Annotated in this window: 51 protein-coding genes and 1 tRNA gene; 25 read left to right on the top strand and 27 right to left on the bottom strand. The window is 61.8% G+C overall.

Annotation, left to right across the window (positions count from 1 at the left end; translation table 11 throughout):
* Window positions 1-66 precede the first annotated feature (66 nt).
* From GY791_19850 to GY791_19860, 3 genes are all read left to right on the top strand, one after another.
* Window positions 67-141, top strand: a tRNA-Val gene (locus tag GY791_19850).
* 222 nt (window positions 142-363) lie between these two features.
* On the top strand, window positions 364-531 hold the full coding sequence (locus GY791_19855) for a DUF1330 domain-containing protein (GenBank protein MCP4330654.1): 168 nt from the start codon (window positions 364-366) through the stop codon (window positions 529-531).
* Window positions 528-656: a DUF1330 domain-containing protein gene (locus GY791_19860; protein MCP4330655.1), complete on the top strand. Its 129-nt coding sequence runs from the start codon at window positions 528-530 to the stop codon at window positions 654-656. Before GY791_19855 ends, GY791_19860 begins: the two co-directional genes overlap by 4 nt.
* A gap of 41 nt (window positions 657-697) precedes the next feature.
* Here GY791_19860 and GY791_19865 read toward each other — a convergent pair whose 3' ends face one another.
* Both GY791_19865 and GY791_19870 read right to left on the bottom strand, forming a co-directional pair.
* Window positions 698-2,227, bottom strand: coding sequence for a GH3 auxin-responsive promoter family protein (locus tag GY791_19865; protein MCP4330656.1), 1,530 nt, complete (start codon window positions 2,225-2,227; stop codon window positions 698-700).
* 25 nt (window positions 2,228-2,252) lie between these two features.
* Entirely contained in the window at window positions 2,253-4,535 is a 2,283-nt protein-coding gene (locus tag GY791_19870) for a penicillin acylase family protein (protein MCP4330657.1), read from the bottom strand.
* A 319-nt stretch (window positions 4,536-4,854) separates the two neighbouring features.
* Between GY791_19870 and GY791_19875 the strand changes: the two genes are divergently transcribed.
* Both GY791_19875 and GY791_19880 read left to right on the top strand, forming a co-directional pair.
* Window positions 4,855-6,609 carry a portal protein gene (locus GY791_19875; GenBank protein ID MCP4330658.1) on the top strand — a complete coding sequence of 585 codons (1,755 nt, stop codon included), beginning with the start codon at window positions 4,855-4,857 and terminating at the stop codon, window positions 6,607-6,609.
* Window positions 6,610-6,750: 141 nt separating this feature from the next.
* Window positions 6,751-7,983 carry an MFS transporter gene (locus GY791_19880; protein ID MCP4330659.1) on the top strand — a complete coding sequence of 411 codons (1,233 nt, stop codon included), beginning with the start codon at window positions 6,751-6,753 and terminating at the stop codon, window positions 7,981-7,983.
* Between the two features lie 14 nt (window positions 7,984-7,997).
* Here the strand turns inward: GY791_19880 and GY791_19885 are convergent, their stop codons facing one another.
* The 5 genes from GY791_19885 to GY791_19905 form a co-directional block, all read right to left on the bottom strand.
* The gene (locus tag GY791_19885; protein MCP4330660.1) at window positions 7,998-8,801 is read right to left on the bottom strand and encodes a glycosyltransferase family 2 protein; all 804 of its coding nucleotides are present in this window, start codon (window positions 8,799-8,801) and stop codon (window positions 7,998-8,000) included.
* Between the two features lie 22 nt (window positions 8,802-8,823).
* Window positions 8,824-9,153, bottom strand: a complete 330-nt coding sequence (hspQ, locus tag GY791_19890; GenBank protein MCP4330661.1) for a heat shock protein HspQ — start codon at window positions 9,151-9,153, stop codon at window positions 8,824-8,826.
* Window positions 9,154-9,338: 185 nt separating this feature from the next.
* Window positions 9,339-10,166 carry a hypothetical protein gene (locus tag GY791_19895; protein ID MCP4330662.1) on the bottom strand — a complete coding sequence of 276 codons (828 nt, stop codon included), beginning with the start codon at window positions 10,164-10,166 and terminating at the stop codon, window positions 9,339-9,341.
* 10 nt (window positions 10,167-10,176) lie between these two features.
* Window positions 10,177-10,584, bottom strand: coding sequence for a RidA family protein (locus GY791_19900; protein MCP4330663.1), 408 nt, complete (start codon window positions 10,582-10,584; stop codon window positions 10,177-10,179).
* Between the two features lie 34 nt (window positions 10,585-10,618).
* Complete coding sequence (locus tag GY791_19905) at window positions 10,619-12,154, bottom strand: benzoate-CoA ligase family protein (GenBank protein MCP4330664.1); 1,536 nt, start codon at window positions 12,152-12,154, stop codon at window positions 10,619-10,621.
* Between the two features lie 144 nt (window positions 12,155-12,298).
* Between GY791_19905 and GY791_19910 the strand changes: the two genes are divergently transcribed.
* Entirely contained in the window at window positions 12,299-13,768 is a 1,470-nt protein-coding gene (locus tag GY791_19910) for a 2-hydroxymuconic semialdehyde dehydrogenase (protein MCP4330665.1), read from the top strand.
* A 17-nt stretch (window positions 13,769-13,785) separates the two neighbouring features.
* Window positions 13,786-13,974, top strand: coding sequence for a 4-oxalocrotonate tautomerase (locus tag GY791_19915; protein MCP4330666.1), 189 nt, complete (start codon window positions 13,786-13,788; stop codon window positions 13,972-13,974).
* On the opposite strand, the gene GY791_19920 is transcribed toward GY791_19915, so the two are convergent.
* The 7 genes from GY791_19920 to GY791_19950 all read right to left on the bottom strand — a co-directional run bounded on the left by GY791_19920 (window position 13,971) and on the right by GY791_19950 (window position 20,256).
* Entirely contained in the window at window positions 13,971-15,371 is a 1,401-nt protein-coding gene (locus GY791_19920; GenBank protein MCP4330667.1) for a hypothetical protein, read from the bottom strand. The genes GY791_19915 and GY791_19920 overlap by 4 nt on opposite strands.
* A gap of 3 nt (window positions 15,372-15,374) precedes the next feature.
* Window positions 15,375-15,515 (bottom strand): hypothetical protein, encoded by a 141-nt coding sequence (locus GY791_19925; protein ID MCP4330668.1) that lies wholly within the window; start codon window positions 15,513-15,515, stop codon window positions 15,375-15,377.
* Between the two features lie 178 nt (window positions 15,516-15,693).
* Entirely contained in the window at window positions 15,694-16,398 is a 705-nt protein-coding gene (locus GY791_19930) for a class I SAM-dependent methyltransferase (protein MCP4330669.1), read from the bottom strand.
* A complete protein-coding gene (locus tag GY791_19935) occupies window positions 16,395-17,468 on the bottom strand; it encodes a glycosyltransferase family 2 protein (protein MCP4330670.1) in 1,074 nt (357 codons plus the stop codon). Before GY791_19935 ends, GY791_19930 begins: the two co-directional genes overlap by 4 nt.
* A 146-nt stretch (window positions 17,469-17,614) precedes the next feature.
* Window positions 17,615-18,631, bottom strand: coding sequence for an adenosine deaminase (locus GY791_19940; protein ID MCP4330671.1), 1,017 nt, complete (start codon window positions 18,629-18,631; stop codon window positions 17,615-17,617).
* 19 nt (window positions 18,632-18,650) lie between these two features.
* Entirely contained in the window at window positions 18,651-18,815 is a 165-nt protein-coding gene (locus GY791_19945) for a hypothetical protein (protein MCP4330672.1), read from the bottom strand.
* 100 nt (window positions 18,816-18,915) lie between these two features.
* Complete coding sequence (locus GY791_19950; GenBank protein MCP4330673.1) at window positions 18,916-20,256, bottom strand: tetratricopeptide repeat protein; 1,341 nt, start codon at window positions 20,254-20,256, stop codon at window positions 18,916-18,918.
* 202 nt (window positions 20,257-20,458) lie between these two features.
* On the opposite strand from GY791_19950, the gene GY791_19955 reads away from it, so the two are divergent.
* Together GY791_19955 and GY791_19960 are read left to right on the top strand one after the other, a co-directional pair.
* The gene (locus tag GY791_19955) at window positions 20,459-21,118 is read left to right on the top strand and encodes a TetR/AcrR family transcriptional regulator (protein MCP4330674.1); all 660 of its coding nucleotides are present in this window, start codon (window positions 20,459-20,461) and stop codon (window positions 21,116-21,118) included.
* 134 nt (window positions 21,119-21,252) lie between these two features.
* Entirely contained in the window at window positions 21,253-21,603 is a 351-nt protein-coding gene (locus GY791_19960; protein ID MCP4330675.1) for a DUF2852 domain-containing protein, read from the top strand.
* Between the two features lie 45 nt (window positions 21,604-21,648).
* Here GY791_19960 and GY791_19965 read toward each other — a convergent pair whose 3' ends face one another.
* The gene (locus tag GY791_19965; GenBank protein ID MCP4330676.1) at window positions 21,649-22,377 is read right to left on the bottom strand and encodes a type 1 glutamine amidotransferase; all 729 of its coding nucleotides are present in this window, start codon (window positions 22,375-22,377) and stop codon (window positions 21,649-21,651) included.
* A gap of 53 nt (window positions 22,378-22,430) precedes the next feature.
* A complete protein-coding gene (locus GY791_19970) occupies window positions 22,431-22,811 on the bottom strand; it encodes a carboxymuconolactone decarboxylase family protein (protein ID MCP4330677.1) in 381 nt (126 codons plus the stop codon).
* Window positions 22,812-22,954: 143 nt separating this feature from the next.
* On the opposite strand from GY791_19970, the gene GY791_19975 reads away from it, so the two are divergent.
* From GY791_19975 to GY791_20010, 8 genes are all read left to right on the top strand, one after another.
* Window positions 22,955-24,160 carry an ABC transporter substrate-binding protein gene (locus GY791_19975; GenBank protein MCP4330678.1) on the top strand — a complete coding sequence of 402 codons (1,206 nt, stop codon included), beginning with the start codon at window positions 22,955-22,957 and terminating at the stop codon, window positions 24,158-24,160.
* A 106-nt stretch (window positions 24,161-24,266) separates the two neighbouring features.
* Window positions 24,267-25,139, top strand: coding sequence for a branched-chain amino acid ABC transporter permease (locus GY791_19980; GenBank protein ID MCP4330679.1), 873 nt, complete (start codon window positions 24,267-24,269; stop codon window positions 25,137-25,139).
* 4 nt (window positions 25,140-25,143) lie between these two features.
* Window positions 25,144-26,133, top strand: a complete 990-nt coding sequence (locus GY791_19985) for a branched-chain amino acid ABC transporter permease (protein ID MCP4330680.1) — start codon at window positions 25,144-25,146, stop codon at window positions 26,131-26,133.
* Window positions 26,130-26,885 carry an ABC transporter ATP-binding protein gene (locus GY791_19990; GenBank protein MCP4330681.1) on the top strand — a complete coding sequence of 252 codons (756 nt, stop codon included), beginning with the start codon at window positions 26,130-26,132 and terminating at the stop codon, window positions 26,883-26,885. Before GY791_19985 ends, GY791_19990 begins: the two co-directional genes overlap by 4 nt.
* Window positions 26,878-27,600 carry an ABC transporter ATP-binding protein gene (locus GY791_19995; GenBank protein ID MCP4330682.1) on the top strand — a complete coding sequence of 241 codons (723 nt, stop codon included), beginning with the start codon at window positions 26,878-26,880 and terminating at the stop codon, window positions 27,598-27,600. The genes GY791_19990 and GY791_19995 overlap by 8 nt, the downstream gene beginning before the upstream one ends.
* 15 nt (window positions 27,601-27,615) lie before the next feature.
* Window positions 27,616-28,461 carry a hypothetical protein gene (locus GY791_20000; protein ID MCP4330683.1) on the top strand — a complete coding sequence of 282 codons (846 nt, stop codon included), beginning with the start codon at window positions 27,616-27,618 and terminating at the stop codon, window positions 28,459-28,461.
* A gap of 37 nt (window positions 28,462-28,498) precedes the next feature.
* Window positions 28,499-29,344: a fumarylacetoacetate hydrolase family protein gene (locus GY791_20005; GenBank protein ID MCP4330684.1), complete on the top strand. Its 846-nt coding sequence runs from the start codon at window positions 28,499-28,501 to the stop codon at window positions 29,342-29,344.
* A 12-nt stretch (window positions 29,345-29,356) separates the two neighbouring features.
* Window positions 29,357-30,571 carry an MFS transporter gene (locus GY791_20010; GenBank protein ID MCP4330685.1) on the top strand — a complete coding sequence of 405 codons (1,215 nt, stop codon included), beginning with the start codon at window positions 29,357-29,359 and terminating at the stop codon, window positions 30,569-30,571.
* A gap of 9 nt (window positions 30,572-30,580) precedes the next feature.
* On the opposite strand, the gene GY791_20015 is transcribed toward GY791_20010, so the two are convergent.
* Genes GY791_20015 through GY791_20035 form a run of 5 tightly spaced genes read right to left on the bottom strand, consistent with a single transcriptional unit; the run spans window position 30,581 to window position 34,920 of the window.
* Window positions 30,581-31,153 carry a hypothetical protein gene (locus GY791_20015; protein ID MCP4330686.1) on the bottom strand — a complete coding sequence of 191 codons (573 nt, stop codon included), beginning with the start codon at window positions 31,151-31,153 and terminating at the stop codon, window positions 30,581-30,583.
* A gap of 2 nt (window positions 31,154-31,155) precedes the next feature.
* Window positions 31,156-32,190, bottom strand: coding sequence for a gentisate 1,2-dioxygenase (gtdA, locus tag GY791_20020; protein MCP4330687.1), 1,035 nt, complete (start codon window positions 32,188-32,190; stop codon window positions 31,156-31,158).
* A 39-nt stretch (window positions 32,191-32,229) separates the two neighbouring features.
* Entirely contained in the window at window positions 32,230-32,952 is a 723-nt protein-coding gene (locus tag GY791_20025; GenBank protein MCP4330688.1) for a phenylacetic acid catabolic family protein, read from the bottom strand.
* 10 nt (window positions 32,953-32,962) lie between these two features.
* The gene (locus tag GY791_20030; GenBank protein MCP4330689.1) at window positions 32,963-33,889 is read right to left on the bottom strand and encodes an SDR family NAD(P)-dependent oxidoreductase; all 927 of its coding nucleotides are present in this window, start codon (window positions 33,887-33,889) and stop codon (window positions 32,963-32,965) included.
* Window positions 33,889-34,920 carry a 2Fe-2S iron-sulfur cluster binding domain-containing protein gene (locus tag GY791_20035; GenBank protein MCP4330690.1) on the bottom strand — a complete coding sequence of 344 codons (1,032 nt, stop codon included), beginning with the start codon at window positions 34,918-34,920 and terminating at the stop codon, window positions 33,889-33,891. The genes GY791_20030 and GY791_20035 overlap by 1 nt, the downstream gene beginning before the upstream one ends.
* A gap of 101 nt (window positions 34,921-35,021) precedes the next feature.
* On the opposite strand from GY791_20035, the gene GY791_20040 reads away from it, so the two are divergent.
* Both GY791_20040 and GY791_20045 read left to right on the top strand, forming a co-directional pair.
* The gene (locus tag GY791_20040) at window positions 35,022-35,486 is read left to right on the top strand and encodes a MarR family transcriptional regulator (GenBank protein ID MCP4330691.1); all 465 of its coding nucleotides are present in this window, start codon (window positions 35,022-35,024) and stop codon (window positions 35,484-35,486) included.
* A gap of 67 nt (window positions 35,487-35,553) precedes the next feature.
* Window positions 35,554-37,101, top strand: a complete 1,548-nt coding sequence (locus tag GY791_20045) for an AMP-binding protein (protein ID MCP4330692.1) — start codon at window positions 35,554-35,556, stop codon at window positions 37,099-37,101.
* Window positions 37,102-37,188: 87 nt separating this feature from the next.
* Here GY791_20045 and GY791_20050 read toward each other — a convergent pair whose 3' ends face one another.
* The 3 genes from GY791_20050 to GY791_20060 are packed head-to-tail and all read right to left on the bottom strand — an operon-like array spanning window position 37,189 to window position 39,352.
* Window positions 37,189-37,935, bottom strand: a complete 747-nt coding sequence (locus GY791_20050) for a hypothetical protein (protein MCP4330693.1) — start codon at window positions 37,933-37,935, stop codon at window positions 37,189-37,191.
* Between the two features lie 45 nt (window positions 37,936-37,980).
* Window positions 37,981-38,838 (bottom strand): fumarylacetoacetate hydrolase family protein, encoded by an 858-nt coding sequence (locus GY791_20055; GenBank protein ID MCP4330694.1) that lies wholly within the window; start codon window positions 38,836-38,838, stop codon window positions 37,981-37,983.
* Between the two features lie 28 nt (window positions 38,839-38,866).
* Window positions 38,867-39,352, bottom strand: a complete 486-nt coding sequence (locus GY791_20060; GenBank protein ID MCP4330695.1) for a winged helix-turn-helix transcriptional regulator — start codon at window positions 39,350-39,352, stop codon at window positions 38,867-38,869.
* Between the two features lie 250 nt (window positions 39,353-39,602).
* Here GY791_20060 and GY791_20065 point away from each other — a divergent pair, with 250 nt between their 5' ends.
* The gene (locus GY791_20065; GenBank protein MCP4330696.1) at window positions 39,603-40,661 is read left to right on the top strand and encodes an LLM class flavin-dependent oxidoreductase; all 1,059 of its coding nucleotides are present in this window, start codon (window positions 39,603-39,605) and stop codon (window positions 40,659-40,661) included.
* 22 nt (window positions 40,662-40,683) lie between these two features.
* Here GY791_20065 and GY791_20070 read toward each other — a convergent pair whose 3' ends face one another.
* Entirely contained in the window at window positions 40,684-41,376 is a 693-nt protein-coding gene (locus GY791_20070; protein ID MCP4330697.1) for an SOS response-associated peptidase, read from the bottom strand.
* A gap of 139 nt (window positions 41,377-41,515) precedes the next feature.
* Between GY791_20070 and amrB the strand changes: the two genes are divergently transcribed.
* A complete protein-coding gene (gene amrB, locus GY791_20075; GenBank protein MCP4330698.1) occupies window positions 41,516-42,895 on the top strand; it encodes an AmmeMemoRadiSam system protein B in 1,380 nt (459 codons plus the stop codon).
* On the opposite strand, the gene amrS is transcribed toward amrB, so the two are convergent.
* Window positions 42,896-44,011: an AmmeMemoRadiSam system radical SAM enzyme gene (amrS, locus tag GY791_20080; protein MCP4330699.1), complete on the bottom strand. Its 1,116-nt coding sequence runs from the start codon at window positions 44,009-44,011 to the stop codon at window positions 42,896-42,898.
* A gap of 1,104 nt (window positions 44,012-45,115) precedes the next feature.
* Here amrS and GY791_20085 point away from each other — a divergent pair.
* Both GY791_20085 and GY791_20090 read left to right on the top strand, forming a co-directional pair.
* Window positions 45,116-45,835 carry a DUF229 domain-containing protein gene (locus GY791_20085; protein MCP4330700.1) on the top strand — a complete coding sequence of 240 codons (720 nt, stop codon included), beginning with the start codon at window positions 45,116-45,118 and terminating at the stop codon, window positions 45,833-45,835.
* Between the two features lie 185 nt (window positions 45,836-46,020).
* Window positions 46,021-47,640 (top strand): hypothetical protein, encoded by a 1,620-nt coding sequence (locus tag GY791_20090; protein ID MCP4330701.1) that lies wholly within the window; start codon window positions 46,021-46,023, stop codon window positions 47,638-47,640.
* A gap of 141 nt (window positions 47,641-47,781) precedes the next feature.
* Here the strand turns inward: GY791_20090 and GY791_20095 are convergent, their stop codons facing one another.
* Window positions 47,782-49,173, bottom strand: a complete 1,392-nt coding sequence (locus tag GY791_20095; GenBank protein ID MCP4330702.1) for a class I SAM-dependent methyltransferase — start codon at window positions 49,171-49,173, stop codon at window positions 47,782-47,784.
* A 710-nt stretch (window positions 49,174-49,883) separates the two neighbouring features.
* On the opposite strand from GY791_20095, the gene cysQ reads away from it, so the two are divergent.
* Window positions 49,884-50,669, top strand: coding sequence for a 3'(2'),5'-bisphosphate nucleotidase CysQ (gene cysQ / locus GY791_20100; GenBank protein MCP4330703.1), 786 nt, complete (start codon window positions 49,884-49,886; stop codon window positions 50,667-50,669).
* Window positions 50,670-51,289: 620 nt separating this feature from the next.
* Window positions 51,290-51,933 (top strand): hypothetical protein (locus GY791_20105; protein ID MCP4330704.1); only part of this gene is annotated, 644 nt, incomplete at its 3' end.

A 51,933-nucleotide genomic window follows, 5' to 3' on the forward strand; every position in this document is an offset into this window, starting at 1 on the left:
GGCGCGGCGAATTCACCCGGGCTTGCTTGACAGGGTCGCGGACCGGCTCTTATATGCGGGCCATCCGGGCGCTTAGCTCAGCGGGAGAGCGCTGCCTTCACACGGCAGAGGTCGCAAGTTCAATCCTTGCAGCGCCCACCAGGTTTTTCGTGATAAATCAGAGTATTAAAAGGCACCACCCAGCGCGATCCGGCGCCGTAAGGACGGCACCTACGCGAGAACCGGGTATCCCGCTGCCGCATTCGCCCGATCCGCACCAGCTTGCCACAGGGTCAGTGGGTTTGGATCGCGACTGCGTCCGATGGTGGTACTTGGCCGGGTGGCCGGAGCTCAGTGAACTACGTTAGGCAAGAGGAGCCGCAAATGAGCGCGTATATGATCGCCCAAGTCAGGGTAAACGATCCCGACCAATACAAGAAATACCTGGCCGGCTTTGCGCCGAATTTCGAAAGGCACGGCGGCCAACTGCTTGTGACGTCGAGTTTCGAAACTGAAATGATCGAGGGCAATGGGCCTTTCCGCGCACGGTGATCACGAAATTTCCAAGCCTTGATCATGCCCGCAATTGGTACAATGACCCCGACTATCGAGAACTGGCGAAACACCGCCATCGCTCGGCCGACGCCAATCTCGTTCTCGTCGACGGCATCGCTTAATACCCATTGTACACTGCGCTCCAATCCGGAGCGGTCGTGCCCTATTCGCCCGCACGAGCATTTGCGAACCGGCGCAGGTCTTCGAGCAGGTCGGGGTCGTTGATGATTCGCGGGACCTTGTTCTGGCCGCCGAGTTTGCCGCGGTGTTTCATCCAGGCATAGAACGTGCCCGGCTCCGCGATTTCGATCCGCGGTGCCACCATGCCGGCGCGGTGGGCGCGATAATCTTCGTTATCCGCGATTAGCGCTTCGTCGACAAGGGCGCCGAAGCGGGCGACCGCATCCGGTCCCGGCGTCGCGTTCCTGAATTCGACGACATAGACATGGCCGCCGCGGGTTTGATCGGCGGTTGGAAAGACGGGCCCGACGGAAAAGTCGGCGATGTGAGCATCGATAGCCATGGCGGCGGCGCTAACCGCCGCTTCGATTTCGACATCGATCAGATGCTCGCCGAAGGCCGACAACATATAAGTCGTCCGTCCCGTCACCAGGACACGCGGTGGGTCCCGGTCGATCAGTTTCACCGTGTCGCCGATCACGTAGGACCACAGGCCCGAACAAGTGGTGAGCACCAGTGCGTAGTCGAGGCCGGTTTCGGCGGTTGCCAGCCAATGGCGCGTCGGATGGGCCGATGCGAGTTCGTCGCGGGGCACGAATTCGAAAAACAGTCCGTTGTCGAGGATCAATCTGAGCCCCTCGCCGTCACCGCGATCGGCAATCGCGATAAAGCCCTCACTGGCTGGATAGACCTCACGGGTCACCGCCATACTGCCGTCCAGCCATTCGTCGAAGGATGACCGATAGGGCGCGAAGTTGACCGCGCCGTGAACGATCATCTCAAGATTGGGGAAGTATTCGGCCAAACGCCGCGTCGGTCGTGGGCTCTTTTCGACCAGCCGGTCAAACAGGACCAGCAACCAACTCGGTGTACCGCTGATCGAACGGATATCCTCGCCGAGGGCCGCCGCGGCGAGCGCCTCGATGCGGCTTTCCCAATCCGGAATGGCCTCCAAGGCGCGCGGCGGAAAGTAGCGCAGACGCGCCCACCACGGCATGACCGTGGCCGCGATGCCGCTGAGGTCGGCGGTGGATATTCCCGGCGCCAGCCGGTGCAGGGCGGAGCTGCCGCCAAGCATGAAGTTGAGGCCACCGAGCAGGCGCGTCCGCGGCCGGTTGGCGACGTGGTGGACGAGAATATCGAGGCCGGCCCGCGTGTTGGCGCGGATCATCTCCCGGGTGCAGGGGATATGCTTGGTGCGGCCGGTCGTCGTGCCGGACGTTTCGGCAAAGAACGGGATCGTTCCCGGCCACGTACAATCGACCAGACGCGGAAAATCGGATGACCAGTAATGCTGCCAGAATTCGTCGAATGTCCGCAAGGGGACCCGGTCTTGGAATTCCTCGATTGTTGCGACGCCATCCAGCCCGTGGTCGCGGCCGAACCTGGTACCCCGTCCGCGCTCGATCAACTTCATAAGCTGCTGCCGTTGTGCCGAGACCGGATCTTGCTTCACCAGGCGGTGCAAACGCCGCTTGGCGTAAGACCTCAACAGGGGCGTGGCGTCGAGCATCGAGCCTCCGCAGAATCGGCTGAGGTCATGGGCGCAATACTGTCTCTCCGACCGCGCCTTTGCGCACGGCCTCGAGGGTCAGCGGAACCTTGATGTACTGCCCCTGACGCCACAGCGGAATCTGATCGAGAAAGGCGGCGCTATTGAACCACCCGTCCTGGCCGCCGAGTAGGACAAAATAATTGGCATCGGGATCGGCGAGATCGGAGATGTGCCGCGCATTGGAGCCGTAGCGGACCGCATGGCGTTCGCCGGCCGGCCCGTGCGCCGTTTTCATCAGCGCTTCAGAGCTCCCGCCGGCGGGGAAGTCGCCGAACTGAAACCGGTCGCCCACCAAGGGCAAATTGCCAAGCGGGTGCTGGACGACGAGCCGGTGCCGATCCCCCCAACTGTCGCCGCTTTCCGCCGCAGCCGCGGCCGCCGCCAATCCGGCCCCAAGCGCGGCACGCAGGCGGGTCTCGTCGACGGTGGCGATGTCCTCGCGTGTCAGACGTTGGGCCCGGTCGATGCCGGCATAGGCGGCCCAATCCTGGTCGCCAAGGGAGACCTCGTAAAATTCGGCCAGGAACGCGGCGCGGAAGGCTTCGAACACCGCGGCCGCCCGCGATTCGGCCCGGTAGTGGCCGTCCCACATCTCAATCATTTCGACGGCTTCCGCCTCGCCCGGCGCAATATCTCCGCTCAGGTCGAGAGCATTGATTCTGGCCACCAGCAAATCGCGCAACAGAACCGACGTTTTCATGTAAACGTCCTGTTGAAGCCGGGCCAGTGTCTCAAAGCCGACCGTGTCCGTGCCTTCGATAATTTCCGTCATCCGCTCCACGCGGTCATCGGGCGAAAAGAAATAGCCGACCGGCACCGGCGCCGGACCGGGATCGTTGTTGGCGGATACCAGATATCCAAGTTCCGGATTCATTTTCGACGGCAGGTCGGCGGTGCCGACGGTCGAACGCCAGTCCGCCGTATGGGCGTCTTCGGAAACGATCAGATCGGCTGGCGGTTCGCCATTGCGGCGTGGCAAACGGACCGCCATGATCATGCCGATGTTCCCGGCGCGGTCGGCGTAAAGCATGTTCTGGCCGGGCACGGCAAAGCTATCGAAGGCGGCCTTGAATGCTTCGAAATCCTGCGCCCGGCTTACCTTGAGAAACGTCGTAAACTCGTCGCTCGGCATGTTGCCGATCCAACGCAACGCGAATTCGGGTCCGTCGAGATCGGCAAGCTGAGGCGCGTCGGACAGGATCGGGCCCCATTTGGTTTCGCGGATCGTAACGTCCTCGTCCAGCCACCAACGGACGCCGATGGTTTCCTGCCGGCTTGTAATTTCCGGTGGCGAAAGCTCGCTAAGATCGACCAATTCGCTGGCAGCGGCGCGCAGATTGGTTCCACCCCAGGCAACTGCCGGATTTCGCCCGATGGCAAACAACGGCAGCCCGGACGCCATGAGCCCGACCGCATGGTACGATGGCGACTTGACGCCAACGATCAGCCACAAGTTGGGAATCAACAGCCCGAGGTGAGGGTCGTTTGCCATGATCGCGCTGCCGGTAGCGGTGCGCGACGGGCCGACGGCAACGCTGTTGCTCCCGGAGCGGCTGGTGCCGGCGAGAATATCGGCGAGGCGCAGCCGATCCTCGCGGCCGGACGATTCGAGCAACGGAACCGAGCCGTTGCCGACCAATCGCGTCCACAATTGCGGCCAATCCGCCCGCTGGCGCATCGGCAGGAGGTTGAACCACACCAGCCAATTCACGTCGGTCGCCGCAAGGCGCCCCATGACGATGATGTCGCGGACGGTCCAGACCTCCCGTTCCAGTCCCAGGATTTCAAACTCCGCCGGCAAGGACGCCGCGTTCTCGGCATAATAATTGATCCCTGCAACAAATGAGCCGAGCCAGGCGCGGGTTTCATCCGGTAAACCAGCCTCGATCTCGGACGCGACGCGACTGAAATCGAGAATCCGCAATCCGTGATCGATATCGGTAGCCAACGGTCCACCCATCTCGGCGATCCGACCCTGCGATATGCGACGGAACATCTCCATCTGGCCGAGCCGCAAATGGGCGTGGACGAGACCGAGCGCGAAGGCAGCATCCGTATCACTGGATGCTTCGATGAATGGGATCTGGTGGCTGTCCCAATAGATCGTGACCGGCGAATCGATCGGAGTGCCCTCCGTCGGGATGCTGTGCGCGCGATCCTGTAACGACGACGGGTCCGGCAGCGGCGCCAGGACGCCGCATGCGGGCAACAGACCCAATGCCACGATGCCGATCACGCGCCCCATTACAATTCGACGGATCGCCATCTCTCTCCTCGCTTTCAACATTCTACAGCCGAACCAAGTTGATGGAAAATCGGTCGCCGAATTCTAGAACACCAGGCGTTCATGTCATACCGAGGGCATTGAGCAGCATACCGAAGATGACCCCCCGGCACCGCGGTCCGCGGCGCGAAGGCCGGTAGGCCGCGATTATAGCTTTGACAGTCCGTGTTCGAAACTCCCCGACCGATGCGGAATCCGAGGGAGCCCTGGAGCCCGGCCTAGGAGTGGCCCATGATAGGAAGGTTGATTTTTCACACACCCCATAGAAGCGGCCGGCGGTCGGTGGCATAGTCGCGGAACCATGGAATACAGCCTCGAGTTGGGCCACGAGCTGGCCTTCGACTTCACGCCGATCCTTATCTTCCTGCTGGCGGCGGTCGTAGTCGTGCCGCTGTTTCAGCGCATCAAGGCAAGTCCCGTACTGGCCTATCTCGTTGCCGGCGCGGTCATCGGTCCCTATGCGTTCGGTCTCATCAAGGACCTGGAAACGACCCGGCATATCGCCGAATTCGGCATCATTTTCCTGCTGTTCGCGATCGGGCTCGAACTTTCCTTCGACCGCCTCAAGGCAATGCGCCGGGAGGTGTTCGGTCTGGGCACCTGCCAGATGGTGATCACGGCTCTGATTCTGGGCACCGGGGCGTACGCCCTCGGGATGCCCATCGAGTTGGCGATTATTGTCGGAGGCGGGCTGGCCTTTTCTTCGACGGCACTCGTCGTTCAACTTCTGTCCGAGACGGGTATGACGAACACCCGATTCGGACGGACTGCGTTTTCGATTCTGTTGCTTCAGGACCTTGCCGTCGTACCGCTGTTGGCGCTGGTCCCGTTGCTGGCCGAAGAAGAGCAAAACATTGCGACCTCGCTGGGCATCGCAGGACTGAAGGCCGTGGTGGCGCTGGTCGGTCTGACCTTGCTCGGCCGTCTCATCCTCCGCCCCGTTTATCGTGTCGTAGCGGGAACGCGAAATCCCGAGCTTTTCGTGGGCGCCACCTTGTTGATCGTCCTCGGTACGAGTTGGGCTACCGCGCAGACCGGTTTGTCGCTCGCGCTGGGCGCGTTCCTGGCCGGCCTGCTGCTTTCAGAAACCGAATATGTCCATCAGATCGAGGTCGATATCCAACCCTTCCGGGGGCTGTTCGTCGGCCTGTTCTTCATGTCGGTCGGCATGGCGATCGATCCTGCGCTGGTCCTTGCGGAGGCATACACCGTCGTCGGTCTCGTCGTGCTGTTGCTCGCGGTCAAAGGCCTGCTGATTCTAATCCTGTGCCGCCTATTCGGCTTTCCGTTGGACATTTCGGTTCGCGTCGGCGCGCTTCTCGCCCAATGCGGCGAGTTCGCCTTCGTCCTGTTCGGTCTCGCCGTCGTCGTCGGGATCATGCCGTTGACCACCGGTCAACTCTTGCTGGTCGTGGTCGGCCTGACCATGGTTGCCACGCCAGCCCTCGCGGCGTTGGGAATGCGTCTCGGGGCGGCGCTCGAACATCGCGAGCTGACCGATCGCAGCCGTCTCGGTCAGGACACCGCTGGGCTTGGGGAGCATATGCTCATTGCCGGGTTCGGCCGCGTCGGCCAGACCGTGGCTCGGCTGCTGCAGGATCATGGCGTTGCCTACATCGCGTTGGATCTAAATCAGAAAACGATCACGAAGGCGCGCGACCAGGGCTTCCAGGTCTATTACGGGAACGCAGGCCGCTTCGACATCCTTCGTGTCGCCGGGGTCGAGCGTGCGCGGGGGGCGGTCGTCACGCTCGACAATCCGATTGCGGCGATGAGCGCGGTGCGGGCATTGCACCAATTGTGCCCGCACGGCGATATCATCGTTCGGGCCCATGACCGGAGCAACAGCGATGAACTCAAGGCGGCCGGCGCAACGATGGTCGTGCCGGAGATCCTCGAGGCCAGTCTTCAGCTCGCCGGACAGACCCTGCGCGCCGCAGGGGTGCCAGCCGAAGTCGTCGACGCGTCTTTGGAAGCACTGCGCACCGGGGATTATGCGCCGGTCGAAGAAGTCATCGAAGAGACCAAGGCCGATACGCCGTCTGATTCCGCGTGAACGATTCCTGCGGGACGTGCACCGTTCGCTCATTTTCTCGGAGCGCACTTCCCGGCAGTTTCAGCGCAGGCGCTATGTGTTCAAAATGCCGCCGGCAGAATGGTTCTACATGAACCCATAGTACTCTAGATTGCCGATGCCATGGCAGTCGCTCTCCGATTTCGGCGTGTCGCACGCGTCTTCGAAAATAGAAACTACCGGATTTACACGACCGGCTTTGGAATCTCTCTGGTCGGAACGTGGATGCAGCGGATCTCTGTCGGTTGGCTCACATGGGAGCTGACGGAATCGGGAACTTGGCTGGGCCTCATGGCCTTTGCCAGCCTGTTTCCGGCGACCCTAATCGGGCCGCTCGCCGGCGTTGTCGCCGATCGCTGGGACCGCCTCCGCGTGATCAGGCTCAGCCAGAGCTTGGCCATGGTTCAATCCTTCGCGCTTTTCGGACTGACCCTGGCCGGCGTCATGACGCCCTGGCTGCTGCTCGCCCTGACATTGTTCTACGGCCTGGTGGCGGGGTTCAACCAGCCATCGAGACTGGCCCTGGTTCCGAGTTTGGTCCGCCCGGAGGATGTCGGCACCGCGGTCGCGATCAACTCAGTCATCTTCAATTGCGCCAGGTTCGTTGGACCGGCCATCGCCGGTGTCGTGATCCTGGCCAGCGGCGTACCCGCGGCCTTCGCCGCCAACGCCTTGAGCTTTGTCGCCTTTCTTATCGCGTTGTCGCGTTTGAACCTCGATCCGGTCGCGCCGCCAAGCGCGGAACGCCGCAGTTTCGTCGGCGATCTTCACGACGGCATCAAATATATCGCGACCCACGATGGTATTGCCGTCTTGCTGTGCCTGCTGGCGGCGACCTCGCTTTGCGCCCGCCCGGTTGCCGAATTGCTGCCCGGCTTCGCCGCCGGCGTTTTTGGCGGCGACGCCGGTACACTGGCGTTGCTGACCTCCGCGATGGGGATTGGCGCTGTCCTCGGCGGCTTGTGGATGGCGCAGCGGGAGGGTGGCGACACCACGCCCATCGTGCTCTTCTCCGCCATCGCGATATCGCTTTCGCTGTTCACCTTCGTCGCCTACGACAGCCTTTGGCTCGCGGTACCGGCGATGACGATGGTCGGCACCGCACTGGTCCTCAATGGCATCGGCACCCAGACCCGGCTCCAATTGTCCACCTCCGCGCGGATGCGCGGCCGCGTACTCAGCGTCTACAACCTGATATTCCGCGGCAGTCCTGCATTGGGCGCCCTCATCCTCGGCGCGCTTTCCGAGGTCATAGGCCTGCGGACGGCGATGCTGCTCGGTGCGGCGTTGACCGGTGCCGTCGGATTGTGGGCGATGTGGCGGACCCGGCAGCACGTCGCGGCCAAGCAATCTTGAATGGCGGACCGGGTTTAATCCCTGCTCAGGTTGGCCTCGCGTAGTTTCAGGTAGCGGTAGAACCTGGCGATCCCGGCGTGGGCGGAAATTATGAAACCATCGGCGCCGCACAGGATTCCGCGTTGAAGGAAATAGCTTCTCAGGAACGCGAACCCACCCTTGGCAACGGCCATTGGCACCCCGACCCGCTTTTCGCCGGCGTGTTGAGCGACGTAGAGTTCGGAATAGAGGCGTTCCTTGGCCTGAAAATCCGCCACCGAATCCGCCGTGTAATGGCGCACCGGATGGAGCAGGCGGACAACGCGATGGTCCGGGTGGCGCAGACCTTCATGGACCTGATCGTCGCTGAATTTCGCGTGCCGGCGGTGAAAAAGGCGCGTCTTCCATTGCGGATGCCAGCCACAACCTCGAATCCAGCGGCCGCGAAAGTAGTTGTGGAAGGGCAACGCGTAGACTTTCGACGGATCGAGGTCGAGCGACAGGATTTCATCCGCCAGTTCCCGACTCAGCACCTCGTCGCTATCGAGAGACAAAATCCAATCGTGGGAAGCAAGACCGATCGCTTTGTTCTTCAGCGGGCCGAAGCCGATGAATGCGGATTCCTCGATACGGACGTTGGGATAACCGGCAGCGATATCGAGGGTGGCATCGGTCGAGCCATTGTCGAGCACCACGACTTCAGGAAAGCCACGCACCGAATCCAAGACCTCGCCGAGATGGGCGCTCGCATCGCGGGTGATCATGACAACCGAGACATCGACCCGGGGTAGATCGCCGGCCGTCCTGTTTTCGTCTTTGGAGTGCTCGCCGGAGTCCATGGCGACCCCGCATCCCGATCCTTTAATTCGCTTGGCCGTGCTTCAGCACATACCGGCCATTCGTTATGCCGTCGAAGAGGTCGCAGACATTGGGATGAGCGACCGGATTCCCGCTGTCGTCCGGAACCAGGTTTTGCTCTGAAACGTAGGCTATATACGTCGTCTCCTCGTTTTCCGCGAGCAAGTGATAGAAGGGCTGGTCTTTGATCGGCCGAATCTCTTCGGGAATCGACAGCCACCATTCCTCGGTATTGTCGAATTCGGGGTCGACATCGAAGATGACGCCGCGAAACGGATAGTGGCGGTGCTTGACGATATCGCCAATATGAAATTTGGCTGTCCGGATTGTCATGCAGCGACCATATCAGATTGCACGCCGGCGGCAAGTTTGGCTGATATCTGGCGCCTCACGCGGTCGATGCCTCGCCGGCAAAGCCAAGCAATCCGACCCGGGAAATTGCGTTTCGCGGCTCGCAACCGGTGAAAAAGCGCGTCACCGCCGAGCCGGGCGAATCATGAGGAACCCGGTGACGGGCCTTAAGCGGCGCGCTTCAGGGAAATGTTGGCGTTGCCGCTGCCGGACGATTGCCCGTAGGGGCCGAATTGCGTCGTTTCGAAGGACCCGGCGCCGGTCGCCGCGAGGCCGCCGAGCAGAAGCGCCAGCGCCTTGCCGCCCATCTCGCCGACCACGAATTGGGCGTATTGGGGAAATCCTTGCCAAGCGGCATCGAGTTCTCCCCGCAACAGCAGTTCGATGAATTCGTGATCGGCGTCGCGGCGCTCCTTGGTCGGCCACTCGGCCGGGCCGCGAACGAGTTTGTGCGAAAAACTGGAGCTCGCCGCCAAAACGGCCCGGCGCCCGGCTTTCTCGCAGGCGCGATGGATTGCCCCGCCGACGCGATAAGTTTCCTCCAAATCGGCGGCCAAAACGACGGGTACGATAATGACCGCCATCGTGGCATCCGGATCGAGGTAGTGGACGGGCACCCAGGTTCCGTAATCCCACGTGTAATGCTCGCTGGCGTTTTCCATGCACGGATAGTCGAGGGCCCGGATCTCATCCCTGATCGCCGCACCCAATTCCGGGTCGCCACGGTAGTCGTAAGGTTGGCCGGCGATCATATCGGGCGCCTCCATAGCGACGCAGTAGCCGCAATGGCGGGCAACCATAGACGCCAGCCAATTGAAGGTGCTGAGATAGTGGGCCGAATTGACGACCAGCACGTCCGGCTTGTCGGCGCGGATATCCTCGCCCATTTCGCAGATCCCCTTGACCAGATCCTTCGCGAAATCGGGCACGATTTCGGGCAAACCCAAACGTGGCGCATGGGGAACGACGATTCCTCGATATATTCCTCCGCCCATTTTCGCCTTCCTATTCGTCGAACATGGCAACGCAATCGATCTCGACGTTGACGCCTTTGCGGTGCGGCGTCCCGCCGATACAGGTCCGAGTCACTTTTTCTCCGGCCATAATCTCACGGAATGTCTCGTTGAAGGACGGAAAATCGGTAACGTCCCGCAATATCACGCGCATGTTTACGACATTGGCGACGGTGGCGCCGGCGGCGTCCAGCACGCTCATTAGATTGGACATCGTCTGCCGGGTCTGCGCCTGGATGTCGCCGGAAACGACTTCTTTGGTCTCCGGGTCCAACGGTCCCTGTCCCGATACGAAAAGCATGTTGCCCATCCGGATCGCCTGACAGATCGGCGGTTCCTTGCTCTTGTCGGTAAAGCCCGTGGTCGGCGCCTTCTTCGATGTAATGATTTCCTTTGCCATTGCCTCCTCCCAGATTGCCTCGCCGAGATGCCTTCTACGCTGTCACGCCACGCAACCGGTAGCGTTGCACCTTACCGGTAGCCGTACGCGGAATTTCGTCGATAAACTTGATCCACTTCGGACATTTGTAGGGTGACAAATGCTCGACCAGATAGCTTCTAAGCTTCTCTTCAAGCGCCGCGGCATCGTATCCGCCATCGGGGGCCACGGCAAAGAGCGTCGTCCGCAGGAGCTCGTCGTCGGTCTCGGTGGCGACCAGAGCGGCGTCCCGAACCAACGCGCTCTCGGTGATCAAATCCTCGATTTCGGCCGGGCTCACCCATTGGCCCGAAATTTTCAACATGTCGTCGTAGCGACCCTGATGGAACCAATAGCCCTCTCGATCAACGACATACATATCACCGGTTCGGAACCAATCGCCCCGAAACACCTCGGCTGAAATATCGGGCTGGCCCCAGTAGGCGCTGCAGCGGGACTGGATTCGGGCCCACAGGATGCCCGGTTCGCCGGCCGTGATATCGCGTCCGTCCGCGTCGGCGAGGCGGACTTCGGCCTCCGGCGCCGCGATCCCCGAGCTGCCCGGCTTGACCTGTGCGGGCCGGTTGCTGAGCAGCATGTAGATGGTTTCCGTCGTGCCCATCCCGTCGAGGATTTCAATTCCGGTGGCGCCGTGCCAGCGATGCCATAGCGATTCCGGCAACCGCTCCCCGGCGGAGACACAATGGCGAACGGAATTGAACGCCGCTTGTTCGGCCACGCCGTCAGCCAGCATGTTGCGATACATCGTCGGGACCGAAAACACGACCGTCGGACGATGCGATTCGACCAGTCTTGCCACCGCCGCCGAATCGGGCCAACCGTCATAGAGCAAGGTCGTCGCGCCCAATTGCAACGAGGCGAAGAGGCAGGTACCCAAGGTATAAGCAAAGAACAGTTTCGACGTGCCGAACAGGGTATCGTCCTGGGTGATTCCCAAGACCTCCGTGGCGTAGGCGGTGGCCAGCAACACGTCCCGGTGGCCGTGCACTGCCGCCTTGGACGCACCCGTGGTACCGGAGGTATAGATCCAGAACGCCATGTCCGAGAGCCGGCGCTCGACGGTTTCGAAAAACCGCTCATGCGTGGCGAGACGGTCTCGAAGCGGCGTCGGCCCCGCCGCCGCGGTGTCGGTAACGATCACTTCGGGCGGGCGGCGCAACGACCCACGGATGCTCTCATAGAGCGGCAGGAAGTCGTCATCGATGATCAGGAATCGGGCATCGCTGTCGTCCAGAACATGATGAAGATCCCGCGCCGCGCCGCGCAGGTTGATCGCAACCGCAACGCCGCCGGCCTTGATCGCACCGAGATAGCAAGTGACGAAGTCCGGACCGTCCTTGACCATAAGGACGACACGCCCGTCGATTTCCAGACCGCCGTCGGCGAACATATGCGCTGCCTGGCACACCCGGCCGCACAGATCGCTGTAGGTCACCTCGTCGAGGGGCGAGATCAGGGCCGGCTTGTCGCCCAGGCCCATACCGATCGCCGGCATCAGAACCGCGTCGGCGGCATTGATCAGATCAGGCATGGGCATTTCCATCTAACCCGGGGCCGGATCATGCCCGCCCTCCGTCGGGCAGGCAACGCCTTCGGTATCGAAATAGAGGAATCGCCGTCTTGACGCCGTGCCGCCGGACATTTCATCTTGGCCCCACACATTTATCGGGGCGTCATGAGCAGCAATCGGCGAACACTCAATTTCATCGACGGTGCCTATACCGAAGGCGCGCTCGGGCGCACGTTCGAGAATGTCAGCCCGGTCGACGGCGGCATCGTCAGTATTGTCTGCGAGGCCGGCGCCGACGAGGTCGATGCCACGGTGTCGGCGGCACGGCGGGCCCTCGCCGGCCCCTGGGCGGGATTCTCGATCCAGGATCGGGCCGGCCTCCTCTATGCCGTGGCGGACGGCATCAACGCGCGCTTCAAGGAATTCCTCGACGCCGAAGTCGCGGACACCGGCAAGCCGACCGCTCTTGCCTCGCATATCGACATCCCGCGCGGAGCGGCTAATTTCAAGGTCTTCGCCGACCAGATCAAGTCGATGGCCGGCGAATATTTCGAGACCGCGACTCCCGACGGCAAGGGTGCGATCAACTATTCGACCCGTGTCCCCAAAGGCGTGATCGGCGTCATCTGTCCGTGGAACCTGCCCTTGCTATTGATGACATGGAAGGTCGGCCCCGCGCTCGCCTGCGGTAATGCCGTCGTGGTCAAGCCGTCCGAGGAAACGCCATCGACGGCGGCGCTGCTCGGCGAGGTCATGAACGCCGCCGGGGTACCGCCCGGCGTCTATAATGTGGTCCACGGTTTCGGCCCCGATTCGGCGGGCGAATTGCTGACCCGGCATCCAGGTGTCGACGCCATTACCTTCACCGGCGAAACGGTCACCGGCGAAGCGATCATGAAGAACGCCGCGGTCGGCGTCCGCGATGTATCCTTCGAACTCGGCGGCAAGAACCCGGGCATCGTGTTCGCCGATTGCGATTTCGAGGCCGCGATCGAGGGTACCATGCGATCGGTTTTTGCCAATTGCGGCCAGGTTTGTCTCGGCACCGAACGCATGTATGTCGAACGCCCGATCTTCGACCGCTTCGTCGCCGCCCTGACGGAGCGGGCGGCGAGGTTGCGCCCCGGCCGGCCCGAGGAGGAAACAACCTCTCTCGGTCCGCTGATCAGCCAAGCGCATCGCGAGAAGGTCAGGTCCTATTACGACAAGGCGCGTCAAGAGGGCGCCGAAATCACCATCGGCGGCGGCATTCCCGAAATGGGCAACGGCCTCGATGGCGGCGCCTGGATCGAGCCCACCATTTGGACCGGGCTTGCCGACGGGTCGCCTGTCGTGCGTGAGGAAATTTTCGGGCCGTGTTGCCATATCCGCCCGTTCGACGACGAGGACGAGGTCATAGGCCTCGCCAACGACAGCCCCTATGGGCTCGCGACATCGATCTGGAGCCAGGACATCGCCAGGGCCAACCGGGTCGCCAAACGGGTCGAGGTCGGCATCACTTGGGTGAATTGCTGGTTCTTGCGCGATTTGCGGACACCCTTCGGCGGCGCCAAGCGCTCCGGTATCGGCCGCGAAGGCGGCGTCCACTCGATGGAGTTCTACACTGAGCTCCGCAACATCTGCGTCAAACTTTAGCTACGGGGGACCGGTCCATGCCGATCGTCGATATCAGCATTCTCGAAGGCCGAACCGACGACAAGAAAGCCGAACTGATCCGCGAAGTCACCGACACGGTGTGCCGGGTTCTCGACTCAGAACCGGCGCGCGTCCGTGTGCTGATCCGCGACGTGCCCCATGCCAATTGGGGCGTCGCCGGCACGCCGAAATCGCAGAGCGATTAGGAAACCGCCGGCAGCGGCCGGCCATCCATCCAGTTCGGCACCGGCACATCCAACAGGCGGAGGACGGTCGGCGCGATGTCGAGCGCGTGTGCCGGCGGCAGATCCTGGCCATCGGCGATCGCAGTCGACCGCAACCACAGCCGGGATTCCGGCGTGTGGTCCCCGGTCCGCGGGTTGTAGGCGCGGTTTATGGCGACCCGAACACGGCCCAGGCGCGGCGATTCGCAGGCTTCCAAGATACCGAGATCGTGACGGAAACGGACCAGTATGTCGGGTAGGTCGGGATGATGGTCGGGACCAAATATCTCATCGACCGGCCGCACCCACTCGACGATGGGGGTCTTCGTGCCGGGCAAGACCAGAGCTCGGAATTCATCCGCGATCTCTGCACTCAGCGCTGATGCTTCGTTGCCCGGCTGGACGCGGCCAAAAGGTTCGCGGCCGACCAAATTCAATCGAATGGCGCCAGTTCGGTTGTTGGGCAACGCGATGGCGCGGGTACGCGTCGACTGCAGCGGGTTGACCAGGCATCCGCTGCGGTCTTGCAGGCTCCGAACGACGCCGACCCCCGCGATCCGGTAGACGAGAGGCAGGGCCGACATCGGCACAATGTATTTCAGGGCATTGTTGGCACGGCGCAGCCAACTGTCATTCGCCCGGCCCTCATCCGAACCCATCCCCAACCGCGCCAGTACCTCGGGCACCAACTGATAACCCGCCGTGTAGGGACCCATACCGTGACTGGTGAAAAGCAGGACGTTCGCATCATTCCCAGCCGCCTCGATGATTTTGCCCACGGCATCGTCGATCTCACGATATACGGCCAACACCGCTCCCTTGAGGTCATCCGGCCCATCGGTGCGGTACCACGGGGCATTGGGGTCATGGAAATGCCAGAAATGATGACCGGCGCAGTGACTCTCGCTGAACGTCAGCGCGAACAAATCCCAATCCTCGCGCGAAAGCAGGTCGAGAACCAACCGCTTCCGGCGCCGCACACCGTCAACAAGATTTTCGAGAAGGCGGCGGTAACCGGCATCGTCGGTGGAATAGTGATCGCAATTCGAGACCGGGTGATCGCCATGGCTGGCTCGAATATCGGCGAGCAGGGATCCGGGCGACGAACCGGCTGCCCGCGTGCGGTCGTGGAGCCCCCAATCGGTCAGCTGAATGCCATTGAAATCGGGATTCCGCGCCGCGTCGTTGATGTCGATCGCGGCAACCCGGCGACCGGCACGGCTGGCAACGCTCCAGTAGGATTCTTCCGGCCCCAGTTCTTCCTGCGACAAGGGCCGCAAGACCGCCTCGCCGGTGTGCAACTGCCGTTCCAGAAAGTAGCGGCCATGGCGATAGCCGGCGCGACCGCTGTTCAATTCCGGCCAGATGGCGCCCTGCAACGTTTAGGCGCAATTCGCCAGCCTCGCCGTGCCCGCCGACCGCTGCAGCCTCGCCAGCGTGGGCAAGTCGCCGCCCCGCGCCGCCGTTTCGAGGGTGGGCGCGTCGGCGGCATCGAGGCCGATGACGAGGACTTTGGCTACCATCGGGTAACTTTGCCAGATTCCCGGCCCCGAGAGCTATCGGAAATGGGCCTGACAAGACCCCGGCGTGAATCTTCGCTTTGGGTGGCAACCGGCGCCGGTTTGTCGGCGGGACACGGCACCCGAAATAGTCTATTGGCGTGACGGTTTCGGGTCATGGAGGATCGCGGAAAGAGGGCCGCTAAGGACGCGCCCAGATATAGTATTGGGCGCCCAACGGCAGCCACCCCAACATCGGTTCCAGGCCGCGAAAGGCGGCCAACGGCCTGGGAAAGAACGTGCAGTAGCGCCGCCGGACATCCCGGTAGCCGGTCTTGCGGACGCGACGCGCCATTTCGCTAGGGCGCACGAGGACGGCGTCGACGTCGAACGGGCAGGTGTTGACGGCATGCAGGGTCAACGGATTGTAGGGATTGTGCTCGAAGAGAAAGAGATGTCCGTCGGGTCGGAGGCAACACCGCAGCCGGTCGAGCGTCGCCGCGTGCCGTTCCGGCGCAATATGGTGAAAAACACAGGCAACGAAGACGACGTCGCAGCTCTGGTCGGCGACCTCAGAAATCCGCTCGCTGGTCTGGACGAACTCGGCGATCGCGCCGTGCCGGCGCTCGGCCGCGGCAAGGAACTCGGCCGAATGGTCTGCGCCGATGAGGGGGCTGGCGGGAAAATATTGATGCAGGAACGGAATACTGCCGCCGAGTCCGCAGCCGAAATCGAGAATCGTCGCGACCTCGTAATCCGACAGGCAGTGCGCCATCAGGCGGGCCTTATAGTCGGCGAAATAGGCCGGCTCCTCGCCGGTAATTTCGATGTTCTCAGCATGGAGGGTTTCATAGGTGGTGGCAAAGCGGTCGAACCCGGCGTTACCTAATCGGGTTCCGATCGTCATCCGCCGGCCCGCCCTCTCCGTTCCGATGGCGCTTCCGCCTGCTGCCCCGTCGCGCCGGCCTTGAAGGGATCCTCGGTCTCAGAACCCGGCGCTTGCGTGGCGGCGACGTAGCCGAGCCGCTCGGCATTGCTGATATCCACACGGCCCCGGCAGGCGATGTCCTGGATCAAAAAAAGCGGCCGATTCTTAGCCTGCATATAGAGGCGGCCCAGATACTCGCCCATCACACCAAGAACAACCATTTGTACGCTGCCCAGCACGAGCACAACGGCCATCAGGCTGGTCCAGCCACGAACCGTGTCGCCGCTCAACCAAGCAATTAAGATATAGGCGACAAGAAGAGCACCCAATCCGCCCAGCGCGACCCCGATTTGGCTAGCGAAGCGTAACGGTTGAATCGAAAAGCCGGTAATGGCGTCGAAGGCGAATCGCATCATCTTTCGAATCGGATAACTCGTCGCGCCGGCAAATCGCTCCTCGCGGTCGTAGGACAGCGCCGTCTGGGCGAAGCCAATCCAGCTCACCATTCCGCGCACGAAGCGATGCTGCTCCGGCATGGCCAGCAACGCGTCGAGCGCCCGCCGGCTTATAAGGCGGAAATCCCCCGAGTCGGGTGGAATTGGCGTATCGCTAAGCCGCATCAGAATCCGATAAAACAGAGCCGCGCTTGATTTCTTGAACATATTGTCGCCATGGCGTCGAACCCGCTGGCCATAGACGACGTCATAACCGTCGTCCATTTGCGCCATCATTTTCGGTAGCAACTCGGGCGGATCCTGAAGATCGGCGTCGAGAACAAAAATACGCTCACCCTGGGCCATGCAGAGCCCGGCCGTCAGCGCAAGCTGGTGACCATGGTTGCGAGATAGATTTACGCCAACGATTCGCTCGTCTGCCGACACCAAAGATTCGATCGTCGGCCAAGTGCTATCGCGCGAACCGTCATTGACCAAGATCAGCTCGTAACCGCCCGGCACCAGGTCCTCGCAGACGGCCGTGACCCGTCGATGCAACTCGGCCAAACACTCCGCCTCATTGAAACAAGGAACCACCACAGAAAGCTTGTGCACACCCTCACCTGTTCGGCCACGGTAATACTACGTACGTCATCCCGTGCGGTCGATCATATGCCAAACCATCTTTTTCACACGGACGGACGCAAAGATCGATGATGAGTGTCGGCGTCGAAGGCAACCGATTGGATCATCACGGTCAATCACGGCTCGGCCCGAGACTCGGCGACATACTTCTCGAGTTCGCTGATTAATTCGGCGCCCCGCGCCGTATCGACGAACGACGCTACGAATGAATTGCGCGCGGCTGCGACGAGTTGATCGCGGGTCATGCCGAGGGCTCGGTGGACGGCGCGGTAGTTGGCGTTGACGTAACCGCCGAAATAGGGCGGGTCATCGGAATTGATCGTAACCATGAGCCCGCGCTCCATCATCGCCCTCAACGGGTGGTCTTCGATGCGGTCGAATACGGCGAGCCGGACGTTCGATAACGGGCAGACGGTCAACGGCACCTGTTCCTCGACCAGCCGTTCGACCAGCCGCACGTCCTCCATGGCGCGCACGCCATGGTCGATTCGACGGACGTGAAGCAAGTCGAGCGCTTCCCGGATATAGGGCGGCGGTCCCTCCTCCCCGGCATGGGCGACAGTCAGCAGCCCCTCTTGTCGGGCGCGTTCGAAAACGTGCGTGAACTTGGCTGGCGGGTGGCCGGCTTCCGCCGAATCGAGGCCGACCGCAATGATCCGATCCTTATGGTCCAGCGCCTCGTCGAGGGTCGCCTCCGCGGACGCGACATCGAGATCGCGGAGGAAGCACATGATTAGCCGTGTCGACAGGCCAAGCCTGGCCTGCCCGTCATCGAGCGCACGGCCGATGCCGGCGACCACCGTCGCAAACGAGACGCCGCGTTCGGTATGGGCCTGGGGATCGAAGAAGATTTCGGCGTGGCGCACGGTATCCGCGTGCGCGCGCTCGAGATAGGCCCAAGTCAGATCGTAGAAGTCCTGTTCCGTTTGCAGGACGGCCAGGCCCTTGTAATAGAGATCGAGAAAGTCCTGCAGCGACGTGAAATCGTAAGCGGCGCGGACCTCCTCGACCGAGGAAAAAGGGATCGAGACGCCGTTTCGCTCGGCGAACCCAAGCATCATCTCCGGCTCGAGCGTGCCCTCGATATGCAAATGCAACTCCGCCTTCGGCAGGCCGTCGATGAAGGCGTCCATGGTGCTCACGCGTTCACCCTCACTCCTTGCGGTGCCGTTCGAGCATCACCGCAACCGCGTCCTGGAACGCGGCGCGGTCGATCACCCTGTCCATATTCTCCAACAGGACGGTCAGCACATAATTGTTGCCGAGACAACTCTCCGCGGCCAGTTCTCGCAGATTGGCGTAGGCCTGGTCGGTCATCGCGACCGAAAATCGCTTCGGCAATGGCTTGTGATGTCTTGGCGCTGTTTTCTCAGGCATCGTTTCGGCCCTGTTACTGCGGAATCACCGGCGCACCTCGCTAGACCTTGGGCACGACATCGAAGGCAATCGTGATGCGCGTCTCTCCCGTCGGCGAGGTATACGGCGTCGTCCCGTGATAGAAATAGCCGGGAAACTGCAGCATCTTTCCGGGCACCGGCTGAAAGGCCCGTGGGGTCGGACTGGCATGACAGGCCAGTTCTTCGGGTGGCCGGCCGAGTTCGAACCACCCTTCCTGTTGGTCCGGATCGGCCACCTCGCGTGGCAGCTTGACGTAGTAGGACCCGCCGAGATAACCGTCGAGATGGATGTGAGGAACCAGATTGCCTTCGCCTTGCAGCACCACCGACCACGCCGAAATCTCCCACTTGCGCGGGCGGTTGGCGAGAAACGGGTGGTAAGGATCGTCGCCGACGCGCCGCCAATAGTCGACCACGCTATCGCGCATGACGGCTTCCATGACAGCCATCGGTCCCTTCTGGTCGCCGAGGAGTTCACCGGTGATCTGCAATTTGGGATGGTGGTAGGTCGGATCGTCGGCCGGTGGCACCTTCAAGGTTGGGTGGGCCACAACGTGGTCCGCGAGGGCGGCATTGAACTCGGCCAGTGATCTGTAGCCTGGCGGTGGATCGATTATTCTCTCAACGATAAAGCGGTCGGAATCGAGCAGGAAGTCCAGCGCCTGGGGGTCGCCGGCATCGTTGAGCGAGGCGCACTTCAGCACCAGCGCCTCGATATGACCCGGATGCCTGGCCAGCCACTCGTCGCAGACGCCGACCGCATCCTCGGGATCGCGCATTTCGAGCAAGACCTGAACAAGATTGCTCGCCGCCGGAGGCCAGCCTGGTTGCAGCGCCAAGGCGCCGCGATAGGCGGCGGCATCGTCGATCCGGCCTAGTTTCTGTAAGGCGATACCCAGATTGCGATGGGTATCCGGATTGCTGGCATCGATGGCAATGACGCGACCAAAGGCGTCGACGGCGTCGCCCGCGCGCTCCTGCGCCAGCAGGACGTTGCCCAGATTGTGCCACGCCGGCGCCAAGTCGGGCCGGAGTTCGATCACGCGGCGGTAGGCGCCCTCGGCATCGCCCATGCGGTCGAGCATTTTGAAGGCATTGCCGAGATTGTAGAGCGCTTCGGCATAGTCGGGACGAAGCGCGACCGCGGCTGCGTACGCTTCGGCCGCGGTCGCGGCATCGCCCTGCCGCAGGGCGATCATGCCGGCGAAGGCATGGGCGTCGGCGCGTTCCGGTGCCTGGGCCAGCAGCGTCCGGCATACGGCCATGGCCTCACTCAGCCGGCCGGCCTGAAATGCGGCGCTCGCTTGACGTCGCAGGGCTTCGATCGACGATCCCTCGCCCGCTTCGGCCCGGGTCCCCATGACATGTCCTTACGGTTTCGGTGCCTGGACTTTAGTCGATCCGAGGGTTTCGGCAAGGTGCATCGGTTGCGGCACCGGGGTGGCTCGGCATGGCGGCGGAGGTCCCCAATGCCCGTGACACCGGCCGCGGCCGGAGCCGAATCTACCCACCCCCATAATAAGAGTGGAGGAAATCGGGCGCCGGCATGTTAATCTCTCTTACATGGAACGAACGAAGCATAGGCGACAGGGCCGGCGCGGCTACCACCATGGCAACCTCAAAGAGGCTCTGGTTTCGGCGGCGCGTCAGCTGATCCTCGAAAAGGGCCCCCATGGATTTTCGCTCATCGAGGCGGCGCGGATGGCCGATGTCAGTCCCGCCGCCCCGTATCGTCATTTTCGCGATCGTCGGGCGCTGTTGGCCGAAATCGCGCGCCTCGGCTACGAGAAATTCTCCGACCGCCTCGAAACCGCCTGGAACGACGGACTACCCGACCCGGCCGACGGGCTGCGCCGCATGGGTGAGGCCTATATCGATTTCGCGCTCGAGGACCGGGCATCCTATGCCGCCATGTTCGAGGCCGGTCTCACGGTGTCCGACGACGAAGCGCTCAAAGAGGCCGGACAACGCGCCTATCGGACATTGGCGCTGGCGACGGAGACACTGACCGCGCGGCTACCCGAAGGGCAGACGGTGTCACCCGAGTTGGTGTTCTTTCACATCTGGTCGCTGACCCACGGGGCGGTGACGCTGTTCCGCAACGATCTCCAGTCGAGGGCGCTCAAGGAGATTGGCCTGTCGCCGGCCTTGGACAGCGGTATCGAGATCTATCTCAGGGGTCTCGGAAGTGTATCGCCAGGCGTCGACGATGGCGCCCAATGACCCAATCATTAGGGTGCCGCGGACCGGATGTGGGCTGAAATCCGCCGGTTAATTTTTTCGTCCGCCGCTACTTGAAGCGCGCCGCGCCGTCCCTACCTATGTAAAAGGCCATTACATTGCAAAAGGAGCGAGCGATGTCGGTTGCGGCGGCTGCCAACGATCTACCCAAACCGGCCTGGATCGTCTTGATGATCCTTGGCTTTATCGCGTTCTGGCCGATCGGCCTGGCGATTCTCTTTTATCTTCTATGGAGCGGAAAGATGCGGTGTTGGAAGGACGGTAACTTGAAGGAATGGACGCACAAGAGGACCCGCTTCAGTTCGACGGGAAACAGCGCCTTCGACGAATACCGCGAGGAAACCTTGAAGCGCCTCGAAGAGGAACAGCGCGAATTCACCATGTTCGTGAAGCGGCTGCGCGATGCCAAGGACCAGCGGGAATTCGACCAATTCATGGCCGAACGCAACGGCCACAGCCCGGCCTGAACCACCCCAGACCGCCGGGCGGCCAACGCCTGGCGGTCCAGTCCCTTACCGCACGCGGCGCATGAAATTGTCGTAGAGTTGGCGCGCCTCGCGATTGAACCCATCCATGCGCGCGTCGGTCCCTGATTTCATGATTTCCAGCCCACCGGGTCCGAGCGCCTTCTCGAGCGCTTTCTTGTAGGTTGGGATCTCGGCCCAGTCGTGCACCGTCGTCGGCGTCAGCTCGATGTGATATTGAAGACCGAGGGCGTGGTCGCCGACGGAAATCGCCTGAAACCGGCAAGCCTCGGACACCGCCAACACGGTGGCGTCGTCCGGGGCCCGCGTCACCTCGGCCCCATGCCATTGCAAATAGCGCTCGCGCCGCGGCATGTCGGTGTAGAAGGTCGAGCGCTGCCCGTCCTCGGTCAATTCGACCTCGAGCACGCCGACCTCTGGCGTTTGAGCCCTGTCGACCGCGCCGCCGAGCGCATCGGCGAGGAGCTGATGGCCGAGGCAAAAGCCGATAAAGGGCATCTCGCGCTCGACCACGGCTTCTCTGATTACCGCCTTTTCCCCGTCCAGCCAGGGATATTTGTCGACCTCCCAGACATCCTGCGGCCCACCCATGACCATCAGCGCGTCGAATGGCTCGAGGTCGGGTATCGATTCCCCCTCATCGATTTCGATCGGCGTCCATTCGATCCCATCCTCGCGCATGAAATCGCGAAAGATGCCGGGGTGCTCGGTACTTATGTGCTGAAAAACGAGAACTCGGGGAGAATCATTCGGCATGAGGATAGTCCATCGCGTGGCGTCGTGTCGAAGCACCTATATCAAAACCGGCGCTAGTTGGCCTCATTTTCGTGGTTCTCGAAGATCTTGTTGATCAGCTCGGCGCCGAGATTGAAGGCGGGTAAGCCGCGAAACAAAAAGGCGAGCGCCGCCGTGGCGTGCAGTTCCTCCTTGCTGGCGCCGGCTCGCTGTGCGGCGCGGCCGTGATATTCGGCCGCCGGCGAGACTTGCCCCAAAAGAACGGCGAACAGGATCAGTTGCGCCGTCTTGACGTCGAGACAAGACGGGTACATTGCCGATTCGCGGATGTTCTCGACTTGCTCGAGAAGCCCGGGATCGACCTCCAGACCCAGCTTGATGCGTTCGTGAATTCGCGGCGGCGTGAATCCGATCAGTTCGCTGTAAATGCGTTCGTATTCTTCCTGGGTCGTCATGACTCCCCCCTGTGGTCCTCGTTGGTCTTTCGTTGGACGAGACAAATGCCGGCAAAAATTAGCCTTTCGTCTCGTGCGAGACATGGCAAAATACCGGCGATCAATCAAACCGTACACACCCCAATCGGGACAGGGAGGAAGGAATGAGGAAGTTTTCCGGGTTTGCCGTCGGCATGGCTGCCGCGCTGATGCTGGCAGCGACGGCCGCGACAGCCGAAAACGTGAAAGTCGGGGTCGTGCTCACGACTTCCGGAGGCGCGGCCGAATTCGGCCAGCAGATTCTCCGCGGCATGGAACTTTATTTGAAAGAGCATCCTGAGGCGCTGGGCGGCCACGACGTGGAATTGGTCATTCGCGATTCGAAGCGCCCCGGCGGCGATATCGCCAAGACCGCGACACAGGAGCTCATTACCCGCGACGAAGTCGACATTCTGGCCGGTTATGTATTCTCGCCGAACGCCATGGCAATCGCCCCCATGATCAGTCAGTCGAAGACGCCGACCGTGATCATGAACGCGGGCACCGCCTGGATCCCGAGCATGTCGCCGTATTTCGCGCGCGTCTCGTTCACCATGTGGCAGGCGGGCTACAACATGGGCCAATACGCGGCCACTTCCCTGGGCGCCAAGACGGCGGCGGTGGGCTACACCGACTACCCGCCCGGGAAGGATAGCCTGGCCGCTTTCAAGACCGGATTCGAAGCCGCGGGCGGCAAGGTCGTCGACGAGATTCCGATGGGCGGGCCCCGCGAAGTGCCGGACTTCACCCCGTGGTTCCAACGCGTCAAAGACGAAAAGCCCGACGTGTTCTTCGTTTTTGTCCCCGCCGGCAACCACGCCACCGCGGTGGTAAAAACCTACGCCGATCTCGGCATGGCCGCCGCCGGAGTCAAGCTCATCGGCCCCGGCGACATTACGCAGGATACCAAGCTTCAGGGCATGGGCGACGCGGCGGTCGGCATGGTTACCATCCATCACTACTCAGCCGACTACGATACGCCGGACAATCGGGCCTTCGTTAAGGCGTGGAAGCAGGCGTACGGCGCCGACAGCACGCCGGATTTCATGGCCGTTGGCGGCTGGGACGGCATGGCGGCGATCGCCACCGTCATTCGTGAACTCGACGGCAACATCGAGGGCGACGCGGCAATGCAGGTCTTGCGGGGTTGGACGTTCGACAGCCCGCGCGGGCCGATCTCGATCGACGCCGAAACTCGCGACATCGTCCAAAACGAACAGGTCCACAGGGTGGTCAAGAAGGGAGACCGCCTTGGCATCGAGGTCATTGGCCAAATCGAACAGGTCAAGGATCCCTGCAAGGAGCTGAAAATCGGTAAATGCGGCCAATAGCAGCCGCGTGACGGGCAGGCCCGCCATCGCGGTCCGCCCCGAACTAGAAAGCCGCCGTCCGCGCATTTAGCGCGGCGGCGGCTTCGTTTGCCGGATGCATGCGCCCATGGACCCATTCCTCAACACCGCGATCAGCATCGTCTTCGACGGATTGGCTTATGCCATGGTGCTGTTCGTCGTCTCCGTCGGCATGTCGGTGACGATGGGACTGATGGGTTTCGTGAATTTGGCGCACGGCGCCTTCGCCATGGCCGGCGGTTACGTCGTCGTAAGCTTGATGAATAGGTTTGGCGTGCCGTTCCCGATCGCCTTGGTGGTCGCGTTCTTTGGCGTCGGGCTGTGCAGCGTTGCCTTCGAGCGCGGCCTTTATGCGCGGTTCTATAAAGCCAGCGAACTAGACCAGGTCTTGCTCACCATCGGCCTGGTTTTCATGGCCATCGCCGCGGCGACCTTCATCTTCGGTCCGGCGCCGTTGCCGGTGACCTTGCCCGACTATCTGAAGGGCCAGGTCGATCTCGGCTTTCGCGCGTTTCCGACCTATCGCGTGTTCATGATCGTGGCCGGCGGGGTCATCATCACCGCCCTCTGGCTGACGTTCGAGAAGACCCGATTGGGCGCGCAAATCCGCGCCGCCGTCGACAACCGACGCATGGCGCAGTCACTCGGCATCGATGTCGACCGTCTGTTCACCGTCACCTTCGCGCTGGGCAGCGGCCTGGCCGCTCTCGGCGGTGGGTTGAGCGTCGATATCGTCGGACTCTCGCCGGGCTATGCCATCGAATATCTGGTGTTTTTCCTGATCGTGGTCGCGGTCGGCGGCCTCGGCAGCGTCAAGGGCGCCTTCTTCGCCGCGCTGGTGCTCGGCATCCTCGACAACGCCGGCAAATATCTCTACCCGGAGGTCGGCGCGTTCATGATTTACGCGGTGACGATCGCCATCTTGCTGTGGCGCCCCAACGGCCTTTTCGGGCGGACGTAGCGACATGGACGGCCCCAGCCCGGCTGCTGCTTTCCTGCTTGCCAGGCACCGCTGGCATTGGGCGGAGGCCCTGCCCTGGCTGATTGCCGCGGCGGCCTTCTTTTTGTTTCCCGGCTGGCTGGCGCTGGGCACCCAAATCCTGATCATGGTGTTGTTCGCCTTGTCCCTCGACCTGGTTCTCGGTTACGCCGGCATCGTCACCCTCGGCCACGCCGCCTTCTTTGGCACCGGGGCTTATGCGGCCGGCATGCTCTCCGTGCACCTGGGCTGGAACGAGCCGATCAGTGGACTGGTCTTCGCCGCCTTCTGCGCGGCGGTTGTCGGGCTTGTCGCGGGGTTGATCCTGCTGCGGACACGCGGGCTCACCTTGCTGATGCTGACCCTGGCGACGACCATCCTGCTGCAGGAATTCGCCAACACCTATGACGGCATCACCGGCGGCTTCGACGGCCTCCACGGCATCGCGCCGTCCGCCCTGCTTGGTCTGTTCGAGTTCGATCTCTGGTTCAAGGTTCCCTATCTCTATTCGTTGCTGGTTCTGCTGCTGATGTTTCTCGTCGCCCGGCAGATCGTTTACTCCCCGTTCGGACGCGAACTCGAAGGCATTCGGGAGAATGTCGCACGGATGCATGCGATCGGCGCGCCGGTACGCCAGAGGCTGGTCACGATCTATACGATCTCCGCCGCCATGGCGGGCGTCGCCGGTGGCCTTTTCGCCCAGGCCAATGCGTTCGTCACGCTGGACGTGCTCAGCTTTCAGCGTTCCGGCGCGGTATTGATCGTGCTGATCCTGGGCGGCTCCGGACGGCTCTACGGCGCCTTCGTCGGCGCCGTGGTCTACATGCTGATGGAGGATCAACTCGCCAAATTGAGCCCCGAGTTTTGGGAGTTCGGGATCGGTTTGCTGCTCGTGCTGACCGTCCTCTTCGCCCGCCGCGGCCTGTTTGGACTGGTCGAAGATCTAGCCCGTCAGGCCGCCAGGAAACGTCCATGACCGGCACCGTCCTGGAAACCCGCGAGCTGTACAAATCCTTCGGTGCCCTCGAGGTCGCCCGCAATATCAATTTCCGTCTCGAGCCGGGGGCGCGGCACGCGCTTATCGGGCCCAACGGCGCGGGCAAAACGACGTTCGTCAATTTGATCACCGGGGCGCTCTCGCCGACGCGCGGGCAGGTTTTGCTCGACGGCCACGACATCACCGCGATGGCCCAGCATGAGCGCGTCAAACACGGCCTGGCACGGACCTTTCAGATCAACACCCTGTTCAATGGTCTGACCGTGCTCGAGAACATTTACCTCGGCATTGCCGAACGCCACGGATTGGGCAACGCGATGTGGCGGCCGGCGGGAACCAACCAGGAAGTGGTCGACGAGGCGGTCTCTCTGATGGATCGGCTGAGGCTGACCGAGGACGCGCTCAAGACGGTCCGCGAGTTGCCCTATGGCCGGCAACGGCTCGTCGAAATCGCGATCGCGCTGGGCCTCAATCCGCGGGTGTTGCTGCTCGACGAGCCCGCCGCCGGTGTCCCCACCGCGGAACACGGGATTTTGCTCGATGTCATCGATAGCCTTCCGCAGGAAATCGCGATCCTCATCATCGAGCACGACATGGATGTGGTGTTCCGGTTCGCGGAGGAGATTACGGTATTGGTCGGTGGCGGTGTGCTGACCGTCGGCACGCCCGATGAAATCGGGCGCGACGCGCGCGTGCGCGCCGTCTATCTCGGCCAAGAAACCCATGTCTGAAGCGCTGAACGGGCGCAGTCTCCGGTTGGATGGGGTGTCGGCCGGCTATGGCGCCACGGTCGTCGTAGAGGACCTCGAACTATCGCTCGAGCCGGGAGAAAGCATCAGTCTCATTGGCCGCAATGGGGTCGGCAAGACCACCTTGCTGGCAACCATAATGGGCCACACCAATCTGCACGGCGGTCGGATTCGGTTCCGCGATCAGGAAATAACGTCGATGGAAATCCACCGCCGCGCCCGCATCGGCATCGGCTACGTCCCGCAGGAACGGGAAATCTTTCCGTCACTTTCGGTCCAGCAGAACCTGATGGTCGCGACGCGACAGGGCCGTTGGACAATCGATAAGGTCTTCGAGTTGTTCCCGCATCTCCGCGAACGCGCCGACAACATGGGGAACCAGCTTTCCGGCGGTGAGCAGCAAATGCTGTCGATCGCTCGCGCCCTGGTTGGCAATCCGTCGGTGCTGCTTATGGACGAACCGTCGGAAGGGCTTGCGCCGGTTATCGTCGAAGGCCTGGTGGCCGCCATGCGGACATTGCAGAGCGACGGCGATCTTGCCATCCTTTTGGTCGAGCAGAACACGCGCATCGCGCTCGATTTCTCGCCCCGGGTCGTCGTGATGGACAAAGGCCGTATCGTTTTCGACGGCGCAAGCGCCGATCTGCGCGATGACCCCGACCGCCTCGACAGCCTGATCGGCGTCGGCGGCACATGAACAGGACTGGATGCCATGACTGACGCTCCCGAAATTTGGCCGTCGCGCCTCCATCACATACGCATCGATTCCACCGATCCGAGCCGCTTGATTCCGTTCTATCGCGATGGGCTCGGTCTCCGCGAGCGGCCCCTGGCCGAGGGGCAATCGCTGATGGACGGACGCAAACGGCGTGTCGTGATCGGTCGCGGCGAGGCCAACAGGCTTTCCTTCGCCGCGTTCGCGATGGCCGATCGGGCGGCCGTCGCCGCCCTACGCCGAACATTGGAACGCCGCCAGGTGCCGATCGAGCCGTCGCCGACCCCATTGTTCGAGGACGACGCCTTCGCGGTCACCGACCCCGACGGCGGTCGGATCGTTTTCGGCCTGCCCAACACGGCCTATGACGGCGATGACGAGCTACCCGGACGGCTCCAGCATTTCGTCATGGCGACGACCGATTTGGAGCGGCTTCACGAGTTCTATTCGGATGTCCTGGGGTTCGTCGTTTCGGACGAGGTCGTCGATGAGGACAGCGGCCGGATCACCGCGCGCTTCTATCGCTGCGATCCCGAACACCATAGCTTCGCGGCCTTCGTAGCGCCCGAAACGGGACTGGACCACCACGCCTACGAAGCCGATTGCTGGAATGACATCCGCGATTGGGCTGACCATTTCTCGCGCCTGCGTGTGCCGCTATGGTGGGGTCCGGGCCGGCACGGTCCCGGCGACAATCTGTTCTTCATGGTCCTCGACCCCGACGGCAACAAGGTCGAGATCTCCGCCGAGCTCGAGCATATGCCGCTGTCGATGGCGAAACGGACATGGCCCCATTGCGAACGGACCCTCAACTATTGGGGCCAGGCGTGGATGCGCAGCTGAACGAACGAAACCGCGAGACCGACTGGAGGGTACAAGGATGAAATTGCTGAGCTTCCGGCATGGTGGAATCGATGGCTACGGCATCGCCGTCGACGACGGCGTCGTCGATGCGTCGCGGCGACTGGGAACGAAGTTTCCCGATCTCAAGTCCGCGCTCGCCGACGGCATGGCGGAACTCGCCGCGCTCGACAGCGGAACCGACGCCGATTTTTCGCTCGACGAAATCGAATTCCGGCCGACGATCCCCAACCCCGACAAGATCATCTGCGTCGGGCTCAACTACAAGAAGCACGTCGAGGAAACCGGTCGCGGCGACGCCGACTATCCGGCCCTGTTCACGCGCTTCGCCAATACCCAGGTCGGTCATGAACAACCCCTGGTGCTGCCGACTCATTCGGATCGTTTCGACTACGAGGGCGAGTTGGCAATGGTCATCGGCAAGGCCGGTCGCCATATTCCGGCCGAGAGGGCGTTCGACCACATCGCCGGATACGCCTGCTACAACGATGGCAGCATCCGCGACTGGCAACGTCACACCCATCAGTTTACGCCGGGCAAGAACTTTCCCCACACCGGCGGCTTCGGGCCGTGGATCGTGACCACCGATGAAATCCCGGACCCGACCGCGCTGACCCTGGTGACGCGGCTCAACGGAACCGAGATGCAGCGGGCGACCACCGACCAGCTGATCTTCGATATCCCTTATCTGATCAACTATCTGTCGACCTTCACCGAACTCGTCCCCGGCGACGTCATTCCAACCGGCACCCCGGGCGGCGTCGGTTTCAAGCGCACACCACCGGTCTTCATGAGGGCAGGCGACACCGTCGAGGTCGAGATCACCGGCATCGGCACCCTGGTCAATCCGATCGTCGCCGAATAGCAATTCGCCATCGTGTCCCCTTCGACCGCTACCCCCGCGACCCAATGGCGGATTGTCCTGTTGGTGGTCGGCGCGGGAATCGTCGCCGCCTTTCAGATCGGCAAGGTGCCCGCCGCGCTGCCGGTCCTCCGCGCCGAACTCGGCATCGACCTCGTCACCGCGGGCTGGATCCTGTCGATCTTCAATGTCGTCGGTGCGGCAATTGGAATTCTCGCCGGCGCTACCGCCGACAAGCTCGGCCACCGCCGCCTAGTCCTGTTTGGACTGTGGGCGGTCGCCATCGGCAGCGCCCTCGGCGGCCTGGCGCCCGGCGTCACGACGCTGTTGCTGAGCCGCTTCCTCGCCGGATTCGGCTTCATCACCATCATCGTCGCGGCGCCGGGCCTGATCGTCAGGTCGGCAAGGCCCGAGGACATGGGCATGGCATTCGGATTTTGGGGCACCTACATGCCGCTCGGCACGGCGGCGATGATCGTGGCCTCGCCGACTTTGATCGCGGCCCTGGGTTGGCGTGGTCTTTGGGAAATCAATGCCGGACTGGTCGCCGCCTATGCCATCGCCCTTGCCGCGGCAACCCGCAATTTGGGCGGACGGCCCCCGCCCGACACCGCCGGCCCGCGGCATTTGGCGCGCGACATCCGGACCACCCTATTCGCCCCCGGTCCTCTGCTTCTGACCCTGTGCTTTATGACCTACACCAGCAATTTCATCGCGGTGATGGGCTTTCTGCCGACGTTCCTGGTCGAAACCCGCGGCATGGGCGCCGGACTGGCCGCATCGATCACCGCGCTCGCGGTGGTCGTCAATGCAGCCGGCAACCTGACCGCCGGCTGGCTGCTGCGCCATGGCGTGAGGCGATCGCTGCTGATCACCGTCGCCAGCGCAACGATGGCCGTTACCGCCATCGGCATCTACAGCGAAGCCGTGCCCGACGGCGCGCGCGTCGTCCTGTGCATCGTCTTTTCGGTTGTCGGCGGCCTGTTGCCCGCCTCCATCCTCGGCGCGACGGCGGATTTCACCCCGCGCCCGGCCCTCATCGGTACCACCAACGGGCTCGTCATGCAGGGATCCAATATCGGCCAGATGATGGGGCCGCCGATCGCAGGCGCTCTCGTCGCCGCTACCGGGACCTGGAGCGCGGCGCCGATTCCCGTCGTCTTCTCGGCGGCGGTCGGGATCGTGCTGGCACTGATGATCGGCCGCCTCAAACCGCCGATGCACTCGTAACGCGGCGACTCAAAACACGCGCAAGGCGCCGCCGACGATACCGAGCGGCCAGCGGCCGGCGCGAAACAGGTCGAATTTGGCAACAAAGAGGTCGGCCGCGTCTTCCCCGGCGAGACGGGCAAGCGCCGCCTGATAGACGGCCTGGGCGGCGGCGCCCGCCGCGACGCGCGCGAGAAATGGATCGATGGTGCCGAAGCGGGCAAGCGCGTCGGACGCCGCATCGAGGACCACCGCATTCGCCTGCTCGGTAACGGTGGTCAATAGATCAAGCGCCGTCTTCTCGCCGAGGGCGCCGGCGCAGGCGTCGAGGAGGTTGCGCCGGTGGGCCTCTTCCCGCGCCCACCAGCCCTGCTCCCAGGCCGGGTCGCGGGTGACATCGGCCGCCGCGCGCCAATCGGAAACGGATCCAACGGTCACATCCCGATAGCCGAGCCCGATCAGATAGCGCGACGCGGTCGCCACGACGGTTTTCGGGAGCGGCAAACCGACCGCGGCAAACCAGGCGACGGCCGGCAATTCGGCGGCGAATTGTTCAAGCGAACCTCGGCCGTCGGGGCCGCCGCCGCCGCGCGGCATCGTCACCCTCAATCTTCCGCGTTGCCGCGCTGCTCGCGAAACAGGCCGAGTTTTTCCTGAACCGGACGGTTGGAAAAACTGAAGACGACCGCATCCTCATCGGCCTCGAAGTAATTCCAAGCCCATGCCGGGACAACGAAAACGTCGCGCGGACCCCATTCGAGGGTTACGTCGCCGACCGCCAATCGGCCCTTCCCCTCGACCGCCGAGAACACGGTGGCGTCGGTCGATCGGTAGGGTGTGGTGGCGAAACCCTTGGGCAAAAGCTGGATCGACGTTCCCATGGTCGGCATCGCCCAGCCGCCGTCGACCGGGTTGACGTAGCGCATCTTGAGCCCGTGACAGGGATCCCAATCCTCGGTCCGGCGCATCGTTTCCAATGCCGCACGGGTTCGGTCATAGCGATAATTAAAGATCGGCGAGCATAGCGAACCGGACTGATAGCCGTCCGGCAGCAGGCCCTGGCCATAGCGCGCCGGCGCGTCGCCGACCGGCCGGCCGATCGGCTGCACGGCTTCGGGATATTTCTCGGCGAAGCCGGCATCGAGATAATTGACCAACGGCACGTCGAGGCCGTCCATCCACACCATGGGCCGATCCGATTCATTGCCGTGGTCGTGCCAGGTCCAGGGCGGCGTGATGACGAAATCGCCCTCGTGCATGATCGTCCGTTCGCCGTCGACGGCGGTATAGGCGCCGTCGCCTTCGATAACGAAGCGCAGCGCCGACTGGGTATGGCGATGGCTGGGCGCGATCTCGCCGGGCAGGATGAGCTGGAGCCCGGCATAGAGCGACGGCGTGACCTGGTTGGTCCCCTGGAGGCCCGGATTCTCCAGCACCAGGACCCGACGCTCCGCCTCCTCAGCGGTGATCAGATCGCCGGCCTCGAGCACGAAGTGGCGGATCTTGTCGTAGTGCCAAATATGGGCCGCGCAGGTCCGCGGCGGCTCCTTCGGCACCAAATTGTGGAGCACCTCCCACAGCGGCGCCAGGCTGTCGGCGCCGATGCGGTCGTAATAGGCCTGACGTTCCGCTTTCGCCATCTCGTTCTCCTCGCCGCGATCTTAGCCTTTGAAGCGCGGCTACGCAGCAGCCAGTTCGACCGCGGGCAAGGTTAGTCCGAGTTGATCCTCGACGACCTCGCGGGCGCGGGCGACATAGTCGGCGCGCATCGCCTCGTTGGTGCGCTCCTTGATGCCCCACTTGCGGAAAATCTCATTGTTCTTCGATTTGTCACGGCCGAAAAACGCGGGCAACGACGGAAAGATGCGGTCGATCCCGGCCTGCACCGCCGTGCGTCCGGCCTCGCTCTGGCACAGGTCACCGCAGAAATCGACGCCGAATTGGGCGTGGAACCGCTCCTCCGGCATCGTCATGCGGGCGAGGTTGCGGAGCGGATGGAACGAACATTTGACCAAATCCTCGACCTGCAGGATTTCGGCCAGATCGCCGAGCATCTTGATGACGCAGAATTCTTCCCAGGTCTCGAGCGGATAGTCGAAAATCGACAGCGGCCGTTTCTCGGCCCGCTCGGGGACCATGTCGGCCTCGGCGATCCCCATCTCGCGGCCGAGCTCGAAGAACCTTACATGGTGCCCGTATTCCTCCATCGCCACGCGGCAGGTCAGCCACTTGGCATAAGGCGTCGGCGCCAGGGCGACCGCCGGTTCATCGAACACCCGCGCACCCTGCAGCTCGTTGATGGCGTGGCTGATCACCAGCTTGCGCACGGCGTTCCCGTATTCTTCCGGGTAATACTTCAAATCTTCGCAGGTATCGACCTGGGGTATTTCGTGGGTCGTCATCGCGCACCTCTCATACGACGGGGTCCGTGTTGAATGATTCGAGGTCGGTTTCCAACGGCGTAAACGACGGGACCATCGCCGACATGCCGCCGGCGATGTTCTCGGCGCGCCAGTCCTCCTCCTCGTCGACCAGCCAGGAGACCGGCCGCGGCTGCGAGAACAGAAAGATCTCGCGGCCGCGAACGCCGAACAATTGGCCGGTCACGTTCTGCGCGTCCGCCGAACACAGATAGGTCACGAAGGCGGCGACGTGCCGCGGCAACACCTTCATGGCCCGTTCCTTGTAGGCGGCCTGGGCGTCATTGGCCGGCTTGATGATGTCGGTGACGCGGGTATGGGCGAACGGCGCCACCGAGTTGGCGGTGACCCCCGTCCGTGCCATGTCGAGGGCGGCGATCCGAGTCAAACCGACCAATCCGGCCTTGGCGCTGCTGTAGGCCGCCTGACCGTAGTTTCCGTAGAGGCCGGCGGTCGAGACGATGCTGACCAGCCGGCCCGGCGGCCGACCGGCTTTGGCCTGATTTCTCAGCACCGGCGTCACCGCAGTCATCAGGTAGTAGGCCGCCGACAGGTTGTTGCGGATAACCGCGTCCCAATCGCCCGAATCGCCTTTGAAGACAAAGGCATCGCGCAGGATCGCCGCATTATTGACCAGTATGTCGAGGGCGCCGAAGGCATCGAGCGCGGCGTCGACGGCTGCCTGCGCCGCCGATGGGCTGGCGACGCTTTCGGTGAAGGCCCTCGTATTGTCGCCCAGTGCGCCCGCCAAGTCCGTCGCCGGCGACGGGTCGGCACCGGCGCCGTCGATCCCGGTACCGCTGTCGGCGATGACCACGCGGGCGCCATGATCGACGAGATCCTCGACGATCGCCTTGCCGATGCCGCGCGCGCCACCGGTCACCAGGGCAACCCGGTCCTGCAACAATGTCGATGGCATCAAGCCCCCTTCCCGGCCGCTTTGTCGGCCTCGGTATAGAATGCGTCGGCGTGGCAATCCTGGCGCCTGATGCCGAGCGATGTCAAAACGCGTGTCGCGGCCTCGACCATCGGCGGCGGGCCCGCGAGATAGCCCTTGCAGCCGTCGAGATCGGTAAAGTCCGAGCGCACCGATTCATGGAGGAATCCGGTGCGCCGCGTCGTCTCCTTAGTGGGCTCGGACAAAACCGGGATGAAATGAAAATTGGCATGGGTCGCCGCCAATTCGTCGAAGTAGCGTTCGAGATAGAGATCTCGTTCGTCGCGCACGCCGAAATAGAGGTAAATGCTCTGCCCGATCTCCGCATCCAGCGCCGAATCGATGATCGACTTGATGGGCGCGATGCCCGATCCGCCGGCAAGTGCAACAATAGGCCCGTTGTGATTGCGGCGAAGATAGGAGGTGCCGAACGGCCCGCGGACGCGCACCTCGTCGCCGACCTTGAGCGCCTCCTGGACATAGGGCGTGACGGCGCCATCCGGGATCAGGCGGATGTGAAACTCGAGCTCGTCGCCGCCGGGCATGTTGGCCATCGAATAGTCGCGGGGCGGCAAATCCGGAAAGACGAGGCTCGCATATTGACCGGGCGAGAAGTCGAACGGCCCGCCGGACTCGATCCTCAGCCGGATGACACGGATGTCGTGGGTCGCGGGTTCGGCCGAAATCACCGAGCACCTCAAGTGGCGGCTGGGATGGGTCTCCACATCCTCCGATTCGAGGTGGGCGACCTCGCAGTCCGACCAGGGCACCGCCCGACAGGCGAGAATCAGCCCGCGCGCGCGTTCTTCCGCGGTTAGCGCGAACTCCGAGTAGGGCGACAGCTCGACGTCGCCCGCGATTAGCTCCGACTTGCAGGCGCCGCAATTGCCCGAGCGGCAACCGTGAGGATAGGGCAATTCCAAGCGCAACGCGGTTTCGAGGATGGTATCGCCCATCTCGACCGACACCGGCGTTTCGAATTGGCTGACCTTGACCGTAAAGCTCATGCTCATAGAACAGAGATTCGACCGGTCCGATATAGGTCAATATTGTTTGGATTTCAAACAATTTGTGATACAAACAAATTGTTGGACAGAAACGACGGACGCAGGTGATGGGTCGAACCGGCCGGAGCGGCATCCGGAGCACCGAAGAGCTGCGTTACGCGCCGCTCGGTGAGCTTCTGGGCTATGGCCTTCGGCGTGCTCAATTGCGCGCCTTCCAGGACTTCGCCGAGACCATGGCTCCGTTCGACATCAGCCCCGGACAGCTCGGGGGCCTGTTGCTGGTCGACACCAATTCCGGTCTCAACCAGTCGGCTTTGGCGCGCGCGATGGGGCTGGACCGGTCGACAATCGTCGCGGTCATCGACAATCTCGAAACACGCGGGCTGATACGGCGCCGGCCCGCCCCCGGAGACCGCCGTGCCCATGCCCTTTTCCTAACCGATGCGGGGCGTCGGTTCCTCCGCCGCATCGAGCCGCATCTGCGCGCGCATGAAGACAGGCTATCGGCCGGGCTGTCGACAGATGAACGCCGCACGCTGACCGATTTGCTGAAGCGGATAAACGGACTTTAGAATACTGTCGTTTCTCGGGGTCACCCGGCGATAGGCGGTCTTCGAGCGCGGCACGGGGAGTGGACAGATGTTGGCAGGACGGATGTTGGAATTGCCGGCGCGCCGAACGCCCCACCGCGTCGCGTTGACCGCCGGCGACCGCAGGATGACATTTCGAGAACTTTCCGATGCGGCGAATCAATTCGCCAACGCACTCCATTCGTCCGGTGTAGCCAAAGGCGAACGCATCGCGGCCATGCTGCCCAATGTTGCCGAATATGCAGCGGTGCATTTTGGCGCCGCGCGCGCCGGCGCGATCTTGGCCCATCTTTCGTTCCGCTATGCACCCAAGGACCTGGTCTATGTTCTGAACAAGATCGGTGCGACTTCGCTCGTCTTCGACGCCGAATATGCGGCGCTGGTCGCCGAAATCGCGCCACAGATCGGGTCGCTTCGTCGCATCGTCGTCGTCGACGGTCCGGCCGACGCGCTGCCGGAGGCCACCGCCTATGACGATTTCGTCGCCGGCCAGCCGACGGCGGAGCCGACGGTCGAACTGTCCGACAGCGACCCCTACGCGATCACGTTCACCGGCGGCACCACCGGGTTTCCCAAGGCCGTCCTGGTCTCGCACAAATGCCGCACGGCGTCGGCGGTCACCATCGTCGCCCAGCACGGGTTGAGCGATGCCGAACGGGCCGCGGTGGTAACACCGATCTTCCACGCCGTCGGCTTGTTCGTTTGGTTCCAGCCGTTGCTGTGGCTCGGCTGCAGCTGTTCGCTGCTCAGGACGTGGAACCCGGAGCGATTCATGGATCTCGTCGAGCGCGACAAGATCACCGCCGCCTTTCTTGTCCCGACCCAACTCAATGGGCTGGTAAGGCATCCGCGGTTCGAGCCGTCGCGACTCGCCACTTTGCGCCATATCGGATTCGCCGGTTCGCCGATGCCATCGGCACTCATCGCCGAACTTCGCGCCCTCTTCCCCAACATTCTGTTCACCGAGAACTATGGCCAGTCGGAAACCGGTCCCATGACGGTCAAGCGTCATTGGGAGCACACCGACAAGCCGGACAGCATCGGGCGGCCCTCGTTCAACGTCGAGCTCGACATTTTCGGCCCCGATGGCCGCCCCGTCGCCGCCGGCGAGGTCGGCGAGATCGTGACTCGCGGCGACCATCTCATGGTCGCCTACGACGACGATCCCGAGCAGACCGCGGCCCTGTTCAAGTCGGGCGACGGGTGGCTGTGGACCGGGGACCTCGGATTCCGCGACGCGGAAGGCTATTTCGCCCTGGTCGACCGATCGAAGGACATGGTCATCTCGGGCGGCGAGAACATCTATCCCAAAGAAATCGAGGATGCGCTCTACAAGCACCCGGCGGTCGCCGAATGCGCGGTCTTCGGCATTCCGGACGACCATTGGGGCGAGGTTCCGGCCGCCCACGTCGTGCTGCGCGACGGCAATTCCATTAGCGCCGAGGATTTGATCGACTTCAGCCTCCGGACGCTCGCCCGCTACAAGCGCCCACGCCTGATCGAATTCGTCGCCGCGATCCCGAAGACGCCGGTCGGCAAGATGCAAAAACACCTCATTCGCGCGCCCTACTGGAAGGGGCGGGATAAATTTCTTTGAACCAGTTTGTCGCGCAATCGCCGTTGAACCCGATCACCGACAATTATCGGCGTCGGGAGTTAGCGGAGACGCTTCGTCACTCTGAAATCATGGAACCGATTCCACCGAGGGCCGGTTGGCAAGCATCGTCTTGAAGCGTTCGCAATAGCGTTCGGAGAGCTCGTCGCTTTGTTTGCAGAAGGTGCTCGAAATATTGAGACCATCGACATTGTCGACCCCGATCCAGTCGAGCGCACGCCGCGTACCCGCCCTGAAATCGTGCTCCAGATCATCTTCATAGAAGAGCCTTAACGGATCAATTCCGCGATGTCGTAGGAATCCATCCCAGAAGCGATCGAAATTCTTAAGCTCTTGGCAACGCTCGAGAATATCGTCGAAATCAAACGGAAACCCCATCGCCGAAACCGGGTCGCCGCGTCTCCGATAAAACTGTTGGTTAAGCGACGCTCTCGACCACGAAATAGCCTGCCGCACCCTATCGCGACGGCGCAACCAGACAAATTCCACGTTGGGCAGATGATCGACCAAGCGGTCGAGTCCCGTCGTCGGTGATCCATCCGACTGTCCTCGAAATACCTCATCGATCAATAGCCGATGCAGGGCATGAATCTTGACCCCAAAGATGCCGTTCGCAGTGGTCGTCATCGAAATCATCCGGCGCACGTAATCGGGATAGTCCCGCACCCCCCATTTCTGCCAATAAATGGGCATGGTTTCGCGGCCGAAGTATTCATCGGGCTGGCCGGCGCGGCCGGTCGTCCACAAGGCCTCGCAGAGAACGCCGCTGCCGCTCCGCGGTGACGCACATACGATATAGGCTTTTCTCGCGTTCATGACTGCCGGCGACGGAACCATTTCGCTTGGACCCGATCGGTTGCGCTAGGCTGCACGCACCGCGACCCGCATCGCACCGATCCCGTCCATCGTAAAGTCGATGACATCGCCGGCTTTGACCGGGCCAACACCTTCGGGGGTCCCGGTCATGATCAGGTCGCCGGGATAAAGGGTATAAAAGGACGAGGCGTATTCGACCAAACGCGCGATATCAAAAATCAAGTGACGCGTGTTCGAGGCCTGGCGCACCTCGCCATTGACGCGAAGCTCGAAATCGATGGCGTCGGGATCGGCGATTTCGTCCGCCGTCACCAACCAGGGCCCGATCACCGCATAGCTGTCGACCGACTTGCGTAAAGATCGATCCTCGGTGCCACGCACCGTCATGTCCAATCCCATCGTATAGCCCGCGATATGATCGAAGGCGCGATCGCGCGGGATATCCGACCCGCCTTTGCCGATGACGGTGACCAACTCCGCCTCATGGTCGTTGCGGCGGTCGGTGAAGCGGAGCGCGATGCCCTCACCGGGACCGACGAGCGCGCTGTTCGCCTTGAGGAACAGGCCATAGTGATCGATGGTCTTGATATCCTGGCCGAAATTGATGCCGGCGTCGGCCTGCGCCTCGTCGAGGTGCTTGTGATAATTGACCGGGGCACCAATCACCTTGGTCGGATTGGCGACCGGGCTGAGCAGCCGGACGTCGGCCAACGGTCTCGCCGCCGCCGAGTCTACAAGGTCGGCAGCGCGCTCGACGATCCGGTCGAGATGCGCGATCAACGCGTCGCCCGGGGGAACCGGCCATGACATGGCCGGCAACACAGCGAGGGCCCCCGTCACGTCATGGATCCTCTCGCCATCAGTCACGCCCAGGCGATCCTCGTCAAAACGGCATAGCTTCATTTCCCCTCCACACACTTGGAAACATGGTTCATTCCGGGTCGCGGCCTGGCACCGCATCGCGTTTGGCATCGGCCATCGTCCGCAAGCAGCTCATGAACTCCGACCGCCGTGCCGGCGCTAGAGGCGCCAGGATCCGTTCTTGTGCGGCATTAATGGCCGGCACCGCCCGCTCCAGGATTTGCTCGCCCTCGGTCGTCACATAGAGGGCATAGGCGCGCGCGTCCCTGCTCGTTCGCCGCCGCCTCAGCCAGCCCCGTCGAATCAGGCGGCTGATCAAATCGCCGATCGTGCTGCGGTCGATGCCGGTCAAATTGACCAGGTCGGTCTGGCTCAGGCCGGGGTGCTGCCGCACCGTGATCAGCGCCGCGAACTGACGCGGTGTGGGTCCGTTCCGGCCGACTTCACTGACATAAATCTCAACGGCGCGTTGCTGGCACCGACGCATGAGGTGGCCGGGGGCCTCGAGGAGCCGGTAGTTCGTCACCGCCGGCTGCCCCTTTCGCGGATGGTTCATTCCCGTTTCCCTCTACCCATGGAATCGAATTGTTGGAGTCATATTGGCAACACGGCGCCCAATCGGCAACGAGTCCCGAGACATCCGCGGACTGGCCAATCACACATTGTCGTGGGCGCACCTTCCGAACCGGCGGTTTAATCGGTATACGGAGTAATGATATGCTACGTGTTGGATGCCGGAAACCGGCAGCGAACCTCGCGGACCTCGATCTAACCGGCGGGTTATGTTCCGAAGTGGAGTTAGCAACATGCAATTCGGCATTCAATTCTTTCCCGACATCGGGCCCGACGTCAAAACGGCGGACGCGTATTTCGCCGAATGCATGGATTTGGTCGAGCTCTGCGACCAACTCGACTACACCCACGTCCGCACCGTCGAGCACTACTTCCGTGAGTACGGTGGTTACAGCCCGAACCCGATCATTTTCTTGACCGCCGCCGCCGCCCGCACGCGAAAGGCGCGCCTGGTGACCGGCGCCGTCCTGCCGGTGTTCAACAATCCGCTCAAGCTGGCTGGTGAGATCGGCATGCTCGACGCGATTTCCGGCGGGCGACTCGATGTCGGATTCGGGCGCGCCTTCCTACCGCATGAGTTCGACCGCTTCGGTATCAGCCTCGACGAAAGCAAGGCACGGTTCGACGAAGGCATGGAGCAGGTCCGGCGTCTACTGGAGGAAGAGAATCTTTCGATGGACGGCCGGTTCCACGCCTTTCGCGACGTGACATCGCTCCCCAGGCCGACTCAGAAACCGCGGCCACCGTTTTACGTTGCCGCCTTGGCCACCGAGGAATCGTTCGTCAAAGCGGGCACCGCAGGCCACTCCATCATGGCCATCCCGCTGGCCGGCGGTAAGATGAAGGCGCTGCTCGGCCTGTATCGTGAGGCCTGGCGCGAGGCGGGACACCCCGGCAATGGAACCGTCATGCTGGCCTTCCATCTCTTCTGCGACGAATCGGATGAACGCGCTCGCGACATTGCCCGCGAGCCGCTCAATCGCTACCTCAAGTCATTGGTCGATGCGGCCTCGGATTGGACCGGCGGATCGAGTTCCGCAGATTATCCAAACTACGACAAGATCATCGCCGGCCTGGCTAAGGAGACATTTGAATCCCAGGTTGAAAAGGGCGCCGCCTGGGTCGGTGACCCCGACCGTCTGGCCGATGTCATCGCGGGCTATGACGATATGGTCGGCGGGTTTGAAATTGCCTCCCTGCAGGTCAACTTCAATACGATTTCGGGCGCCGAGGCCGCGGCCTCGATGCAGTTGTTCGCCGAACGGGTCATGCCCCGGTTCACCGGTGCTTGATTCGGCACCGAATTATCATTCGTCAGATCAATTGCGGCGCACTCTCCGCTGTCTCGAAGCAGGCGGGTGAGTCATTGCGAACATTGTTTACGGCAGTCGATACCGGGGTCGCATCCAAATCACCTTCGTAGGCGATCAGAAAATTCCCCAATGCCGCCGTCTGTGCATCGGGGTCGAGCCACGCCGCGTAGGCCGCCGACGGTAATATGACCGGCATGCGAGGATGAATATCGGCGAGGGCCGCGCTCGCGGCAGTGGTCAATATCGTAAACGATTCCAGCCGGTCATCCCGATCGGGGTGCCAAGATTCCCAAAGGCCGGCGAAGGCGAACGGACCGCCGTCGGGTCGGGAAACGCGGAACGGCTGTTTGCGGCCATCGATGGTTTTCCATTCGTAGAATCCGTCGGCCGGCACCAGACAGCGGCGATGACGCATGGCGGATCTGAATGATGGCTTCTCGGCCGCCGTTTCTGCCCGGGCATTGATGAGACGGGACGCGATTTTGATATCCTTGGCCCATGACGGAACCAAGCCCCAATGCAGCAGCACAAGCTCTCGGTCCCCACCGCCGTCCGCATCACGCTGGCGCACCACCGGCAGCGCCTGCGTCGGCGCGGCGTTGTAGCGCGGGCGCAAATTCAGCCCCGGCCCTGAAAAATCGAACAAGGCCCGCATCGCCTCGACCGGCGTGGTGATCGAATACCGCCCACACATGAACAAAGTCTACGCGGTCGTATCGATGGCCGCACCTGCTCAGTTCCCCTGGCCGACAACGGCGAGCTGTGCCCGCTCTTCCGCGACGATCGGAATTGGCTTAGTCTTGGGCACATTCCAAGCCAGGACGGAAGAATCGATGGAGCTGGTAAACGATGTGCGGCCGCCGGCTATCGCCGGGACGTTTTTTCCCGCCGACGCCGGCCCGTTGGCCGCATCCGTGGATGGCCATCTGGCGCAATCCGCTGCCGCTGAATACACGCCGAAGGCGATCATCGCGCCCCATGCAGGTCACGTCTTTTCGGGCCCGATCGCGGGCGCCGTGTACGCCACGCTTCACGCCGTCTCAGCCGAGATACGGCGGGTCGTCATGATTGGCCCATGCCACCGCGTCCCGGTTCGCGGATTCGCCGTGCCCAGCCATCGGCTGTGGCGATCGCCGCTCGGCGATGTCCCCCTCGATCGGGTCACGATCGACCGGCTGTCTTCGTTTGCCGGGGTCGAGGTCAAGGATGAGTGCCACACGGAGGAGCATTGCCTCGAGGTACAACTCCCCTTTCTTCAGCGCATTCTCAGCGATTTTTCGATCGTACCAATCCTCGTCGGCAGAGCGGACCCGCCTCAAGTCGAAGCACTTTTGCGGGAGCTCTGGGGAGGCCCCGAAACGTTGATCGTGATCAGCTCCGACCTCAGCCACTATCACGACTACGCATCGGCGCAGAAACTCGACGGCGCGGCGTCGCTCGCCATCGAATGCCTCCGCCCCCGGCAAATCAACGACGACCAGGCATGTGGACGAATCCCGATCAAGGGCTTGCTGCGCCGGGCCCGTGCCCTCGACATGCGTGTGACCACGCTCGATCTGCGCAATTCCGGCGATACCGCGGGGACCAAGGACCGTGTCGTCGGCTATGGTGCGTATGGTTTCGAGTATGCCCACTCGGCGCGGTTGTCCGATGAGCATCGAAAAATGTTGGGCGACCTCGGCCGTGGGGTCATTTCCGCTGCGGTCGAGAACGGCGGCCGCATGCCTCGCGTCGTCGCCAATACGCTCGCGCCTCAGTTGCGCAGTGCGCGCGCCACGTTCGTCACGCTGAAGATCGGCGGCAAGCTGCGCGGCTGCATCGGGTCGATCACGCCCAGCCGCTCGCTCGCGCTCGATGTCGCGGAAAACAGCTTTAAGGCCGGGTTCGGCGATCCTCGATTCCCCGCGTTATCGGCGGAAGATCGCGACCGCATAGACATCAGCGTTTCTATCTTGAGTACGCCACGCCAACTCGAATGCCGGACGGAGGCTCAATTGGTCGCCGATCTTAACCCCGACCGGGACGGCGTGATTCTGGTCGATGGCGAGAAGCGCGGGCTGTTCCTGCCCCAGGTGTGGGAGAGCCTACCCGACCCACAGGATTTCGTCCGCCACCTCAAAGGCAAAGCCCGCCTGCCCGAAGACCACTGGTCCGATGCCATTCAGTTCTACCGGTTTTCGACGGAAAGCTTCGATTGTCCGCGGCAGAATTGATCAGACCGCGAATTCCTTGATTTTGATCGGCCGACGCTGCGCCCCCCATCGTCCCGGCTCGGAGTCGAAGACGCCGGCACAAGACGTGCCACACGCCAAGCAGTCGCCATGCGGGCCGAGGCGCCAATCGGAAAGCTCGTACCAGTCGCGGGCAATCAATCGTTCGCCACAGGCGTGACAATAGGTGCTGCTGCGGCCCTTATCGTGAACATTGCCGATATAGACGTAGCGGAGTCCATTATCCACCGCGATCCGCCGCGCTTGGCTCAACGTATCGTGGGGTGTCCGCGACTTTTCGAGCATCTTCCAGTCGGGATGAAATGCGGAAAAGTGTAGCGGCACATCGGGACCGAGATTTTCCATAATCCACTGGGTCATTCGATCGATTTCCGCCGCGCTGTCGTTTTCCTCCGGAATCAGCAAGGTCGTGATTTCGACCCATACATCGGTCTCGTGCTTCAGGAAACGAAGCGTGTCGAGGACCGGTTCGAGCGCGCCGGCACAGATCTTGGCGTAGAACGATTCGGTAAATGCCTTCAGATCGATGTTCACCGCATCCATGTGGCGATAGAATTCGACCCGCGGCTCGGGGCAGATATAACCGGCGGAAACCGCAACGCATTTGATATCGCGCTCGCGGCAGGCAATCGCCGTATCGACCGCGTATTCGAGAAAAATGACCGGATCATTGTATGTGAAAGCCGCGCTGCGGCACCCGGTACTCGCCGCCGCCTCCGCGATTGCCGCGGGGGAAGCGGCATCGGCCAGCGTGTCGAATTCACGCGATTTGCTGATGTCCCAATTTTGGCAAAATTTGCAGGACAGATTGCAACCCGCGGTGCCGAATGACAGCACCGGCGTTCCAGGCAGGAAATGGTTCAGCGGTTTCTTTTCAATCGGATCGATACAAAACCCGCTCGAACGGCCATAGGTCGTCAAGACCATGCGGTCGTCTTGACGCGCGCGCACGAAACAAAGCCCGCGCTGATCCTCCCGCAATTTGCAGAACCGGGGGCATAGATCGCATTGAACGCGACCGTCGTCGAGCGTGTGCCAGTAACGCCCGGGCACCGTACTCGGGAGCGCGCCTTCGATATCGGAAACCGGTTGCGTCATATTTGAATTATACCACAAACCGGTGCGCGCAATCTTTCCCGGTAGAACCACATGCGGCTCATTTCCTCGCTGTTAACCATTGCAGCGGTATTTGAAGAACCGCAATAGTGGCTGGAGAAGCAATTGGCGGTCCGCGGAAGCAGCAGTCCGAAAAGCGCACTGGACGCCGAACATGCCGCATTCGATTATGCTGCGCCTCTCATCGTTTTGCTGCTGCCGGCTTTCATTTTCCTGTCTCATCAGGACTATCCGCCGTATCGCGCGGAGGCCGTGGTTTTTCTCGCAGCCATTGCATTAGTCGGGGTCGGCATCGGTGCGGCGGTCCGACGATCAGGCCATTTCGGACGCGTTTCGGCGATGGCAATTCTGCTGCTGTTCTTTATCGATACGCAATTCAACTATCTAGACCGACATAGCGCGGCCACGCTCGGAGCGCTCCTTCTGCTTGTCGCGCTCGGATGGTTCCTCAGGACACACCTGATGCGGGTGGTCGTGATTGTTTTTGCGGCAATGTCGGTCGCGACCCTTGCATTGGTGTTCCTGAATGCCAATTCGGAGGCACGGGTTTCAGAGCGGACTAATCCATTCCCGCCCGAACGCGATCTCCCCATTCTGATCCATTTGATTCTCGATGAGCACATCGGCGTGGAAGGAATTCCAACGGATGTCGCAAGGGGAGCGACGGTGAAGAAGCGGACAACCGAATTTTTCCTGCGCAACGGTTTCCGCCTATACGGGAACGCGTTCAGCGAATACTTCAATACCTTGGTATCGGTTCCCCACATGTTCGAATTTCGGGAGACCTATGACCCGCACCTCGTCCAAGCCTACCGCGGACAAAACCGAGATGTCCTCGCTCCATACTTTCGCAAATTGACAGAATCGGGGTTCAGGCTTCGAGTAACGCAAATTCCCCATCTCAGATTCTGTGACGACAACTCCGCCTCGGTAGATAGCTGCAGAACTTACCGATCGAATCTTCGCGCCCTCGATGGAACCACGCTGTCCGTCGCCAACAAAGCCCACGTCATATTCAGCTTTTACCTCTCCTTGTCGCGGCTTCGATACGCAACTCGGGATGCCTATTTATTCGTGCGTCAAATGTTGGCCGAGACGGGCATCGATTTGCCCAGTTGGTCGCATGGCGGCAGTGATCGCCTGGGTCCGGTCGCCACCGTACAAGAACTCGATCGAATTCGGGCAAACCTTCTGAATTTACAAGCGGGCGACGCCATTTTCGCCCACCTGATGCTGCCCCATTACCCCTACGTTTTTCGCCGAGACTGCAGTGCACGGCCGGTGCACGAATGGATGGCCAGGTTCCCCGGCGACCGACCCTACCCGGAGTCGAATTCGAACCAGGGTAGAATCATCCGATACGAGGCCTACCTGGAGCAAATGGAATGCCTCCATAGCATGCTTGGCACCCTATTCGATGAGATGCGCGAGCGGAATATTTTCGATAAATCCGTCATCATCATTCATGGCGATCACGGCTCCCGCATTAACCTGATCGAGCCCACGGCCAGCCACATTCGCGCGCTTTCGCCGCAAGACTTTGTCGATGGTTTCTCCACCATCCTGGCGATCAAAGCCCCAAACATTTCGCCCGAATACGACCTGACGAGAATCTCAATTCAAGCCGCATTCGCGCACTTATGGAATCATGAGCTTGCCACTCCCATGCCGGGTCCAAAGAGCGACGCCGGCGAACCGGCGGTTCATATTTTGGACCTTCAAAGCAGAGCGGTTGTGCCGGTTCAAAAATCGATTCGCCATGAGTTGCCCGACGATTTTCCCGCTCTCGCGGGTCCGACAGATTGATCCGGGCCAGGGCATCGAGGGGCAATCAGCGATATACCGAATCCTGTCCAGGCGAGAGATTCCAAGCCACCGGCCGTATCGCCTGAAACGAATGATCGGGCTCCAGATTTGCCACGGTTTCCGGGCTGTTAACCATTTTTCGCATAAAACGGTTCGGCATGCTCGAGGCGTATGGCTGGAGAAAAATGGCGAATATCGAGACATCCGATCGGACGAACACGGACCCAGGCGCGATCGACCGTCCGATCTATGATTTTCTCGCGCCGCTGCTCGCGCTTTGGCTTCCTGCCTTCGTCTTCCTGTTCCACCACGGATATCCGCTCTACCGGCCGGAAGCCCTTTTGTTTATCTCCCTGATGACGGGTCTCGCTCTAGTCTGCGCCCTGTTGCTGAGGCGGTCGTCCCGGTTGTGGCGGGCGGTCATTGTCGCAATGCTCGTGCTGGTATTCATCGACATCCAGTTCGATGAACTCGAACGACATTTCCTAGTCGCGTTCCTTGTCGCGGGGGCGCTCACGGCCGGCGGTTGGCTCCTGCAACGTCACTGGCTACCGCTTGTCGTGATCGTCCTCGGCGTAATGTCCGTCGTCACCGTCATTCTCATCGGACTCGGCCTATACTTTTCTTCGAAACCGGTACAGGCGGAACGCACTGGCGATTCGACCCTTCCGTTGGCCATGCATCTGATCCTCGACGAGCACATCGGCCCCGCCGGCCTCCCTGATACCGATTTCGCCAAGGATCTCGGTGGCCGCTTGCGTTCCCTCTATGTCGACAACGGATTCCGCCTCTATGGCGGCGCCTTCAGCGAGTACTTTCATACGCGGGTCTCCCTCTCCCACCTCTTCGGGTTCGAGCCGAAATTCAACCCCGACGCAGAGCAGAACTACGAGCGGCAAGTCGCGCGAGAAAATGCCCCCTACAACGCCTATTTTCGCCGGATCGCCGACTGGGGTTACGACCTCCGGATCACCCAACTGAGGTACATGCGGTTTTGCTCCGACAGGACCACGTTTGCCTCTTCGTGTCGTACCTACAACGGCAACCTGAGCGCGCTCGATCAAACAAACCTGCCGGTCCTCGAACGGGCCCGAATCCTGTTCGCCTTCTATTTCTCGCTGTCCCATTTCGGGGAAATGGCGCGTGACACATACCGCGACCTCCGACCGCGCATCGCGAATGCCGGATATTCGTTGCCGGAGTGGTCGGACGGGGCGACCGAGCATGTCACTCCGATCGCGGCCATGGACGAGCTCAACGGCCTGATAGAGCGGCTCGAATCGGCGAGGCGTGGCGAGTTTCATTTCGCACACATCCTGCTGCCCCACTATCCCTACGTCTATGATGAAACCTGCCGAATCCGCCCCTATGACGATTGGCTACTGAGGCGCGCCGCGGACCTCGAGGACGGCGCCACCAATACGGCGGAGACTCGGGCGCTCCGCTACCAGCGCTACCTCGCCCAGATCGGCTGCTTGTCGCGAAGAATTGAGGAACTGTTTGCTGTGTTGCGCCGCCGCGGCCTATACGAAGACGCGATCATCCTGGTCCATGGCGACCATGGTTCCAGGATCAATTTGGCCGACCCCAAATCGAGCCATTATCAGCGTACAGACCGGGACGGGTTTCGCGATAACTACTCCACCCTGTTCGCGATCAAGGCGCCCAGCATCCAATCGGGATACGACCCCAGCCAGACCTCAATTCACGCTCTATTCGCCGGTCTCGTCGACGCTCGGTTTCGCGAGGTACCAGCGGTACGCTCCGAAGACGAACTCGCGGAGAATCTGGGTGTCTCGCGCTAGGCCGAAATCGTGCTTTGGATTGAAGGAAGGATACCCGGCTACCGGAGTTGCGGGTCGATAAACGCCTCCGAGCACTGGCTACGCCATATTATCGAGCGCGGCGGAGCGATCGGAACGCCGGAACTTCAAGAGCTGGCGGTACTACGTCCTTTCGAACCAATAGAGTGTGCGGCCCGTATCGGAGACTGTCTGCGTCGTAACGATCGCCGCCAGGCGTCGCAAGCCAGCCTCGAATGCCTCGCGACTATAGTTCGCGAAGATATCTTCGCGCAGTGCCAGCATCTGCCGTACCGTCGGATCGGACTTCTCGACGAACTCGATTACGCCGTTTGGTGCGAGGCCGACGATCCAAGCGATGACCTGGTCGAGAGGGATGTTGCGGGCGATGGCCAGATGGTGGATGAATGCCAGCGCGACCACCGCATCAGCCTTGCCGCGATCGCCGAAACTTTGCCGCTCGCGATGGCACCATCCCTGCGCCGGGCTGGGGTTGGCCGCGTCGAGATAAAGCGGGGTAAGGGAGAGTCCCTTGGTCCGCGCTCGGGCATACGCGGCATCGAGGGCGCCTTGATCGAAATCGAAGCCGATCACGCGGCGCGCGCCGACATCCAACGCGACCTCCGAATATTCGCCTGAATTGCAGCCAAGATCGATCGCCAGGTTCGGCGCGACCTTGGAAATGAATGCGCGGACGAAGTCGGATTTCGCATCCGCCTCGGCCACCGCATAGGTATTCGACGCCGCATAATCCTGCCAGGTCGTCGCCCGGCCGTCGGCGGGGTGTAGTCTCTTTATCCAATTTCGCAGTTGCGAGAGCATGTTGCGGTACCCCGACTGGGGAAAGGACCGTCGCGGCGCGGCGCGCGGGCGATCGCCCTTGGCGGACGACTGTAGGCGAGCCGGAGCCGCGACATGCATGAGCACACGCAACGACAGCTTGTGACGCAGGCTCAGAACGCGGGCCAGCGCCTCGGTCGGAATTCCTTCGAGTTGGCCCCGGTACCATGAATTATGCGGGATTCCGAGCAGGGACCTGAGCAGTAGAGGATTGAGGAACTGCTCACAGAACTGCCGGTGGCCGAGCCAGTATTCGCCGGGACGGTAACGGCGGAACGACAGGTAGTCGATGAAGATCGGGTCAACGCCGAGAAATTGCACATTGTATGCGCTGGCGTCGGCGAGCGAGATGCCGTGATCGAGGGCGCGAATTTGGATGTCGAGATGGAGAAGCGCTGCCGAGCGCAACATCTCGAACGGCCATTCATAGGGATAGGAAATATAGGGCAGCCGCGGGTGCTCGAGGGTATAGCAACTGGATTGAGTTTCCGGGTCGCCGGGTAGGTCATTCAATTCCTGGCCAGAGACGACAAGCCCTTCCGCGATGAGCTGGCTCAGCAGTGTTCCGTCGCGAACGAACTCGTAATCGGCGCGTCCGATCTCCGTAACCGTGCGCAGCACCCGCTCGCCGATCGCGAAGACATGGCCGGATGGATCGCGGAACGACGCGCCATCGACCGGGTGGGTTCCATCCATCGTGCGTCTAGGGACCGCGAGACGCGCCGTCAAGAGAATCGGCGCCATGCCGGCGCCGCATGAAAAAATCCTTGGTTTTGGACCAGTACAACCGTCCCACGATCGCGGCGGCAGCGACGGCGCCGACGATGGCTTGGAGCATCATACTCCCGGTGCCCGGATCGAGGTAAGCGTGCGCCAATGGAACGTGCCCCAACATCGCACAAACGCATACGCCGGACAGCATTACGATCTGTCTCTTGGGAGAACTCATTTGTCATCTTTCCAATAATTTGGCCGGCGTCGAACGTAATCCGAACTTGCTTAACGATCGGTTTACAGGGCCGTATCGAAGTGTCGTGTCCGCTAACGGCGACAGCACCCGTCCTGCACATGTTTCCGGCCGATTTGATCGCGCGGATCCAATCGGTGGCAGCGCGTTAGGGAAAACTTCGACGGAATTGGTAGGACGACATTAGGAATGTGACGTTCGATCCGCGGTTTGTGGCGGCATCTGTTCCTGCCGACGAAGGCAGGATTATCGACCGACCCAAGGGCATGCCTTGCGCAACGATTTCGCCTGGCATAAAGGGGAGCGTGTATCCAGTGTCGTCGCGGTGATGCTGGCGCTCGACAACGAGGCCGTTCATGCATTGGCCCGCCTGGTATCCGCCTTCTATAGCGGGCTACGTGAATGTGTCCGTGACTCGCAATCTGGAGAACCAACGATCATGACCAGCCCAACTGGTACCGCCGCCCCCTCTCGGCAGCTCCTTCGGGCGATCATCGATATCGCCGAGGCTGCCGGTGCGATAACGTTGAAATATTTTGGCGATAATCCGACGTTTGTCGAAAAGCCCGACAAGTCGCCGGTGACGGAGGCCGATCTCGCCGCCGAAGACCTAATTTTGAAAAGACTGCGCCGGCTGGCACCGAATACGATGATCGTCTCCGAGGAAGCGGACGGTGACCGGGATGAATCGGCCGTTCCAATGGACGAATTTTGGCTCGTGGATCCGCTGGACGGGACCAAGGAATTCATCGCCGGCCGCGACGAATTCACCGTAAACATCGGCCTTATCCGAGACGGCCGTCCCATCCTCGGAGTCGTTCACGCGCCCGCGCGGGCCTTGACCTATGCCGGCTACGCTGGCTTCGCCATCGAACTTGCCGGCGGCAGCGAACGCAAGATCGCGGCGCGGACGCCGCCCAAAAGCGGGCTCATCGCGGTCGCGAGTCGGTCGCACCGCACCGAACAAGAAGATGCAGTCCTTGGGCGCTACCTTATCGACCGCGTTGTAGGTGCCGGAAGTTCGCTGAAATTTTGTCTCATTGCGGCCGGAGAGGCCGACATCTATCCGCGTTGCGGCCGGACCATGGAGTGGGACACCGCGGCGGGACACGCCATCTTGTCGGCGGCAGGCGGCACGGTTACGACACTCGAGGGTACAGCTTTGGGGTATGGAAAAACCGGTTTTTGCAACCCATATTTTATCGCACGTGGCGATTTTTCTTAGCATTCATCTTGTGTTCGTTTATTTATTACTTAGATTTACATCAAATTTTTTATTTTTAAGTTTTTCGCGTCACCCGTTGGATGGCGAACTTTCTCAACCCGGCACGCCTCTAGTTCCAAATAATGGCCGATTTCGCCCCCAAATTGCCACATTTTGGGGGCTCGCATATGCCGGTCGGCGTACCCACGTTAGGTACGGCAAATTAACCATACGGTAACAGACCGATGTGTCGGTTCGCGGTGGCAATCGAACAGGAAGCGACTGGCGATATCACATATTCGTTTATTTTAAATCACTTACGCTGTGTTTTCTGGAGCGACGAGTGAGACATTTCGATCTAGGTGTGTGATGGATTGGCGCCTATTCTCAGTGAAGTCTTTAAGTTTTTGGAATTAACTATGTTTTTCTCTTTTTTTGGGTCCGCGTTTACGTTATGTTAATATTGTCGAGTGGTGGTCAAGAGGGTTGTAATGCTAGAGCAGGGCGGTGGCCAGGCCTCGCATGGTGTCGAGTCTCTGGAAATGCCGGCGCGGGGTCAATTAGCGCAGGCTGAAACGGCTAAATTTCCCAACGGAACTTCCGCGGTCGGTAGCAACGGAGCTAACGGCCACGGAACGGTTGTGCAACTGCCCGGCAGGGGCGCGCACCATGCCGTCGAAATCGAAGGCGGCAAGGGAATTGAGCTTGGTTTCGAGTTGTCCCGACTTAACGGAGCCGCGAACGGCGAGTTCCTCCGGGACGGTGATCTCTGGCTGATCTCAAACGACCAGGGGACTGTGGTCCTCGAGGATTTCCTTTCCGCGATGCAAAGCGGCGAGGCGGCAACTATTACTTTGCCGAACGGCGAAACGATTTCACTTGAAGAATTTCTTGGGCGGGTTGTCGCCGCTTCCGAACCTGGCGGAACCGAGCCGGTCGGCCCCAATGACGATCATGAAAGCGCCAGTTTTACGACCTTCGATCCGGGTGAAATTGGCCCCGGTTTGATCGCTATCGGCCCACTCGGCAATACGGATCTCGTCTTTGGGACCTTCATCGATGAGGATGAGATTGCGGGCGAGCGCGAGGAGGAGGAGGTTTTACCGGAGCCGAATCCGCCAATTGCCATAGACGACCTGTACGCCACCGACGAGGACGTGACGCTGACGGTGGGCCCGGCGGGCGTGCTGAGCAACGACACCGACACCGACACCGGGGCGTCGATCACGGTGACCTCGTTCAACGCCTCGAGCGCCGAGGGCGGTTCGGTCAATGTCGCCAGCGA

It is taken from the genome of Alphaproteobacteria bacterium (genome assembly GCA_024244705.1).
Taxonomy (GTDB): Bacteria; Pseudomonadota; Alphaproteobacteria; order JAAEOK01; family JAAEOK01; genus JAAEOK01.

Bases quoted from the DNA above. Each gene is read 5' to 3' on its own strand.
- GY791_19960 (MCP4330675.1), top strand. From the start codon at position 21,253: ATGTCGGTTGCGGCGGCTGCCAACGATCTACCCAAACCGGCCTGGATC.
- GY791_20005 (MCP4330684.1), top strand. From the start codon at position 28,499: ATGAAATTGCTGAGCTTCCGGCATGGTGGAATCGATGGCTACGGCATC.
- GY791_20050 (MCP4330693.1), bottom strand. From the start codon at position 37,935: ATGAACGCGAGAAAAGCCTATATCGTATGTGCGTCACCGCGGAGCGGC.
- GY791_20000 (MCP4330683.1), top strand. From the start codon at position 27,616: ATGACTGACGCTCCCGAAATTTGGCCGTCGCGCCTCCATCACATACGC.
- GY791_20065 (MCP4330696.1), top strand. From the start codon at position 39,603: ATGCAATTCGGCATTCAATTCTTTCCCGACATCGGGCCCGACGTCAAA.
- GY791_19865 (MCP4330656.1), bottom strand. From the start codon at position 2,227: ATGCTCGACGCCACGCCCCTGTTGAGGTCTTACGCCAAGCGGCGTTTG.
- amrB (MCP4330698.1), top strand. From the start codon at position 41,516: ATGGAGCTGGTAAACGATGTGCGGCCGCCGGCTATCGCCGGGACGTTT.
- GY791_19945 (MCP4330672.1), bottom strand. From the start codon at position 18,815: ATGACCGACCAGGCCTACGCCAATCTGCGAGAACTGGCCGCGGAGAGT.
- GY791_20035 (MCP4330690.1), bottom strand. From the start codon at position 34,920: ATGAGCATGAGCTTTACGGTCAAGGTCAGCCAATTCGAAACGCCGGTG.
- GY791_20090 (MCP4330701.1), top strand. From the start codon at position 46,021: ATGGCGAATATCGAGACATCCGATCGGACGAACACGGACCCAGGCGCG.
- GY791_19965 (MCP4330676.1), bottom strand. From the start codon at position 22,377: ATGCCGAATGATTCTCCCCGAGTTCTCGTTTTTCAGCACATAAGTACC.
- GY791_19990 (MCP4330681.1), top strand. From the start codon at position 26,130: ATGACCGGCACCGTCCTGGAAACCCGCGAGCTGTACAAATCCTTCGGT.
- GY791_20025 (MCP4330688.1), bottom strand. From the start codon at position 32,952: ATGACGACCCACGAAATACCCCAGGTCGATACCTGCGAAGATTTGAAG.
- GY791_20030 (MCP4330689.1), bottom strand. From the start codon at position 33,889: ATGCCATCGACATTGTTGCAGGACCGGGTTGCCCTGGTGACCGGTGGC.
- GY791_19855 (MCP4330654.1), top strand. From the start codon at position 364: ATGAGCGCGTATATGATCGCCCAAGTCAGGGTAAACGATCCCGACCAA.
- GY791_19985 (MCP4330680.1), top strand. From the start codon at position 25,144: ATGGACGGCCCCAGCCCGGCTGCTGCTTTCCTGCTTGCCAGGCACCGC.
- GY791_19940 (MCP4330671.1), bottom strand. From the start codon at position 18,631: ATGGACGCCTTCATCGACGGCCTGCCGAAGGCGGAGTTGCATTTGCAT.
- GY791_19955 (MCP4330674.1), top strand. From the start codon at position 20,459: ATGGAACGAACGAAGCATAGGCGACAGGGCCGGCGCGGCTACCACCAT.
- GY791_19870 (MCP4330657.1), bottom strand. From the start codon at position 4,535: ATGGCGATCCGTCGAATTGTAATGGGGCGCGTGATCGGCATCGTGGCA.
- cysQ (MCP4330703.1), top strand. From the start codon at position 49,884: ATGACCAGCCCAACTGGTACCGCCGCCCCCTCTCGGCAGCTCCTTCGG.
- gtdA (MCP4330687.1), bottom strand. From the start codon at position 32,190: ATGGCGAAAGCGGAACGTCAGGCCTATTACGACCGCATCGGCGCCGAC.
- GY791_20095 (MCP4330702.1), bottom strand. From the start codon at position 49,173: ATGGATGGAACCCACCCGGTCGATGGCGCGTCGTTCCGCGATCCATCC.
- GY791_19880 (MCP4330659.1), top strand. From the start codon at position 6,751: ATGGCAGTCGCTCTCCGATTTCGGCGTGTCGCACGCGTCTTCGAAAAT.
- GY791_19970 (MCP4330677.1), bottom strand. From the start codon at position 22,811: ATGACGACCCAGGAAGAATACGAACGCATTTACAGCGAACTGATCGGA.
- GY791_20070 (MCP4330697.1), bottom strand. From the start codon at position 41,376: ATGTGTGGGCGGTATTCGATCACCACGCCGGTCGAGGCGATGCGGGCC.
- GY791_20055 (MCP4330694.1), bottom strand. From the start codon at position 38,838: ATGAAGCTATGCCGTTTTGACGAGGATCGCCTGGGCGTGACTGATGGC.
- GY791_19915 (MCP4330666.1), top strand. From the start codon at position 13,786: ATGCCGATCGTCGATATCAGCATTCTCGAAGGCCGAACCGACGACAAG.
- GY791_20040 (MCP4330691.1), top strand. From the start codon at position 35,022: ATGGGTCGAACCGGCCGGAGCGGCATCCGGAGCACCGAAGAGCTGCGT.
- GY791_19995 (MCP4330682.1), top strand. From the start codon at position 26,878: ATGTCTGAAGCGCTGAACGGGCGCAGTCTCCGGTTGGATGGGGTGTCG.
- GY791_19885 (MCP4330660.1), bottom strand. From the start codon at position 8,801: ATGGACTCCGGCGAGCACTCCAAAGACGAAAACAGGACGGCCGGCGAT.
- GY791_19875 (MCP4330658.1), top strand. From the start codon at position 4,855: ATGGAATACAGCCTCGAGTTGGGCCACGAGCTGGCCTTCGACTTCACG.
- amrS (MCP4330699.1), bottom strand. From the start codon at position 44,011: ATGACGCAACCGGTTTCCGATATCGAAGGCGCGCTCCCGAGTACGGTG.
- GY791_20045 (MCP4330692.1), top strand. From the start codon at position 35,554: ATGTTGGCAGGACGGATGTTGGAATTGCCGGCGCGCCGAACGCCCCAC.
- GY791_19905 (MCP4330664.1), bottom strand. From the start codon at position 12,154: ATGCCTGATCTGATCAATGCCGCCGACGCGGTTCTGATGCCGGCGATC.
- GY791_19895 (MCP4330662.1), bottom strand. From the start codon at position 10,166: ATGGGCGGAGGAATATATCGAGGAATCGTCGTTCCCCATGCGCCACGT.
- hspQ (MCP4330661.1), bottom strand. From the start codon at position 9,153: ATGACAATCCGGACAGCCAAATTTCATATTGGCGATATCGTCAAGCAC.
- GY791_19975 (MCP4330678.1), top strand. From the start codon at position 22,955: ATGAGGAAGTTTTCCGGGTTTGCCGTCGGCATGGCTGCCGCGCTGATG.
- GY791_19930 (MCP4330669.1), bottom strand. From the start codon at position 16,398: ATGACGATCGGAACCCGATTAGGTAACGCCGGGTTCGACCGCTTTGCC.
- GY791_19925 (MCP4330668.1), bottom strand. From the start codon at position 15,515: ATGGTAGCCAAAGTCCTCGTCATCGGCCTCGATGCCGCCGACGCGCCC.
- GY791_19950 (MCP4330673.1), bottom strand. From the start codon at position 20,256: ATGGGGACCCGGGCCGAAGCGGGCGAGGGATCGTCGATCGAAGCCCTG.
- GY791_19980 (MCP4330679.1), top strand. From the start codon at position 24,267: ATGGACCCATTCCTCAACACCGCGATCAGCATCGTCTTCGACGGATTG.
- GY791_19900 (MCP4330663.1), bottom strand. From the start codon at position 10,584: ATGGCAAAGGAAATCATTACATCGAAGAAGGCGCCGACCACGGGCTTT.
- GY791_20060 (MCP4330695.1), bottom strand. From the start codon at position 39,352: ATGAACCATCCGCGAAAGGGGCAGCCGGCGGTGACGAACTACCGGCTC.
- GY791_19910 (MCP4330665.1), top strand. From the start codon at position 12,299: ATGAGCAGCAATCGGCGAACACTCAATTTCATCGACGGTGCCTATACC.